Raw genomic sequence first — 56,057 nt, forward strand, 5'->3', positions numbered from 1 at the left:
TGACCCGCAGGGCGCACTGTCCGCAGGTTTGAACGTCACCCACGACGAGGATCAGGTCACGGTCTACGACCTCATGCTGGATAACACCTCGTCGATCCATGCCGCGATCAAGCACACCAATGTGTCCGGCCTGGACATGGTTCCGGCGAATATCGATCTGTCTGCGGCGGAGATCCAGTTGGTCAATGAAGTCGGCCGCGAGCAAACTCTCGGCCGTGCTCTGCGCCCTGTGCGCGGGGAATATGACTTCATCATCATCGACTGCCAGCCGTCGCTCGGGCTTCTCACCGTCAACGCCCTGGCGTGCTCGCAGGGCGTCATCATCCCGATGGAGTGCGAGTATTTCTCTCTGCGCGGGCTCGCATTGCTGACCGACACGGTGGAGAAGGTGCGCGATCGCATCAATTTCGACCTGGACATCGTCGGAATCCTGGTGACCATGTTTGATCGCCGCACCACCCACGCCCGCGAGGTGATGGACCGCGTCGTGGAAGTCTTCGGCGACCGGGTCTTCGACACGGTGATCACCCGCACGGTTCGCTTCCCGGAAACGTCCGTGGCCGGCGAGCCCATCATCACGTGGGCTCCGAATTCGCCCGGCGCGGAACAGTACCGCAACCTCGCCCTTGAGGTCATCGAGCGCACCTCCTGACCGTATGACGACAGCTGAAAAGATCGATCCGCGCGACCCCGCCTTTGCGGGCGAGGGGTATCAGCCGGAGATCACCGGGTTCACCCTCGTGCTGAATAATTTCGAGGGGCCGTACGATCTCCTGCTGAATTTGATCAGCTCCCACAAGCTCGATGTCACAGAGGTGGCGTTGGCGGAAGTGACCGATGAGTTCATCGCCTACGTCAAGCAATTGGGCGAGACCGCCGAGCTGGACGAGATCACTGAGTTCCTCGTCACCGCGGCGACGCTGCTCAACCTGAAAGCGCAACGCCTGCTTCCGCGCAACGGAGACGACGATGAGGAGGACCTCGAGCTCCTGTCGTCGCGCGACCTGCTTTTCGCGCGCCTTTTGCAGTACCGCGCCTACCAGCAAGTGGCGGACCAATTCGAACGTTGGCAGGCGAGTGCTCGCCGGCGTTATCCGCGTGCCGTAGGCATGGAGGAGGCCTTCTCTGATGTGCTCCCGCCCGTCGCGCTGGGGCACACGCCTGGTTCTTTCGCCGAACTCGCGGCATCGGTGTTCCGTCCGAAGCCGCCGGAGGAAGTCCGAGTCGATCACCTTCACATCCAGCCGGTCTCCGTGCCGGAGCAGGCGGGAAAGCTGTTGGACACGCTCAAGCTCGCTGGGCCGCAGCACTGGCTGACGTTCACTGCTCTTACGCGCGATTGCACGCGTTCGATGGAAGTGGTCGGGCGTTTCCTCGCCGTGCTGGAACTTTACAAAGCGCACGCTATTGATGCCCAGCAAGAAGAAGCATTGGGGCAGCTCGATATCTCCTGGACAGGCAAGGACGTCGATCCGGCTGTGGTCGCCGCCGCGAACTGGGAGTAGGGAAGGACGGCGTTCATCATGACTGAATCCGGATCCATGCCGATGGTGAGCCAGTTGCGCTCGCAGGTCGAGTCGATCCTGCTCGTCATTGACACTCCGGCGCTCGCCGCGGATATCGCTGGCGCGTTAGGTGCCGCGGAGTCAGACGTGACGGCGTGCCTCACTCAGTGGGCAGACGAGCTCGACGAACGCGGCTCTGGCATGGACGTGCGCGAGACTTCTGAGGGCTGGCGCCTCTACACGCGGACGGAGAATGCCGACGCTGTCGAAGCATTTCTCGTCGACGGCGCGCACACGAAGCTGTCACGCGCGGCGATGGAAACACTCGCCGTGGTGGCCTACCGCCAGCCAGTCACCCGTGCGCAAGTCGCTGCTGTGCGCGGTGTCAACGTCGACGGGGTGATTCGAACACTGACTCTCCGCGGACTCATCGCTGAAGTCGACCCGGACGAGGCGACGGGCGCGCACCGCTACGTCACTACCGAACTGTTTCTCGAGCAGCTCGGCATCGATTCACTCGACCGCTTGCCTGACTTGGCGCCGCTTCTTCCGGAAGTCGATTCCATCGAAGAGGCCTGGTAGTTTGGGGAGCCATGACCCCACCCGCTCGCCGAGAAGGCACACCGGACAACAGCAAGGACGAGAAGTTCTTTCTCTCCAACGCCAAGCCCGCTAAGCATCAGAATGTCAGCTTGAGCAAGAGGCGTGAAAACGCCGCGAAGAACGCTGAACAGAACCAAGAACCGCACCCGCTCGCCGATAATTGGTGGGACGAGCGCGAAGACCCCGTCGCACCGCTGGGCAAAGCGATCGACGAGGGCGATGACGCTCCCAGCAACACACCGAAGCGCAAAACAAGCGAGGGTATCCGTCTGCAAAAGGTCCTCGCCCAAGCGGGCGTGGCATCGCGCCGCCACTCCGAGGTGATGATCGACGAGGGCCGCATTGAGGTCAACGGCAAGATCATCCGCAAACAGGGCGTGCGCGTGGACCCGAACGTGGACATCATCCGCGTCGACGGTGTGCGCGTGAACGTCAACGAAGAGCACCAATACTTCGCGCTGAACAAGCCGCGCGGCATGCACACCACGATGGAGGACGACCTCGGCCGTCCTTGCGTCGGCGATCTCGTCGCAGACCGTATCGTGTCGGGTCAGCGCCTGTTCCACGTCGGCCGCCTGGACGCCGACACGGAAGGTCTGTTGCTGCTCACCAACGACGGCGAGTTGGCTAACCGCCTCATGCACCCGAAGTACGAGGTGTCCAAGACCTACCTCGCCACTGTTCTCGGTGAGGCAAAACCCCCGCTGGTCCGCGAGCTCAAGAAGGGCGTGGAGCTTGACGATGGCATCGCCAAGGCCGACTACGTCCAGATTGTGGATACCTACCAGGGTCAGTCGTTGGTGCGCCTAGAGATCCACGAAGGCCGCAAGCACGTGGTCCGCCGCATGCTCAAAGGAGCGGGCCTCCCGGTCCAGCGCCTCGTGCGCACGAAGATCCACACGGTCCAGCTCGGCGAGCTGAAACCGGGAGCGATGCGTGCACTCAACGACTCGGAGCTGACTGCTCTCTACAAGGCGGTGGATATGTAATGAGCGCGAAGACTCTTGTGAATATGCCTGACGGCGGACTGATCCTCGCGGTCGACGGGCCATCCGGCACCGGCAAGTCGACGACGTGCCGTGCTTTGGCCAAGCAGCTCGACGCGAAATACGTCGACACCGGCGCAATGTACCGCGTGGCCACGCTCGCTGTGCTGCGCGCGGGCATTGACCCGGCGGATACCGAAGCCGTCGTCGCCGCCACACGCGACCTTCCGTTGGAGATCTCCGATGATCCGGATTCCACTGAGGTCATTCTCGACGGGGAGAATGTCGCGGGCGAGATCCGCGGCCGCGAGGTCACGCAGAATGTCTCGGCGGTCTCCGCCATTGCCGACGTGCGCACGAACCTCGTCGAGCTGCAGCGAAAGCTCGCACGCGAAGCGCACCGCGCGATCGTCGAAGGCCGCGATATCGGCACGGTCGTGCTTATCGACGCCCCAGCGAAAGCCTTCCTCACCGCCTCCCCGGAAGTGCGTGCCACGCGCCGCTACAACCAGGACATTGCTGCGGGACGCGAAGTCGACTACGACACTGTTCTGGCGGATGTCGTCCGTCGCGACGAGCTTGATTCTTCCCGCGCGACGAGCCCGCTGCGTCCGGCGGATGACGCGGAGATCATCGACACCTCCGACATGGATAAGGACGAGGTCATCGGCGCACTGATCTCGCTCATTGAAAGGAGCGCGCGATGAGCGAGCAGAATCGACCGCGCGAGGAGCGCGAGACCGAATTCGAGTACACCCACTTCAATCCCGCCGATTACGACGGTGAGGTCGTCTCCGAGTACGAGGCGTACGAGGAGGCTTTCGAAGGCGAACTCGAGGAATTCGACGAGTCAGAATTCGGTCCTGCGGACTTCGGCGACGACGAAGATGACGAAGAAGGCGATAACGGATACACCGACGAAGAGTGGGAAGAAATCGGCCAAGCCTTCGGCATCAACCCCGACGGCCACATCGAGGAAGCGTTGCCGACGGTCGCGATCGTCGGCCGACCGAATGTCGGCAAGTCCACTCTGGTGAACCGTTTCTTGGGGCGTCGTGAAGCTGTGGTCGAGGACCACCCTGGCGTGACCCGCGACCGTGTGAGCTACCTCGCCGACTGGAATGGCCAGCGTTTTTGGGTGCAGGACACCGGTGGCTGGGATCCTGATGCGAAAGGCATTCACGCGTCTATCGCTCACCAGTCGGAAGCAGCGATGGAGGATGCCGATGTCATCGTCATGGTCGTCGACGCGCACGTCGGCGTCACGGACTCAGACGCGTTCATGGCACGCAACCTCCAGCGTTCCGACGTCCCCATTCTCCTCGTGGCCAACAAATTCGAATCCGAGTCCCAGTGGGGTGATGTCGCCGAGTTCTACTCGCTCGGCCTGGGGGACCCGTGGCCGGTCTCCGCACTTCACGGTCGCGGCGGCGCCGATGTGCTCGACGAGATCGTGAAGGTCTTCCCCGAAACGCCGAAATCAGCCAGTTCGATCACGGAGGGGCCGCGGCGTGTGGCGCTCGTCGGCAAGCCGAATGTGGGCAAGTCCAGCTTGCTGAACAAGCTCTCCAAGTCGAAGCGCGCGGTCGTCGATAATGTCGCGGGCACTACCGTCGACCCGGTCGATGAGTTGATCCAGCTCGACGAGCGACTGTGGCGCTTCATCGACACCGCGGGCCTGCGCAAGAAGGTCAAAAACGCGACGGGGCACGAGTACTACGCGTCGCTGCGCACGCGCGGCACGATCGACGCCGCGGAAGTGTGCGTTGTGCTTATCGACGCCTCCCAGGAGATCACCGAGCAAGACCAGCGCGTCATCTCCATGGTGCTCGAAGCGGGCAAAGCGATGGTCATTGCCTTCAACAAATGGGACCTCATGGATGAGGACCGGCGCTACTATTTCGACCGGGAATTCGACTTGCAGCTCAAGCAGCTGCCGTGGGTGTCCAAGATCAATATTTCCGCCGAGACCGGCCGCGGCCTGCACCGACTCGAAAAAGAGATGATCACCGCCCTGGAGAACTGGGACAAGCGCATCTCCACCGGCCAGCTCAACAACTGGATGCGCGAGGCGATCGCTGCGAACCCGCCGCCGATGAAGAATAACCGTCTGCCGAAGGTCCTCTTCGCCACGATGGTGAGCACCCTTCCGCCCACAATCGTTCTGTTCACTACGGGCTTCCTCGACGGAGGTTACCGCCGCTACCTGGAACGCAAATTCCGCGAGCAGTTCGGCTACCACGGCACCCCGGTCCGCTTCGCTGTCCGCGTGCGCGAGCGCAACCCGCGGAGGCGCTAGATGACCGCCAGCCGCCGGATCGCCCGCACAATCACGGTCAACGGACTCGAGCGCTCCTATCAGTGCTCCGTGCCTGTCGCGCTCGACGAGTCCCTACCGGTCGTGCTCGCGATCCACGGCAAAGGCGATAATGGACTCGACTTTCTCATCGGCACGAATCTCGGCGCCGCGAACGCCATCGTCGCCGCACCGACTGGCCAGGGGCTCGCATGGAGTCCCGCGCCGTACGCCGTGACAACGCTCGAAGAAGACAAAGCGCTTATCGACGCCATTACCACCGACCTCACCGCCACCTATCCCATCGACCGTGACCGGATCTATCTCGCAGGCTTTTCCAATGGCGGCGGCTTCGTGACCGCGTTGGCGGTGAGCACACCGGAGAAATATGCCGGCGTCGCCACAGTCGCTGGTGCCATCCGCACAAACCTCGATGAGATCACGTCCGGGGAACCCATCAATTACCTGAATATTCATGGCACCTGGGACGACGTCGTTCCCTACAACGGGCAGGACCGGGGCTCTCTCGGGTTGATTCGTGCAGCCACAGCTGTCACCGACGCTTTTGAGCGCCGCAACGGCGATCTTGCCCGCGCCGTGCACATTCCAGTCGACGGCATGAGCCACGAATGGCCAGCGGGAGTATGGGCACGCGGGCGCGGCATCGATGTCACCGAAGAAATACTTGGCTTCTTCGGAATCGACATGCTCGATTAATGCTCGCCAGCTCGCCGATAGTAGAAAGCATCAGTGCGGTAGGGAAGCGGGATCGGCTGGCCCTGATCGAAACCGAGTCGCTCATAGAGATACCAGCGCAGATTATCGGCGACTTTAGCTCGAGTTTTCTCGTTCGCCCTAAGCCAATATGAACGAGTCCGAGCCAGCGCGAAGAGATGCTCGGGGGTGACGGGTTGGAACCAGCGCATGCGGAGCTCGTCGATAAGCTGCCATGGTGCGTGAACCGTGGGGTAGAAGCCCTCCCGGTGCACGTCCCCCGAATGGCTGATGCGCGAGAGACGAAGAACCCACGGGTGGGAGACATCGAGAGTATTCCAGCACAGCATGAGCGCCCCGCCGCGGGAGACGACGCGGTCGGCTTCTGCGCTCGCTTGATTCGTGTCCACCCAGTGCCATGTCTGCGCACTGACATAAGCGTCGACGGAATCATCCGCTAATCCGGTGGCCTCCGCCGTCGCTCGCCAGACCGGTACTGCGGGATAACGAGTCCGCAGGACATCCAACATGCTGTGAGACGGATCGAGCGCCCAGACCTTCCGCCCGGGTGAGAGCAATGTGGAGGTGAGCTTGCCGGTGCCGGCGCCGACGTCGATAAGCGTGCGTGCGTTGCTGACGAGGGCCGCGACGTCTGCTGGATACGTCGGACGCACATCGTCATAATCATCTGAGCCGGAAGCGAAAGCACCAGCGGTGAACTCACGCGCCGCAGCGTCCGCGAAACCGGGCGCTTCCTTGCCGCTCGGTGTGAAATGCCGTGGCTCCGGGTGCGTGGTCATGGGAAGAAATCTACCTGCTCGCAGTCGATGAATTTAGTGTGAACCCTTCGGGCGCGCCACGCGAAAAACACATTTCGCTAATACGATGGCGTAGGTTCGCGTGCGGGTCCCAAACCCCGCCGCTTTAAACTCCTCGATCGAAAGATGACTCGCATTCCTGTGAAACGTCGCATTCGCCCAGCTGCCGCGCTCGCAGTTGCGCTATGGTCGATCGCTGGTCTCGGCGCGTGCGGAGAAAATGAAGAAGACCTCCAAGTCAACGACGCCACCAACGAAGTGCGCGAAGAAATCGCCGAGGCCGAAGGAGATTTCACCGGCGACCCCAGTACCTTCGCTCAGACAATTAAAGTCGGCGACCGCGAACGCGAGTACATGGTGACGACGCCGCCCGAGGTTGAAGACCGCGAAAACCTGCCACTGCTCTTCGTCTTCCACGGCTACAAAATGACCGACGACTCCATGCGCAAGATCACCGAGTTCAATAAGGCCAATGCCGTCGTTGTGTACATGCAGGGCGCCAATACCGCGTGGGCCCCTGCGCCGTATGCTGTCACCACTGGGCAGGAAGACCTCGACTTTTTCGACGCCGTGCGCCAGGAAATGCTCGACAAATACCCGATCAATCCCTCGCGCGTTTTTGCCGCCGGGCACTCCAACGGCGGGGGATTCGCCGCCTACGCTGCCTGCAAACGCGCACACCAGCTCACGGGGATCGCCACTGTTTCGGCCGCCTACTACAACACCGTCTTCGATGGCTGCGCGCCGATTCCTACCAAGCAGATCGACTTCCACGGCACCAAGGACAACACCATCAAATACGACGGCGGGGTCCGCCACGACGCCGACTACAAACCGGTCATGGAAGTCATGGAAGAAGCCGCCGAGCGCAACCACTGCGCCCCTGAGCCGGCGACCGAGGAATTCTCCCGCCCCGGCGAAGAATTCATCTGGAAGCGCTGCGACGCCGAGCTACGCCATTATCGACTCGACGGCAGCACGCACATCTGGCCCGGTGCCGACGGCGACAAGGGCCCAGGCGACAACACCACAGATGACCTAGCCAGCCGCCAGATTCTCGACTTCTTCGGCATCTCCTACCGCGACACCTTGGGCTAGGGAAGCGCCAGCTGCCAGGTGCCGTTGATCTTCTGCTTGTAGCCGACCTTGAGCTTCTCCGGCGCGCGCTCGCGTTCTTTTGGCGTGAGCTCATAGTGCTGCGGGAGCCCGTTTTTGCCGTACGACAAGGTCCGGTGGAGCTTCTCGAACGGCCCCGGCATGCCATGACGCTCCATCATCCAGGCGACCAGCAGAGTCACCAGCCACACGGCCGTGGAGAGCACCATCTGGGCCGCAATGGGCCAGCCGTGCCCGATACCGAGCAAGAAAATCGCCGTGAGGGGGAACAAGATGATGGTCTGCCCGAGGTAGCCCGTCATGGAGCGTTTGCCCAAGGCGTTGAAAGCGCTGAGCCACCCCGGAATCGCTTCACCTTGCGCGATACGGCGCTGGATTGAGCGCATCGCCAGCATGACCGCGGCGAGGATGCCCGGCCCGGTCAGTCGGCCGAAAGCCTGGTTGAGAATCCCGAAAGCCGACTCCCACTCGTAGGGGAGGACACCCACCGACGACAGGCCGAACGGAATGCCGACGAAAACGATGACCAGAACAGTCACGACCACCCAGCCCCACAACCGCTTCGCGTACCTATCGACGTCCTCCATCACCCTTTCTCGTCCCCACACGAAGCCAATGAGAATCATCGGGAAGATGAAAATGGTGGGCACCACCATTTCTTTCAAAATGCCAAGCGCCCGACTCATCTGATCAACATAGGTAGCGCTGGCCTGGCTATAGAACATATCCATTGAGATCGTCGGGGCACCGGGGCCGTCGAAGATGATCATCACTGCACCGAGAACGCACCACACGCACCATGCGCCGAGCAAGACTCCAGCGATGATCCGCAACGTTCTATCGCTGAATCCTATGAACAGCGCCATGATTATGCCGCAGATGCCGTACGCCGTGAGAATGTCCCCCGGGAAAAAGAAGAGCAGGTGGACTAAGCCGAAGCAGAACAAGAAGAAGTAGCGTTTGGCGATCATCATCTTCGCCGCCCGGTTGGTGAATCCGCGCCGCCACAAACTTCCCAGGATCATGCCGATGCCCACTCCGAGCAGCACGGAGAACATCGACAATCCGCGCACGTGGACGAACATCGCCTGGAAGACGATCAGCACCTTGTCGAGCATGCTCGGATCAGGCCCAGTGCCGCCGAAGAAGCCCGAATGCGCTGCGTCCTGCGTCGCCAGCCAATTCGTCGGCACATTCGCGATCACAATGCCGAGCAGCGCCAGCCCTCGGGCCACATCAGGTGCGACATAACGCACCTTGTTCACTCTCGCGCCTTGCTGCGGCCGGGTGACCATGACCGGATCCTTCCTCATAAAGGGGGGTTTTCACCTCTAATCATACTCCGCCCTTTTGGGCGACTAAGTACGCTTCGCCCTTCCGCACACGCGAAAAAATTTCGCGGTTTCGGAACCACGCTAAGAGTGTCTGTTTTCCCTCGTTGCGCGCCGCTTCTTCGCTTATCGACGAACAACCCCACCAATCGCCCTGTGGATAATTTCGCGTTCTCCACAGGTTGGAAACTACCTGGTTGGCAGTGCTGCGCGATGGGTCTAGCGTTTGTTGCGTGACTTCATTTGATTCGGTGCTGAGTGGGCTAGCGAGCCCGATGGACTTTCTGGCGGGTTTCGACCGTCAGAAAGCTCTTGATGCTGGCCTGGATCCGACGATGGTCAGGAAGTGGGGGAAAGTCAACGACGTCTACTTCGGTAAAACGAAGTGGACCGCGAAACAGCGGAAGGCAGTGGAGTGCGCACGCGCGGCGGGATTCACGGCGGATCAGCTCCACTTGATCGAGAAAAAGCTGAATCATATCGATGACGAGGGCGAAAAATGGGCGTTGCGGTTCGAATTGCTCGGTGTCCGCGGGCAATACGACACTCTTGAGCGCAGGGCGAAAGAGATAGTCCCGGCTAAGGAAGAACCGGTACCGAAGAATGCCGTGCGGATCTCCAAGTCGAAGCAAGGAAAGATGCGACTTTCGGTAGTGGGTGACGAGCACGACATAGCGGCACTGGAAACCGCGTTGCGGCAAAAGGTCACCGCGCAGAGACCTGCAAGCCCGCAGATGTATGACGCGTTGATCGATCTGCTGTACAAGGGCGGGGGAGTCGCTCCCGAGGCACCGCGCCCGTTCGTGTTGATCCCGCTGCCGGACTATGTGGACATCATCGATGGTAAGGGCGATGACGTGGTCCTCACGCTCACGAACGGAACCACCATGAGTGGCGCCGAATATCTGCAAAGGGTCCACGGCGAGGAGCTGAACGTCGGGCTTTTCGACGCCCACGCTGGCCCCGTCAACGCCTACCGTGCCCAAAGATTCGCCAACGATAAGCAGCGCATGCTGGCTAGTGCGGTGTCGCCGGTGTGTGTCGTACCCGATTGCCGGCATGGCGCCGACAACTGCGAAGTGCACCACATAACGCCGTGGTCGCGGGGCGGGCAAACCAACATGAACAACCTGGCCATGTTGTGCACGTACCACAACAGAACGAACGATGACGCCCCGTGGAGACGAAAACGGGGCCGGGTCGTCAACGTCCGGGGCAGACCGTTTTGGAAATCCCCGCGAGGGTACCGGGCGATGAACGAACCGAACAGAAAAGGTGCGATGCACCAGCTGTTCGGGCCGCTGAGAATCTGATCACGAATCGGCCGGAAACAGGGCGAGAACGAAAAGAAGTTCTCGAAACAAGGGCGCTTGAAAAAGCGAAAACCCGCACTAGCAGAACCGCGCGACACGATTTCCAGTGCGGGAGAAAATGGTCGGGCTGACAGGATTTGAACCTGCGACCCCTACACCCCCAGTGTAGTGCGCTACCAAACTGCGCCACAGCCCGTTGTTCATCGTGCGGGGCATGCATGGGCACGCCGTACGCGGAACGTCGGATAGATTACCGCACGGCCGAGTGATTGATGTAATCGGCTGGTCACGTAAAGTTGCCCCATGGGCAAGTTTGACTGGTTCTGGAAGGCGATGGGCTCATCTTCTGAGCGCAACGACAAGAAGTCGAAGGGTATCGTGTCGCAAGCGCACGGTCTGATCGCCGACTATGAGCAGCGCAGCGATGCGGAGTTGGTCGAGGCGGTCCGGGGGACGGTCGCCGACGGCCAGATCAAGAAGAAGCCGGAGTTTCTGGCGGTGTTGACGGTGGCGTCGGCACGCACGCTCGGCATGACGCCGTTCGAGGTGCAAAACCAGGCAGTGCTGCGTCTGCTCGAAGGCGACGTGATCCAGATGGCCACGGGCGAGGGCAAGACGCTCGTCGGTGCGATGGCGGCGACAGGGTTCGCGCTCACCGGCAAGCGCGTTCACCTCATCACGGTCAATGACTACCTCGCGGCGCGCGATGCGGACTGGATGCGTCCGCTCGTCGAGTTCTTCGGTCTCTCGGTCGCCTCAGTCACTGAGGCATCCACTCGCGAGGAACGGATGAGCGCTTACCGCAGCGATATTGTCTACGCGCCCGTCACGGAGATCGGTTTCGACCACCTGCGCGACAACCAGATCACGCACCGCGACCAGACAGTCCAGGTCGCAGCCGATGTCGCGCTCGTCGACGAAGCGGACAGTGTGCTTGTCGACGAAGCCTTGGTGCCGCTCGTCCTGGCCGGCGCCAAACCGGGGGAGCAAGCCACCGGCCAGATCACCGAGGCAGTGTCGCACCTTGTGGAAGGCAAGGACTACACCATTGATTCGGACCGCAGGAATGTCTTCCTCACCGACGACGGTGCGTCCAAAGTGGAACGTGCTCTGGGTATCGACTCGCTGTATTCGGACGAGAATATCGGCACCGTTCTCGTGCGCGTGAACCTCGCGCTCCACGCGAAAGCGCTGCTGATCCGAGATGTCCACTACATCGTCAAAGACGGCAAGATCGACTTGGTGGATGCCTCCCGCGGTCGCGTCGCTGAGCTCCAGCGCTGGCCCGACGGGTTGCAGGCGGCAGTCGAGTCCAAGGAAGGGTTGGATGTCTCCGAAGGCGGACGCATTCTCGACCAGATCACCCTGCAGGCGCTGATGCGTCGTTACCCGCTGGTGTGCGGTATGACCGGTACCGCGGTGGAGGCGACGGATCAGTTGCGTCAGTTCTACGATCTCCACGTTTCGGTCATCGACCGCGCTAAGGAGCTGCGCCGCTTCGACGAAGCCGACCGTATTTACGCCACGATGGACGAGAAATTCGCGGCGATCGTCGACGAGATTGCGCACATTAACTCCACGGGCCAGCCGGTCCTCGTCGGCACGCACGATGTCGCAGAATCCGAGGCACTCGCTGAAGCGCTGGAAAAGCGCGGTGTCACAGTAAACGTCCTCAACGCCAAAAACGACGCGGAGGAAGCCCGCATTGTCGCCGAAGCGGGCGACCTGGGGCGCGTGACCGTGTCGACCCAGATGGCCGGCAGGGGCACCGATATCCGCCTCGGCGGCGCTGACGAATCCGACCGCGATGCCGTCGTCGAGCTCGGTGGGCTCGCCGTCATCGGCACCGCGCGCCACCGGACTGCGCGACTGGATAACCAGCTGCGCGGGCGCGCTGGCCGCCAGGGTGATCCGGGACTTAGCGTCTTCTTCGTTTCCCTCGAAGACGATATCGTCACCGCGGGCGGCGCCGATGAGCGCGTCAGCGCCCAGCCCGACGAGAACGGGCTTATCCAATCGAAGCGCGTCCAGGACTTCATCGAGCACTGCCAGCGCGTCACCGAGGGCCAGCTGCTGGAGATCCACGCGCAGACCTGGAAGTACAACCAGTTGCTGGCGGACCACAGGGAGATCGTCGATAAGCGTCGTGCGTCGCTGCTGGATACCGATCAAGCCTGGCGCGAGCTCGCCGAACGCAATCCCGCGCGCGCTGCAGAGTTAGAGGAACAGGGGATCGATCGGGGTGTTCTCGAACAAGCAGCCCGCGAGATCATGCTCTTCCACCTCGACGATGAATGGTCCGAACACCTCGCGCTCATGGACGACGTGCGCGAATCGATCCACCTCCGCGCCATCGCGCGCGAGACGCCGATCACCGAGTTCCACCGCATCGCCGTCCGAGAATTCAAGGAGCTGGCCAACCGTGCCGTCGAGCGCGCCGTAGACACATTCGACGCAGTGCTTATCGACGACGCCGGCGCACACCTCGCCGACGCCGGGTGGAAGCGCCCGAACGCGACGTGGACGTACATGGTCTCCGACAACCCGCTCGCCGGCGGAGGAAACTCCGTAATATCCGGGATAGCCAGCATTTTCCGCTGATTCTGCGGTCGCGGCTGACCACGGCGTGGCCAGTCTAAACGCGTCCCGACCGCGCGCTGGGGGCAGTTGTCAGTATGATGATCGTGGACTTAAATTGAACTTGTATCCGTCGAAAGCGTCAGGAGAAGAGATGAGCGAGAACACCGGTACACCGGAGGCACAGGTAGAAACCACCTCTGTCTTCCGTGCGGATCTTCTGAAAGAGATGGAGACGGGAGCTAGCACCGCCTCTGACCACGTCGGTGGTGCTGATGGCCTGCCTGCAGATGCAGCACTCCTCGTGGTCAAGCGTGGCCCGAACGCAGGAGCACGCTTCCTGCTGGACCGCGACACCACCACCGCTGGCCGCCACCCGGAGGCAGACATCTTCCTCGACGATGTCACTGTCTCCCGTCGCCACGCTGAATTCCGCCGCAACGACGGCGAATTCGAGGTCGTCGATGTGGGATCCCTCAACGGCACCTACGTCAACCGCGAGCCGCGCAACTCTCAGACGCTCTCCACTGGCGACGAGATCCAGATCGGCAAATTCCGCCTCGTGTTCCTCGCTGACGAGGACTAAGAAGCAATTGGGGCTTTTCTTGCCCCGCACCGAAAGTTTTTCAGGGAAATCCTGATTAAAACTAGTCATTGTTGATCAGAGTTAGACAGAATTGAACACTGTGAGCGCAATCCGGAAGACCAAGCCGAGCAAGGCACCCCGCTCGGGCACGAAGACCATGTCCATCGGCGTGGTGATCAAGTGCCTCAGCGAGGAGTTTCCGGATGTCACCGTGTCCAAAATCCGCTTCCTCGAGTCCGAAGGCCTGATCAGCCCGGAGCGCACCCAGTCCGGGTACCGTCGCTTCACCGAGGCCGATGTTGAGCGACTCCGCTATATCCTGATCACGCAGCGCGACAATTATCTCCCGCTGAAGGTGATCCGCGAACAGCTCGAGGCCATGGACTCCGGCAAGGTCACCGCGGTGATGAACGGCCAGAATTCTGCGGATCCGCTCATTGCCCCAGAGCAATTCGCTGCGCCGGCCGCCACGCGCCTGACCGACGACGACATCGCCGAGCAGGCCGATTGCGACCCGCAGGTCGTCGCCCAGTGCATCGACGCTGGTCTGATCGTTCCCGACGCGTCAGGCATGTTCACGCTTGACGACGTCCGCGTTGTTTCCACCGCAGTCTCGTTGACCGATTTCGGCCTGGACTCTCGTCACCTGAAGCGCATCCGCCTGTCAGCTAGCCGTCAGGCGGACCTGATCGAGCAGGTCACTGATCCCGTCGCTAAGTCGGGTCGGGCTGCCGCCAAGCAAGAAGCCGGCGAGGTCAGCCAGCAAATGACGGCATTGGTCGTCTCGCTCCACGCAGCGCTGGTGAAGAACGAGCTTCGCCGCGGTCTGAATTAACCAATCATGAGCACTGTTCCTGTTTCTCTGTGCGGGGTGTTTCCCGTCGGCCCCGAGAATTTCCTCTGCGCGGTCCTACTGTGGGAAGAACGTCGGCGTTTCCTGCCGATCTGGCTCTCACCCGTTGGCGGCGCGCAGTTGCTCGGCCGGATTGGGGAGTGGGAACCAGCTCGCCCCGACACCCACAATCTGCTGGTGGATGTCATCGAGCAGTCCACCACCGGCGTCGCTGCGATTGAACTGACCAGCTACTACAACGGTGTGTACCTGGCACAGGTCACCATGGAAGATGGCGCCGAATTCGACTGCCGCCCGACCGATGCGCTGGTACTTTCCCTCATGCTCGATATTCCTCTCGAGGTAGAAGAGGACGTCCTGAATCAGGCTTCGTTGTGGTTGAGCGCGGAGGATGCCGCCGACTATTTCGACATCGAATTCACGTCGGAATTCGCAGACGACAGCGGAAGCGACAACGCTGGCCACGGCAATTCTGCGAGCGGCGATAAGCAGGCGGACCTGGATTTCGAAAACCTCATGCGCGAATTGGGCGTCGAGGAGAAAGATCTGGGGTTCGGGAGTACTGGTGATACTCAAGGTGACAGTGGGAAAGACCAACCCTATAGTTAAAGTTGAGGTTGAAACTTCGGCGTGTTGAACGCCGTGCTCTTGACCGCAGCATATGCTTGCCTTTAAATAACCATTAGGCTCTTTCCTAAACTTCATGGGAGTAATTACGTGAATACGATCGATAACGTCACCGCCGCCGACGGTGCCGAAGCACCTGTTCAGGAGACCCTCTTCGACCTTGGGCCCTCCGACGAGGTCGGCTACCGTGTGCCGATTGCCTGCCAGGTTGCCGGCATCACCTACCGCCAGCTCGACTACTGGGCGCGCACTGACCTGGTTCGCCCGTCCATCCGCAACGCCACCGGTTCAGGTTCCCAGCGCCTGTACTCCTTTAAGGACATCCTGGTCCTGAAGATCGTCAAGGGCTTGCTCGACACCGGCATCTCGCTGCAGAATATCCGCCTTGCCGTGGACAAGCTGCGTGACCGCGGTATCAACGAGATCTCCGAGATCACCCTCGTCTCCGACGGCACCACCGTTTACGAGTGCCGCAGCAACGACGAGATCATCGACCTCCTCGGCGGTGGCCAGGGCGTGTTCGGCATCGCCGTCCCGCAGATCGTCAAGGAACTCACCGGCACCATTTCCGCCTTCCCGTCCGAGCGCATCGGCGGCGCTTCCGAGGACGAAGGCGACAACGTTGTCGCGCTCGACGAGCTGGCTGACCGCCGTCGTCGCCGCAGCTCCTAAGAGCCTCACGTACTCCCTTTAGTTTCTAAGGGTGCGGCTTCCCCGTAGTTGGGGGAGACGCACCCTTTTGCTTTGGCTACTTCAGACCAGCGGCAGAGCGGATCGCAGCGTCGAGGTCGTCTGGGGTGGAGGCATCGGTGGTGAACTCGGCGGCGTCGGCAAGCTGATCGTCGGCCTCGCCGTCGCCGACTCGGACGATGGACAGCGATACACCCTTGTCCTTGGCCTCGTCGAGAGCTTGCACGGCGTACTCGTCAGCGGTGTCGGCGGAGCCCGACGTGATGAGGACGATACGGACCGGTGCGTCGGTGGTCGCCTCCGTCTCTGCATAGGCGACAGCCGCGCCGACGGCCTCGCGGGTCTGTGGCTGACCGTCGTTGATGAAACGATGGGCAGTGCCGGCGACCGAATCCGCATCACCGGTGAAGGCGACATTCCCACGGTAACCCTTGGTCACGCCCGGGGTGAGCGGGGAAGAGTAGTTCCACAGCGCGACCTCGTGATCGGCGCCGGTGATGTCGCCGACGGCAGCGTCAATGACGTCAGCAGCCGGGTCGTTGAACTCGCTCATGTTGGCAGATGTGTCGAGCAGGAAGAGAGTTTTGCTCGGTTCGCTGGGGGAGCCGGCTGCAGCGTTATCGTCAGCGTCCTGGTCAGCGTCGACGGCCTGCGGGTCGGTGATGCGTTTCCCGCCCTGGGGCTTCGCAGCGGACCAGACCGGATCGCTGACATCTGCCGGATTGGTGTCGGCTTCGCCGTGGGCATCGATAAACATCTTGCCGCTGTAGTCGGAAAAGGCCTGGGCAGCGCGGGTCTCTTCCTCGTTCACCTCATCGGTGGTGTTCAGAGGGAATGCGGTGTAAACCAGCTCTTTGCCGTCGAGAGGAGTGAAGGTGAAGCTTTCCGGTGCAGCATCTTCGGTAGTGGCCACAGCCTTATCCTTTTCCCCGGCGGCGGATGCAACGGCTTGGACACGCTGCTCGGTGAGGGCCTTTGCAGCGGTTTCGTCGTTCTCGGCGAGTGCTTGTGCGACGATGGCGGACGTTTCGGGCTGCTCGCCGGTGGGGAAGAGGACGGTCTCGAGAGCAGGCGCTGCGGCTTCAGCGGCGGCGGTGCCGACGGGCGAGGCGTAGACAGCGACGGGGTCGTTAGTGGTGGAGCTGCGGTCGGCAGCGGAGATTTCTTCGGTGGTCACCGGGGAGACTGGTGCGACATAAACGGCGGCTTCCTCGATTGTGTCGACATACTCCGGTTTCACGCAATAATCGCGGACGACGGGTTTGGAGGCGGCGTAGTCGTCGATAAGCTGCTCTCCCACGGATTTGCTCGCGGCGGCAACGGGGAGGCGGAGATCGCCGGAGACGCATTCGGCCTGCTCGTCGGCGGCAGAATTCTCGCCGTTATCGCGGAGGAACAGCCATGCCGCAACGGCAGCGATCACCAGAGCGATGGCCACAAGGAGCGCTATGACCTCCTTGGACAGAGAGTAGTTATTCTTTCCGGTGGAGTGCCGTCCCATGGCTTGGGCCCCTTTCGAGCAGACATCTTCCCGGCCAGTTTAGCCCTCAAGAACCGCTTCAAGGATCGCGACGAGGCGGTGTCGCAGGGGTTTTGCACGTTCGGTGAAACCGCGCTGCCGGACGACGTACTCCGCTTTGCCCTCCTGAGTCTCAATCGGCACGACACCATAGCCGAGTTCGCGGCAATCGTACGGTGAGGCCTCCATGTCGAGCAGGCGAATATCGCGGGCGAGCTCGAAGCAATCGAGGAGAAGCTCACCGGGTACAAGTGGCTCCATCTTTGCCGCCCACTTATAAAGGTCCATGCCGACGTGGAGGCAGCCGGCCTGTTCGTGGGCCGGACGCGTTGTGTTGTTCAGGACCGTCAGATTCAACGGCTTCGCGGGCGGAGTGAAGAATCGGTACGCGTCGAAGTGGGTGCACTTGATATCGTGCTTTTCGACGACCGCGTCAGTCTCCCTCTGACTCAGACGCAAGGGGAGCGGGTGCCGGTGGTTTTCTTGGCGGTAGACCATGGCCCACTCGTGCAGGCCGAAACAGTCGAACTGGGCGCGGTTATCTTCTGAGGCACGCAGGAGGGTAAGCACCTTGTCCATCGCATTGCCGCGGTGCGAAAGGAAGCTATCGACATCAGCGCAGACAGTGCCGTCCTGGTTGACCGTGTAATCGCGCCAGCGGGTGTGGGGTGCATCGGTGGCGTCGATAAGCGTTGCGTGCAGTCCTGGATGCCACCGCAACACGCGCGACGGGCGAATGGAGTAATAGTCGAACAGAAAGTCCCAGATCGGGTGTTTCTCCCCGCGCGAGCGACGCTGCAGGTGAGGATCGATCCATTCGCGCGCACGCTGCTCGTGCCGCTTCATGCGGTCGGTCCATTGAGCGCGGGTGAGCTGCTGCATAGCCTGGGTCAATCGTCCTCGTGGGTCCAGTCGGACACGGTGCCGACGTATTCCTCAATGAGGTCCTCGAGCGCGAGCACACCGACCAGCTCGCCGTTATCGCGCACCTGCGCCATGTGTGCGGAACGGCGGTGCATCGAGGTGAGAGCATCGTCCAAGCTGCCGGAACCGTCCACAATGCTGAGCCTGCGGATACGGTTCTGCGGAATTACCGGGTTCGCAGCATCGGATTCCAGCAGGTCCAAAACGTCCTTGACGTGGATATACCCGACCAGTGCACCAGCGGAACCTTCCACCGGGTAACGGGAATACCCCGTTTCCTGGACAGCCTTCTCCAACGCGGAAAGAGGAGTACCGCCGCGGGAATGGGGGATGGTCACCACCTGGTCGATGGGGATCATCACTTCCTTGAAGCTGCGGTGCTCCGTGGACAAAGCGTTAGCGAGCCGGGCCGTCTCCTCGGCGTCCAGCAAGCCCTCCTGGCGAGATTCTTGGATCATATTCGCCAGCTGCTCTTGGTCCACAGTGGAATCAAGCTCATCGCGCTGCTCCACGCCAACAAGCTTGAGCGTGAACCGAGCGAGCTCATTGAGCGCATAGATCAACGGGCGGGTGAGCTTCACCCACACATTCATCATCGGGGTCAACCACACAGCGAGAGTTTCTGGGCCGGCGATCGCGATATTCTTCGGGATCATCTCGCCGAAAATGATGTGCAGAACCGTGATGATCAGCAGGGCGATCACGAATGCGATCGGGTGCAGCAGGTTCTCCGGCACACCGAGCTCCGTGAACGGATACTCAAGAAAGTGCGCGATAGCCGGCTCGGCGACCTTACCCAGGATCAGCGATGCGATGGTGATGCCGAATTGGGCACCGGCCAGGTAAATCGAAAGGTTTTCGGTCGCATTCAAGGCCCTGCGCGCGCCCTTTTTGCCCTGCGCGAGCATGGACTCGAGGCGATCCTTGCGGGAAGACACCAGCGCGAATTCGGTCGCAACAAAGAAAGCGTTGGCCAAAAGCAGCGCGATGATGAGTAGTGCTGCTACCCAAATGCTCATGCGGACCACCTCGCAGCATCCTCGTCGGAGATAGGCGTGAGAATCGCCTTATCTAGGCGGCGGCCTTCCATCACAGAGACGCGGGCGAGCCAGCGACCTGCGTTACCGGACTCGAAATCGTCCTGTACTTCGTTATCGGAAACTGGCAGAAGCACTGTGTCGCCAACCTGGGGCACACGGCCAAGGGCCGACATGAACAGTCCACCCAATGTCTCGTACGGGCCGTCAGGCGCGAGGTAGCTGGTGCGTTCCGCCAGTTCATCCAGGCGGACGAGACCAGAGACCTCCCAGGAAGAGCCGAAGCGGTGGAAATCGCGCTCGGATTCGCGGTCGTCGTGCTCGTCGTAGACTTCGCCGAGAATCTCCTCGACGACATCCTCGATGGTGACAAGGCCTTGGGTACCGCCGTATTCGTCCGCGACGAGAACCATCTGCGAACCTGCGGAACGGACCTGGTTGAGCACGGCGTCGCCGTCGAGGGTGCCCGGCACGAAAGACACCGGCTTCGCCAATGATCCGAGCAGGGTCGTGGCGCGCTCGTCGCGAGGCACCGAGAAAGCGTCTTTGATGTGCACGAGCCCGACGGTGTCGTCGAGGTCGCCGCGCCGGACAGGGAAGCGGGAGTGCCCGGTCTCGATGGCCAGGGCGATCAGGTCGCTGACAGTGTCCTCGACGTCGAGAGAGTTCACCGTAGAGCGCGGAGACATGACCTCTTCCGCCGTAGTCTCGCCGAATTGGAGCGATCGGTCGAGCATTTTCGCAGTCGCGGCATCTAACCCGCCGGCTTCAGCAGAGCTACGCACCATGGCGCCCAACTCCGGGCCCGAACGGGCAGAAGCCAATTCATCCGCCGGCTCGATACCGAGTTTGCGCACGAACCAGTTCGCCGACGCGTTGAGGCCCTTGATGAACCAGGCACACACGGTGTTGAACGCGTTCACCGGTGGAACCACGAAGCGTGCGGTGTGCAAAGGATTGGAGATCGCCAGGTTCTTCGGCACGAGCTCGCCGAAGACCATCGACAGCGTCGTGGCCACGATGAGGGCGAGAATTAAGGCGACGGGGCGCGCGGCTGATTCGCTCAACCCGACGAGTTCAAGAAGCGGCCCAAAGAATCGCGCGAGGACGGGCTCAGCGAGAAAACCTGTCGCCAGCGTCGTGATGGTGATGCCGAGCTGCGCGCCGGAGAGCACGAACGAGAGATTGCCGTGGTCGCGCTGCACAGCGCGGGCGGTCTTGTCGCCCTTTTCCTGGACGTGAGACTCGATGGTGGAGCGTTCAAGGCCCGTCATCGCGAATTCGATCGCGACGAAAAGGCCGGTAGATGCCGTGAGCAGCACGAAGCCGATCAGGGCGAGAATGGAGATCAATATGTCCATGGGTGTTTAAGGCTCGTTGCGCCTGGAACTCCTTTTCCGGCGGCGCCCACCGTTGCCGTTGCGGTTTTTCTGAGTGTGAGCGTTGCGTTGTTGCCGCCCGCGCCGATTGCGCGAGGTCGAGGGTGCCGTGGTCTGGCCCGGCGGGGGGAGCGGTTCACCGTTGGGCTCACGCGCTCCCGTGATCTTAGCAAGCTCGGCAGAGTCGGCGGTAACCTTGACTTTCTTTGCTTCCACGCCGGCTTTGCGCAGGAGCTGGTCGACGTCTTTGCGCTGCTCGTCCATAACGAGGGTGACAACGGTCCCCGAGGTGCCGGCACGCGCGGTGCGGCCGGCGCGGTGCAGGTAAGCCTTGTGTTCAGCAGGCGGGTCGATGTGGACGACGAGGGAGACATCGCTGATGTCGATGCCGCGTGCGGCGATATCAGTGGCAACGAGCACGGGCAGGGAACCGTCGGCAAAGCCTTCGATGGCGCGCGTGCGCGCTCCTTGGCCCTTGTCGCCGTGCAGCCCCTGCGCATTGATGCCGACGCGCCGCAGCTTCTTCACCTGCCGGTCGACGCCGTGCTTCGTGCGCATGAACATGATGGTCTTCCCATCGCGCGCGGCGATGAGCGGCACGATCGCATTGCGCGCCTCGCGGTCGCCGACAAGAAGCTGATAGTGCTCCATTGAATCCACGGCCGCAGCGGCGGGCGCAGTCGAGTGCGTTACGGGATCATCGAGGTAACGGCGCACAAGCTTATCGACGTCACCATCCAGCGTCGCCGAGAAAAGCAGACGTTGGCCGGTGGCGGGCGTGGCGTCGAGAAGCTTTCGAACTTGGGGCAAAAACCCCATGTCTGCCATTTGGTCGGCTTCGTCGAGAGCTGTGATCTCGACTGCGTCGAAGCTGAGCTTTCCCTGGTCGATGAGGTCCTGTGCGCGACCGGGCGTGGCCACGAGAACGTCGACGGGGGCGGCGAGGGAACGAATGTGGTTGTTGATGTTCACGCCACCGACGACTTCGATGACGCGGAGGTTCACGGCAGCTGCCGGCTCGTCGAGACGCTGGCGGATCTGTGCGGCGAGCTCACGCGTCGGCGCGAGAATCAGTCCGCGCGGATGCCCCGGGCGAGAAGGCTTGCCGGCGAGGAGCGCGAGCATCGGAAGCCCGAAAGTAAACGTCTTGCCGGAGCCGGTGGGGCCACGACCGAGGACATCGCGGCCGTCAATCACAGCTGGGATCGCGGCCTGCTGAATGGGAAAAGGTTCGGTAATGCCCTGGCCATCCAGGACGTTCACGATGGGCTGCGGCAGCCCTAAATCAGAAAAAGAAGGCACCGAGGGGAGTCTACCGATCTCCCCGCGGCGTGTGCGGTTTAGTAGGTGATTTCCTCGCGCTCGCCCGACCACGTCGTGTGGAAGGTGCCTTCCATGTCGACGCGCTTGTAGGTGTGCGCGCCGAAGAAATCGCGCTGGCCCTGAATCAATGCCGCAGGCAGGCGGTCGGAGCGCAGCGAATCGTAGTAGGACAGGCTTGACGCGAAGACCGGGATCGGCAGACCGAGCTGCGTTGCGGTGATGACCACGCGGCGCCAGGAATCGATCAGGCCGTTTTCCAGCTCGCCGCGGAAGTACGGGTCGAGCAGCAGCGACGGCAACTCCGGATCGTTGTTGTACGCCTCGGTGATGCGGTTTAGGAATTTCGCGCGGATAATGCAGCCGCCGCGCCAGATGGTGGCCAGATCCTGCGGCTTAAGGCCCCAGCCGTACTCCTTGGAGCCAGCGTTGATCTCATCGAAGCCCTGGGCGTAGGCGACGAGCTTGGAGGCGTAGAGCGCACGGCGGACATCCTCGACGAACTGAGCCTTGTCCACTCCGAGGGACTCCAGCGTCGCTGTCTCGCCAGACGGCAGCCCGGTTTGCTTGACTGCCTCGCGCTGAGCGAGCGCCGAGGACAGTGCGCGGGCGAAAACAGCTTCGCCGATGCCGGTGGTGGGCACGCCGAGATCCAGCGCTTCCTTGACTGTCCAGCGACCGGTGCCCTTCTGGCCAGCGGCGTCGACAATGATGTCGATGAACGGCTTGCCAGTCTTCGCGTCGACCTGGCGCAGAACTTCAGCGGTGATTTCGATCAGGTAGGAGTCGAGGTCGCCCTGGTTCCACTCGGAGAAGATCTCCGCCAGCTCCGCCGGTTCGATGCCAGCGGCATAGCGCAACAGGTGGTAGGCCTCGCCGATGACCTGCATGTCGGCGTACTCGATACCGTTGTGGACCATCTTGACGAAGTGTCCGGCACCGTCCGGGCCGATGTGAGTCACGCACGGGGTGCCGTCGACCTTCGCGGAGATGTCCTCAAGCAGGGGACCGAGTGTTTCCCAGGACTCCTTCGGTCCACCAGGCATGATCGACGGGCCGCGAAGTGCACCTTCCTCGCCGCCGGAAATGCCCGCGCCGACGAAGTGGCGGCCCTTAGCGGCGACTTCCTTCTCGCGGCGGATCGTGTCGGTGAACAGGGAGTTGCCGCCGTCGATGATGATGTCACCGTCGTCCATAGCCTCAACCAGCTGGTCGATCACCGCATCAGTAGCCTTGCCGGCCTGAACCATGATCACGGCCTTACGCGGACGCTCCAAGGAAGCCACGAAGTCCTCGATGGTCTCGGACGGAATGAACGAGCCTTCGTCGCCGTACTGCTCCATCACCGCGCGGGTCTTTTCAGGAGAGCGGTTGAAAATAGCCACGGTGTGGCCGCGGGAAGCGAAATTGCGGGCCAGATTCGACCCCATTACGGCCATGCCCACCACACCGATCTGAGCCTGACCGGCAGCATTGGCACCGTTGGAAGCAGCGTTAGCGGAAGAAGAGTCATTCGAAGTCATGTCCTTGAGCATACGCACGCAGTATCAGCCGGGGAGCCAACCCGTGCCCGGATTTTTCAGATCAGCTTCCGAAAAGTGTGACTTTAAGCACTAGTTTCGTTGCTAAAGTCAGTTTCTATGCACATCAATGATCTGAAACACCTGCAAAACCGCCAGCTTGGTGAAGAAGAACTCGCCATGCTCAACTCCGCCGCCACCGAATTCGACTCATTCATCGGTTTGACATTCACCGAATTCGGCCCGGAGAAGATGGTCGCCACCGTTCAGGCCGCGCCGAAGCACCACCAGCCGGCCGGGGTGGTCAACGGGGGAGTGTTCTGTTCCATCGGCGAGACGATGGGCTCGTTCGCGGGCTTCGTAGCGGCTGGCGGCCCAGTCGTGGGTATGAACAACAGCACCGATTTGCTCCGAAGCGTCACCGACGAAGTCATCGAGGCTGAAGTGACACCGGTGCACGTGGGCCGACGCACTCAACTGTGGCGAACGGAAATGCGTTGCGACGGCAAACTCGTCGCCGTGTCCACCCTCCGCACAATGGTGATGGACGCTTAAGCCACCCCTAGAGCCAGTGGTTCTTCCGGAACCACCAGTACATGCCCAGGATCGAACCGAACATCACCAGAAGCACGACGGGGTAGGCGAACCGCCATGCGAGTTCAGGCATGTACTCGAAGTTCATGCCGTACACACCGGCGATCATGGTCGGCAGCGCCGCCATGCCGACGACAGCAGAGATCGTGCGCATGTCGGAGTTCTGCTGCATGGAGACCTTGGCCACGGAGGCGTCGAGAAGCGATGAAAGCCGCTCGTCGAATCCGGAAACGTTATCGCTGACGATCATCGCGTTATCCTGCACATCGCGCAGGTATGAGCGAATCGGTTTGCTCAGCAAGTCCTTGTTCAAGGTCAGGCCGGAGCGCAATGCTGGGCCGAGCGGGTCGGTGGCGTGGCGCATCTCCAAGACCTCACGTTTGTACATGTAGATCTTGTCGATGTTGATCAGCTGACGCGGCGTGAAGACCTCGTTCTCAAGTTCGTCGACGTCGCTGGAGAGGAAGGTGGTGACCTTCATATAGTTCTCCACGATATGGTCAGCGACTTTCCACGCGACCGCGGCTGGGCCGAGCGATGAAATCTCCTGGTCCTCGATCAGCTCTTGGGTGAGGTTCGGCAGTTGCGTGTCATGGCGGATGGTGATGACGAAGTCGTCGCCGACGAGCATCTGCACCTCGCCGGTCGAAATGATTTCGCGCAAGTCCGAGACTTCCTCGTCGTCCCGGTAGGTGACAGTACGGATGACGAAGAAAAGCTGTTCGCCATAGCGCTCCACCTTCGGACGCTGGTGCGCGGCAACCGCATCCTCCACGATGAGGTCGTGGATGCCGAATTCTTGTGCGACCCGCTCCATCTGGTCGGCGCTCGGCTCGTGCAACGACAGCCACACATAGCCGTTTTCCGCTTCTTTCACGCGCTCCATCGCGGCGGTGTAGTGCATCGATCCCGGCAAGGCTTTGCCTTCGACGAACACGCGGCAGAAATCGACAGAACGTTCCACCGGGACCGGAACGGGGCGATGGGCCTGCTTCGTCTGTGCCTTGGCTTTATTGCGGGATAGAGGAAGTTTCGGCGGCATAGCGACCCCCTTCTTCACATTCTCGGCGGCAGGGCAGCCGGAGTGTGGGCGGGCATTCGCTTATCGACGAACCCAGCCACCCCGGCTTTGAACTAAACAGATCATACGCCCCGCCCGCGGTGAAACGTGCACCGAGATCCGTGGCATTGGACACGGTCGCAGGTGCAACGCATGAAAATGATCAAGCCGCTGCCCGCTGAGCACGCAACTGGGATCAGAGACGCGGCCCCTTCTTTCGGTAGAAATCGAGCAGCGTGTCAGACCCTAGGTTGAAGAGGGCCCTGCGTTGCGCGCGCTGTCGCTCGCGCCGGCGCTCGGCCTTCGATTTCCCAGGCAAGAGTGCCAAGATCACCACCCCACCAATGAACGTGAGCACCATGAGAATGACGAACCCGATAAATAACAGGAGGGGAATATCAACGCCCGCCATTACGTGCTCCGTCCGTGAGTGAGAGGTAAGAGGTGCCTAGTTCTCGCCGTTGGTGTCGCGCAACTCCGAGAACTTCTCGGTGTCGTTGTCCGTCACCTTACCCAAATTCAGCAGGGCAGTACGCGCGTGCATCTGCTGCAGAGTGGTCGGGAGGTTGTAGCGCTTCGGGGTGAGCGCATTGAGCGTCCACGTGAACATGGACACGATGCGGTTGCGCTTGGACACCAGGAAGGACACGTGGACGAGCAGCCACATGATCCAGCCCAGGAAGCCGGCGATTTCAACCTTGCCCATCTTCACAACGGCGTGGAAGCGGCCGACGATCGCCATGGAGCCTTTATCGAAGTACTCGAAAGCCTCGCGCTGGTCCGGCTCCTGATTCTCCTCGACGCCTGCCTTGATCGCCTTCGCGGCGTACTCGCCGGACTGGATAGCCACCTGGGCAACGCCCGGAAGCTTGTCCAGGTTCATCATGTCGCCGACGACGAAGACGTTGCGGTGCTCGCCGACGGAGAGGTCCGGGTTCACCGGGACCTTGCCAGCGCGGTCGACTTCGAGGCCGGCCTGCTCGGCGACGGTCTTGCCCAGCGGGGAAGCGGCGACACCAGCGGACCAGATCTTGGTGTAGGAATCGATCGTGGTCTCTTCCTCGGTCTTCATGTCCTTGTAGGTGACCGTGGTCTCGTCGATGTTGGTCACCATCGCGTTGAGGCGGACGGTGACGCCCATCTTCTCCAGCTCGCGCTGCGCCTTGCGGCCGAGACGCTTGCCGAACGGCGGGAGCACCTGGGGCGCACCGTCGAGAAGAATGATCTTGGCGCTCGACGGGCGGAAGTTGGAGTACTCGTCGCGGAAGCTGCGGTGCGCCATCTCGGCGACCTGGCCTGCAAGCTCGACACCGGTCGGACCTGCACCGACGATGACGAAGGTGAGCAGGCGCTCGCGCTCTTCCGGATCCTCTGTGGTCTCGGCGCGCTCGAAGGCGGTGACGAGGCGGGAGCGGATCTCGAGAGCATTGTCCAGAGTCTTCAGACCAGGAGCGAACTCGGCGAAGTGGTCGTTGCCGAAGTAGGACTGGCCGGCACCGGCAGCCACGATGAGTGAGTCGTACTCATAGGTGCGGGTGGACTCGCCCTCTTCGAAGGTGACGGTGTTGGAGTCAAGGTTGATGTCGGTGACGTCGCCGCGGACGATGTCGGTGTTCTTCTGCTTGCCCAGGATCTGGCGGGTCGAGGTAGCGATCTCGCCGGTGGACAGCAGACCCGTGGCCACCTGGTAGAGCAGGGGCGGGAAGAGGTGAAAGTTGGTGCGGCTAATCAACGTGACGTCCACGTCCGCGCCGTCTAGTTCGCGAGCTGCGAAGAGCCCGCCGAAGCCGGAACCGATGATGACGACGTGGTGGCGGTTTCCTGCGGGGCGGTAGGGCTTATCCGACATGTATCTGTACTCCTCTTTGTAGCAATTGCACGCTTATCCGCCATGAGATCATACGCCCGTTTCTATTCTCCGCGCGCCGTGGCTCCCATGAGGCGGGCTGCCGTCGGTCTATGGTAGACGGCGTGTCCGACAACCCCGCGATCCCCATGCACTTAGCCACCGTCGATGCTCAGCAGTGGCCGAATATCGCGTCAGTGCGCACGGGACGTTTCATGGGTTGGCGCGCCCGCCGCGCGGAGGCCGCTTTCGCGGGAGCGTGCGCACGCGCGAGATTAGAGCTCGACCCCGACAATGAACCCGATCTCGTCGTCGATCATGCAGAGTTGTTCGACCGCATTGCCGCCAATGGGTGGATCGGCCTTGCCGAGGGATACATGGCAGGAGAGTGGCGCACGGAAACGCCTGATGCGCTCGTGCATGTCGTGAGCAAGTTGCTGGAAGTCGGGTTCAACCCGAAGACCACGCTCGGCCGAGAGGCGCGTTTCAGCGGGGGCGAGGTGCCACCGGAGCTCGTCGCAAAGTTCTCTGGTGACGGAATGAGCGCGTTCGCCGGTCATTTCGCAACAGGCGTGCCCACGATGGAGCGGGTGAGCGTGCCATCGCATTCGCCGAGCGCAGGGCGCGGCAAGGAGCCGAAGAATTATTTTGTTTCGGAGACTAACTACAGCGCGCCGCTCGAGACAGAGAAACTCGATCTCGCTGACGCGCAAGCTCGCAGCGTAGGCATGCTGCTCGACGCCGCGGTGGTCCATCCCGGCACGCACCTAGCCGAGGTGCCGTCTTCGGGCGGGGCCGTGGCCATCGCCGCCGCAGGGCGCCGCGCCACGGTCGATTCGATCGTCACCGACCCGGCTGTCGTACGCACGTTGCGCGAAAGGTTGACGCTCGGCGGGGCAGAGGACGCCGTTCATCTCAATGTCGTGGAGGGACTGCCACGGGGCATGGATCGTCGAAAAGCGCGCTACGACGCGGTCGTGTCCGCTGAACACCTCGAGACGATGCCCACGCGCGTTCAAGCGCATTATTTCGCGCTTATCGACGGCCTGTTGGCCCGCTCCGGCCGCGCCGCCCTCCAAACCGTGGTCGCGACGGGGAAGATGACTCCTGCGGCACAGTCTGCGCTGGAATCATTGCGCGCGTATATCTGGCCGACGCTGAACTATCAGACCGTGGATCAGATCCGGAAGACCGTGGATTCCCGCAGCGGGCTGCGCGTCATTGCGCAGACCCACGCGCCAGATCATCTGGAGTTGTCGCTGAAGCACCAACGAACTGTGTTCCAGAGCCAATTGCGCGAGGCCGCAGCCGACGGTTTTGATGCCGTGTACCGCAGGCTCTGGATGTGGCAGCTCGCGCTACGTGAAGCCATGGCCCATGCCGGCATGCTCGATGTGGTTCAGCTGACCCTCACGCATCGCCATCGCCGCGGTGTGAGGTAGGAGAGGCGGATCCGCACACACGTGTAGCACCGCGCAGGGCCGGGCAGGCACCCCCCAACGATACTTGACATAATGTACATTATCGGACCGATATAGATAATGCGCAGGCAGCAAGCACTTCTTGAACCTGCGCCTGAGCGCTAACTCTTCTTCTCGAGTTTCAGTCGGATGTTGATCTCGCCATCCTCAGCGATCTTTGCCGCGACGAATTCCGGCGTCTCCACTCCGTAGTCCAGGCGGTTGATCGGCACATCGGCATGGACGATCACATTGTCTCCGGTCCGCAGCGCGTTGAACTCCTGGGTAATGCTGTTCGGTTTACCGTGAATGGTCAGATCTCCAGTGAGCGTCACTGTGCCGGCAGTTCCGTCTTCCGGGAGCTGCGACACATCGGCAGGCTCCGTCAGAACGAATGTGGATTCCGGATACTCCTCCGTGTGAAGGATCTTCCTACGCACATTTTCGTCACGGACATCTTTATCCGTGACGATATTGCCCATATTCACGGTCACCTTACCGGCAGTCAATGAGCCGCCTTCAATGGTCATTTCGCCCTCCACGTCTTGTGTGGAGCCCGATGTGGTCCGCTCGTCGCCCGGCAGCAATTCGTAGAACGTGAACCCGGCCGATGTCATGTTCTTGCCTGGTTTGGTCGTGACGACCCACTCGCCGTCCACATCGGTCGACGCTGCCTTCGCACCGTCCGCATCAATGCCGTCGGTCTTCACACCTGGGTGCGAAACGAGCGAAATGAACAGCGGCACCAACGCCAACAACGCGAGTACGACGATGACCGCCACGCCGCCGATGACAATGAGTTTCTGGTTGCGCGTGCGCATGAGCATTCCTCTCTGATTGCCTTATTGCAGCCTCTCGAGCTTCTTAGCCATGGTAACCAGCTCGTCGCACAGAGACTGAATCTCAGTGTGCTCCGCACCCTCACTCGATGCTGTAGCAATATCCTCGGCAGCGCACCGGAGCTCAAAGAGCTTATCCCGCAAGGTTTCCCCACTAATTGTCCGCGTAGGCCTCTGACCTGGCGCTACGGGGTGTCTTTGCTCGTAGGCGCGCTGCTTGCACGAGTCGCTGCAATATTTTCGCGGACGACCGCGTCCCGGTGTGAGCTGAATCTCCTTGCTGCAGTATTGGCAGGTCGGCGGAGCGTCAGTGTGCTGGTTCATGATCGCTCTCGATCATATCCCCACTTAAAGTCGTTGCTGCGGCGCGACAGCCATTCCGCGGAACAAACCACGCGGTCGGCGCGTTAGAGATTATGGCCGTTATACTTTAAGCTCGCGACTGAATTTTCGACGAAGGGATAGATGCAGCATGGCTGATCGGGTGCTACGTGGTAGCCGCATGGGCGCAGTGAGCTACGAAACTGATCGTGACCACGATCTCGCGCCGCGCAGGATGGCAAAATACCGCACCCCGAACGGCGAGATCTACGAGATCCCGTTCGCCGACGATGCCGAGATTCCCGAAGAATGGCCGTGCAAGAACGGCCAGGTGGGCACCCTCGTCGAGGGCGAAGGCGTCGAATCCAAGCCGGTGAAGCCACCCCGCACCCACTGGGACATGCTCCGTGAACGCCGCAGCCTTGAGGAGCTCGACGAGCTGCTCGAGGAGCGTCTGGAGCAGCTCCGCAAGCGCCGCCGTACCGCAGCTCGCATTGCCAAGGAGCAGAAGGAAGCGCAGGAGAAAGCGAAGTAGACGTTCCTTTCCCCGAAAAGCACAACGCCGGCAGGAGATTTCCTGCCGGCGTTTTCGTGCGTGTGGGTAGGACTAGCCAGGCTTAGTGGCGGTTGTTGATGAAGCGCTGCAGCTCGTACTTGGCAAGCTTGGCGCCCTCTTCAAACAGGTCGCCGGCCACACCAGCAGCGCGAGTGACCTTGCCAGGAATCTTGTTCACGCCTAGCTCGTCGAGCTGGTAGCGGCCCAGGCGTCCAAGCTCGCTGGCTACCTCAGTCAGCTGAGTGGAACGACGCTTCCAGCCCCACTTGCTGACCTCAGCCAGGGATTCGCCTGCGAAGCTCGCGTCGAGCTTGGACTCGCCGAGCTCGCGGTCGACGAAGGTGATGGGCACCTCGCGCACATCGAAGCCTTCCTGGACGGCGCGGTCAGCGAGGTCGACCTGGAAGATGTAGCCCTTCTTGGACAAGGTGTCCAGGTCGATCGTCTCGAGAACCTCACGGCGGAATGCGCGGTAGCCGGCGGTCATGTCCGCCACATCGTCGCCGAGCGCCATGGAGATGTAAAGGTTGCCCAGCTTCGACAGCAGGTAACGGTTCTTCGGCCAATTGACGGCCTCGCCGCCGTCGACATAGCGGGAACCGATGACCAGGTCCGCGCCCTCGTCGATTGCCGACAGCAAGCGCTCCAGCTGTTCCGGCGCATGAGAGCCATCCGCGTCCATCTGGCACAGGACGTTGTATTCGCGCTCGAGCCCCCAGTTGAAGCCCGCGGTGTAGGCGCCTAGCAAGCCCGTCTTCTCTTCGCGATGAATAACGTTGACGTGACTGTCCTCAGCGGCCATCTCGTCGGCCTTATCGCCGGTGCCGTCGGGAGAATTGTCGTCGACGACCAGAATGTCCACGTCCGGGTTCGACTCGCGCACACGACCGATGATCAGAGGCAGGTTCTCCACCTCGTTGTAGGTCGGGATGATCACGAGAGTCGAATCGGTCGATTTCTCTGCCACAGTGTGTCTCCGTTTCCTTCGCCCTGTCTGGGTCACTTAATTGTCGTTGTCAGCCTGCGCGGTGTCCGCCAACTGCTGGCTCCTGCTAGAAGCATACCCGCGCCGTGCACCCACGCTCGCGGCGAGCATGATTGCAATGCCGGCTGCTGCGAGTAGCCACTGGATGAACTGGCCGTAGCGGACGGCGAAAGTGACGGAATCGCGCAGCGGCAGATCCTCGACCAAGTAGGCAGGAGTGAAGATCTCGGTCTCCTGGGATACCGTGCCGTCGGGATGCACGATGGCGGACGCCCCAGACGTGGCTGATATCACCACTGCCCTGTCGGTCTCGATGGCACGCATCCGGCTCATCGCCAGCTGCTGGTAGGTCATGTCGGTGAAGCCGAATGTGGCGTTATTCGTCGGCGTTGTCAGAATCTGGGCACCTGCCTTGACCGCGTCGCGGTAGGCGGCGTCGAATGCTACTTCGTAGCAGGTGGCCACGCCGACGACGTGATCGCCCATCCGCACGGTTCCGTCGCCTTCGCCCGGCTTGAAATCACCGGCCATGTCGACATACGAGGAGAAGATGCGGAAGAAATCCCGCATGGGCATCCACTCGCCGAAAGGCTGCAAGAAACGCTTGTGGTGCATGTCCCCGGCGCCGGTATCCGGATCGAATACGACGGCGGTGTTGCGGTCCCCGACCTCGTCCTTGGTTAGGGTGCCCACGAGGACGGGTGCATCGACAGTGTCGACCGCCTCAGTAATCAAGTCCCGCGCTTCCCTGTCCCGGAACGGGTTCACGTCGGATGAGTTCTCCGGCCAGAACACCAGATCGGGGTTCTCCCCGCTCGCGCCGAGGTCTTTGGTTACATTGACGTGGTTGGCAAGGACAGCGCGTCGCTGCGCGTTGAAATCCAATCCCATGCGCGGCACGTTGCCCTGCACCGCGGCGACTTTCACCTCGTCGGTCGTGGGGCCGGGAGTATTCACGCCCAGCCCGGCCAGAAGACTGAGACCGATGATGATTCCGGTCGTGGCCGTCGCCGGCGTCTTCTTCAGCCGTTCATCGCCGGCAAAGGACAGCAGGATGGCGCCGAAGGACGCGCCGAGCAACGCGGTCATGAAGGTCACGAGTGCCGGTCCGCCCCACGGCGCGTAGTCCGCCAACGGACCGTTGATCTGACCCCACGCCAGTCGCACCCAGGAAAAACCGCCGAAGGGAAACGACGAAAGCAAGAATTCCACTGCCGAATAGACGAAGGCGAAGGCGATGAAGCCGTAGCGCCAGCGCGCGACAAGAACACCGAACAGACCCGTCGCGATCGACCAGAGTGCGAGGGTGATCGATAGCGCGATCCACGGCAGCGCGCCGACGAATTCGCCGACCCACGGCAGCAGCAAAACATAAGCGCAAAAGCCGTGGAGGAAACCGAGCAACGCGCCGAACTTAGCGGGAGGGTGAGAGCCATGACGGATAGCGGGCCACGGTGCGAGCGCGAGGTAGAACAGCGCGATGCCCAGAACGCCCATGAAAGCTAAGCCGTGGGGCTCATAGGAGAAGTAGACAGCCACCCCGCCGAGCCCCGCGAGCAGAATACGGGCGATTTTCGCGAGCCTCGGTGAGAAACTGGGCGAATCGGTGCGTGCAGCAGTCGTCATTTCTGAGGGTCTCCGAAGTCTTCAGGGCGTGCATTTTCCGACCACTTCGAGATGTCTTCATCGGACGGTTCAGGTTCAGCGTCGATGACGTCACCACCGTCGCCGAAGGTGCCATAGGAAGCGCTGTGGCGTTTCATCGGGGAGGCGTCGTAGACCTGGACGCCGAAATCTTCGATTCGTTTCTGCAGGGATTTCGCCAAGGACCGGCGGACGAGCTCGCGCGTGGGTCGCAGAAGCAGCAGCAAGCCGATGACGGAGGTGACGTACCCCGGCAGAATCGCCAGCGCCCAGCCAGCAGCGACGAGCGCGGTGCCGCCGGCGAACTGCCCGACGGACCCGTTACCGGCCTGGGCGCGGGCGAGTTCGGAGCGCAGTGTGGGCGAGGCAGCCAGCGCGCCGACGAGCATGAGTGCGAAAATTCCGAAGAGCGCCCAGCCGACGCCAATCAGCTGGCTCACTCCCCAGAACGCGAGTGCTTCGATCAGGAAATACGCGATAATCGGCATGGGCACAGACTACCTGCCGGTGCATGGTTACCGGGGCATCCGCCGCCAGATCGGGCGTGGCACACAGCGCATCACCCACGCGAGGAGCTGAAGCGCGCGCGGGATCCACACGGTGCGACTCCCCTTCCCCATTGCCGCGACGACGGCGTCAGCGACCACATCAGGGGTCACCGACAATGGCGCTGGTTTCATGCCCTTGGTCATCGAGCCGATCACGAAACCAGGACGCGCGGTGATCAGCGACAGATCGGTGCCGTGGAGACGGTCGGCAAGCCCCTGACAGAATGCGTCGAGCCCAGCCTTCGTCGAGCCGTACACATAATTCGCTCGCCGGGCACGCCACCCAGCGATGGATGAGAAGGCGAAGATGTGGCCGCGGTCCATGACGTCGGCAAGCACTGTCAGCATGCTGACTTGCGCGGCGTAGTCGATGACGGCGATGTGCGCGGCATGCTCTTCGTCGTGCTCTGCGCGCGCCTGGTCGCCCAGGATTCCGAAGGCGACGATCGCGTCGGTGATCGGACCCGATTCCGCGGCGCGTTCCACGAGTAGGCGGTGGGATGCGAGATCGGCCGCATCGAATTCGAGCGAGCGCACGCTCGTTGCGCCCGCATCGCGCAGACGCTTATCGACGTCCCCCAGCGCCCCCGTATTCCGTGCCGCCAGCACCACGTGACGGCCGTGGCAGATGCGTTCTGCCACTTCCCCGCCGATATCGCTGGTTCCGCCGAGCAGAAGGACCATGCCGTGCGTGTTCGTCTGCGAGCTCATGGTGGCCAACTATATGCGGGCGGCGATTATTTCTCGGCTGTATTCAGCGGGCGCGCACCGTCGGTGCCGAGCACGACGATGTCCTCGATGCGCATGCCCCACTTCCCGGGAAGGTAGATTCCGGGCTCGATGGAAAACGCCATGCCGGGGGCAAGTTCGGTCTCGTTCCGGGCAATGATGAACGGCTCCTCGTGCAGGGCCAGCCCAATACCGTGGCCGAGACGATGCGTGAAGTATGCGCCGTATCCGGCTTCGTTGATGCGGCCCCGGGCGACCGCATCGAGCTCGCCCGCCGTCATACCGGGCCGTGCGGCTGCCACAGCATCGGCTTGCGCCCGGCGCAGCGTGTCGTAAGCGCGGGCGAATTCCGCGTCGGCGTTGTCGAGGCCGCCGACGACATAGGTGCGGGTGCAGTCCGAGTGGTAGCCGGCTCCCACGGTTCCGCCGAGATCCACCACCACTGGATCGCCAACGCGCAGGACGCGGTCAGAATAATCGTGGTGCGGATCGGCGCCATTCGGGCCAGATCCGACGATGATGAAGTCCGTGTTGGAATGCTCGCGCGAAATCAGGGAGTCTAGCTCCTCTGCGATGTCACGTTCAGTGCGCCCGGGTTCGAGTAACCGAGGGACTTCCGCGTGAACACGATCGATGGCGCGGGCTGCGAATTCAAGCTGGTCGACCTCCTCGGGCCCCTTGACCATGAATGCGCCGGCGAGCACGTCGGTGGCCAGCACGACCTCCCCGCACGTCTGCTGCAGGCGCAGGACGTGGTCCGCGGTGAGCGACGAGCCCACTGCCACCGTGCCACTGCCGCAGGCGCGCTCCGCAAGAGCATAGGGGTTGTCCCCATCGCGCCACGTGACCAGCTCGATACCGTGCATCTCTCCTACCGCGGCCAGGGCTGTTGCGTCAGTCGCTGGTGCGAGGAGCTTGGCATGACCAGTCGGCGGCACCACTAACGCGGTAAGCCGCTCGTGAGATGATGTCCACGATCCAGTCAAATACGCCAACTCGGGTCCGGTGCCGATGACCGCGCCACCGAGACCGCGATCACGCACTTCCTGTTGCACGCGCCTCAGGCGCCGGGCATAGACGTCGGGCGAGAAGATGGTGGGCAAGTTCTCTAGCTGGTGTGGATCGGACATGCCTTCATGCTAGATCTTCTCCGCCTACGATCGTGAGCATGTTTCCCGACGCGTTGGCACGCATTTCCGCCCGCGGCGCGTATTGCAGCGGCACGCTGCTCGCGCCCGACATCGTGTTGACCTGCAACCACTTCTTCCGGGAGAACGCCGAGGGCGCGGCTGTTCGCGCGGGAGCGAGAATTCGCACCATCCGCAGTGTCGAGCATGTCGACGGTACAGATATCGCCATTGTCCGCACCCGACCATTCCCACACATCACCAAGGCGGAATTTCCGAAGTTGAGCTCATCGCCGGCGGTTGGAACCCCGACGGTCACATTCGGGTACGGCGGACGCGCGAAACGGATGCAGGCCCGCGACGGGAGACTCATCATGCCGCTTCCTGTCGCTATTTCCCGGACGGGTTCGTTCGTGCGGCCAGCCGGCATCATCTTCAACCGGACACCGGCGATCAAGGGCGATTCCGGTGGGCCGGTGCTCGCAGACGGAAAGGTCGTCGGCGTGCAATCGCTCATCGTCGACCCCTTCGGGCGCAACTCCCACTTCGCGGTGGTGAATTTCCTTCCCGCAGCGTTGAGACAGCGGCTCGAGGATGAGCTCAGCGGCTAGTTGCCGATCGCCACGACACCGCGGCGGATCGCCTCGACCGCCCGGCGGGCGTTGTGCTTGATCTCGTCGGAATAGCCAGTCTGGACGATCTGTTCGAGCAGGTCGATCACTTGGCGGCACCAACGGACGAAATCGCCGGGCGTGAGTTCCGCGCCGGACTCGGCGGCGGCAGCCAGGGCGTAGCCAAGTGGCGCGCCAGCGGCCCACTGGTGCAGCGAGAGGGCGAAACCCGGGTCGGGCATATTCGTCGGTGGGAGGCGGTGACGTTGCTCGTCACTGGCCAACTCGCCGTAGATGCGCTGCGTGGCGTTCATCGCGTCGGCCATCCGGTCGGTGGCTGCTTCGGGGGAGCCGCCGGTGGCCTTGCGGTTCTCAAAGACACACATGGAGGCCACACCGGCCAGCTCCGCCGGGTCGAGCTCGTCCCAGATGCCGCGCTTCAAGCACTGCGCGACAAGCAGGTCAGAGACATTGTGAATCCGGGCGAGGCGTTCGCCTTCCTCAGTGACGGTGGGTTCGCCGTCGACAAGCTCGACGTAGTCCATTTCGGTGAGCAGCCCGATGATGCGCTCGAACATCCGGCCCAAAGTGTCGGTCTGGGTGTCCACGTTCGCCTGCGCTTTCGCGAGAGCACGCTCTTCGCGCACGAGGTCCTCACCCAGGCGGGCGAGCCGTTCGCGGTCGGCCGCGGGCCAGGAGTGGACGGGGTGGGCGCGGATGGCGTCGCGAAGCTCAAGCGCCTTTTTCGATGTGCGCGACCGCGCGTTTTCCTTCAAATTCTTCGGCGCGCGGAACTTGCCGCGGGTGAGTTCTTGCACGACGCGCCGGGTGTGGCGGCGCGGTTTGTGGGCGATATCGCGCGGCACCTTGATCCGGCCGACAACGACGGGGGCATTGCCGAACGACGCGGCGTCGATACGCCCGGACCAGCCGCGCTCGGTCGTGATCCACGGGCGCGGATCGTCTTTTCTGCCGGCGGGCGCGACGACGGCAGCGAGCTCCGGGCGGCGCTTGGACGGCAATGCGATGACCTCACCGACCTGAAGCCGGCCGAGAATTTTCTGGATTTCCTTGTGCCGCTCTTCGATGGAATTCTTCTTCGCGCGCTTCTCCTCGTCGGCGAGGTCGCGGCGCAACCGCGTGTAATCGACGAGCTCGGCCGCAATATCCCCGTCCGTATCGGCGAATCCGAGCTCCGTCACGGCAGCATCGAGCTGCGCGCGCAGCTTATCGACGCTCCCCTTTTGCCTCTCGATCTTCCGCACTTCCCCGACGACGCTGCGGTCGGTCTGGAACTGGGCGAAGGATTTCTCGATCAATCTGATCGAGTCTTCGAAGCCGTTCATCTGCAGCATATTGATCGCCATGTTGTAACCGGGCGTGAACAGCGAGATGAGCGGATACGTACGGGTGGAAGCGAGCCCTGCGACCTGGCGCGGATCCATCGCCGGTGCCCACTGCACGACGGCGTTGCCGATCGAATCGATGCCGCGTCGGCCCGCGCGACCGGTGAGCTGCGTGTACTGGCCCGGCGTGAGGTCGACGTGGGCATCGCCGTTGAATTTGACCATCTTCTCGAGCACGACTGTGCGCGCCGGCATATTGATCCCCAGCGCGAGCGTTTCTGTGGCGAAGACGACGCGGACGAGGCCTTCCACGAAGAGCTGTTCCACAATGTGCTTGAACGCCGGCAGCATGCCCGCATGGTGCGCCGCGAAACCGCGGGACCACGCGGTGCGCAACTGGCGGTAATTGAGGACGTCGAGGTCTTCTTCGGGAATGCCTTCCACGCCCTCGTCGGCGATCTGTTTGATGCGGTCCGCTTCCTCCGGAGTGGTCAGCTCTTTGCGGGAGCGCAGGCACTGAAAGAGCGCACCATCGCAGCCCGCGCGGGAGAAGATGAATACGATCGCCGGAAGCATGTCCCGGCCTTTGAGCGCCTCTACGACCTCCGGGCGGCCCACCGGGCGGACGCGGTCCTGCGGGCGCTTCCCGCCGCTGCGGCGACCACCACCCGAGCGGGAACGGAAACCACGACCTTCCTCGAAATCGCGGCGGCCTTCGTCGGCGCCGGTCTCGATGCGCTCGATCGTGCGCTCCAGATCGCGGTTGACCTTGTCCGAACCCGGCTCGAACAGCGGCATGATCTTGCGCTGCACCATCATGAACTGGTTCAGCGGAACCGGGCGCTTCTCGGAGACGATGACGTCGGTCTCGCCGCGGACCTCGTCGAGCCATTCGCCGAATTCCTCCGAATTGGACACGGTCGCCGACAGACCGATGATGCGCGCCGACTCGTCGAGGTTGAGGATGATCTCCTCCCACACGGCGCCGCGGTCGCGGTCGGCCAGGTAGTGGATCTCGTCCATCACCACATGCGAGAGACGGTCCAGCGCGGGCGATTCGGCGTAGATCATGTTGCGCAGGACCTCAGTGGTCATCACAACGATCTCGGCATTGCCGTTGATGCTGCTGTCGCCGGTGAGCAGGCCGACGGCGTCCTCGCCGTGTTCATCGACGAGGTCGTGGTACTTCTGGTTGCTCAGCGCCTTGATCGGCGTGGTGTAAGAGCATTTCGTGCCGCGCGAGAGCGCGAGAGACACGGCGAATTCGCCGACGACGGTCTTGCCGGAACCGGTCGGCGCGCACACTAGGACACCGCGGTCGGCCTCGACGGCCTCGCACGCCTCGATCTGGAAATCGTCGAGGGGAAACGGTTTGCTCGCGCGGAACTCATCGAGGTGCATGCCCACCACCCTAACCTAAAGGTCAGAGCACGTCGTCGAAGAAGTTCGGCGTATCAGCGCGCCCGCTTATCGACGTCGACCCGTACCCTCCGTCAGCTGCTTCCGCGTCAGTGCGAATCGGTGCCGGTCGGTCGATCGTGCTTGCCGCACCCAGGCCAGAGGCGGCGCCGATCGGGGCGGGCGCGTCGATGGGGCCTGAGGCTTCTTCGTCGTCAAGCTGTGCCCACTCGCTTGTCTGTCTACCCGCCCGTTTGTCGTGGATGCGGCAGAACTGGAAAGCCAATTCAACGAGCAGAGACAGCGACAGCGCGAGGACGATCATCGAGAACGGGTCCTGTCCCGGGGTGATCACAGCGGCGAAAATGAACAGCGCCACGATGATGATGCGGCGCTTGTCCTTGACTTGGTCGTAGCGCAAAAGACCCGCCAGGTTGAGCATGATGACCACGAGCGGAACCTCGAAGCTCACACCGAAGATGACGATGAGCGCCAAGACGAAGCTGTAATAGAGCTGACCTGACAGTGCGGCGATCTGATACTCCTTGCCGATCGACATAAGGAGCTCCAGGCCCTGGTCGACGATGAAATACGCGATCACCGCGCCGGCGACAAAAAGCGTGACGGCAAGGCTGACGAAGCTCAAGGTCCAGCGGCGCTCGTTCTTGTGCAGGCCTGGCGTGATGAACGCCCAGATCTGGTACAGCCACACCGGCGAGGCGAACACGAGTCCCGCCAGGAAGCCGACCTTCATGCGCAGCATGAACATCTCGAACGGCGTCGTGGCGATTAGGCGGCACGAGCCATCGGAGGTCAGATCAGCGCGCAGTTCAGGCGGCAGTGAACAATACGGTCGCCGAATGATCTCACCGAGCGGCATGACCGGACCAGGCGCCCACTGGTACCAGATAAAACCGACGATCGTGCCAGCAAAGATTGCTAAGAGCGAGATGACCACGCGGCGGCGGAGCTCCTGCAGGTGCTCCGTCAGCGACATGATGCCCTGCGGATCCCTTTTTCCCCGCAGCTTGGGGCCCTTTAGCGCCCGCTTCGGACGCTGCGCTGAAACCTGTTGTCCCACGGGGCGCGCTTAGGCGTTCGGGGTCGTGCCCGGCTGGTTCGGCTGCTGCTGGTTCTGCGGCTGGTTCCAGAATCCCTGCTCGACACTCTGCTGGGCCTGGTTAGACGGGTTCTGGGTGATCTCGCGCGGCTGCTGGTTCTGCGGCGCATCGGTCGTCGCAGTCGCTGCACCAGTGCCCTGCTGCTTGCCGTCGTTCTGCATCTCGTTGACTTCGGACTTGAAGATGCGGGCGGAACGGCCCACCGAGCGGGCGAGTTCAGGCAGCTTCGTCGCGCCGAAGAGAAGCAGGACTACGAAGACGACGAGGAGAATTTCCCATGGGCCAACACTCATTGGAGTTCCTTTCGGAGTTTTTCAATCTGCTCGGGCGAGCGCGAGGGCGCGTCTTTTAAGCCTTAAGCATAACGCTCCAGACCCGCAGATCCGGCAGCGGCGAGCGCTTCTGCGATATGCGGGGGTGAAACCACTCGGACACGGTCAGCTTGGCTCAGGCAGAATCGGATCAGCCAGTCGTCGCTGCCATACGGCATTGTCGCAGCGACCCAGCCGTCTTCTTCCTCGCTGCCGAGCTCGATCTGCCAGTAGTCCGCCAGCCACGTGGCCTCGGTAGCAATCTGCAGCTCTGCTACGTTCGCTTGGCGGAAACCGAAGGGATCGTCGGCATCGTAGGTGACTTTGGGTGCGGGGGTCGACGGGGCGTCGAGAAGCGTCGCGTCATGGATGCGGTCCAACCGGAACGTCTTCGGGTCGCCGTCTTCGAATGCGGAGAGGTATGTGTTGCCGTCGCGGTGGAACAGACCCATGGGCGATACGGAGCGTGTGCGCAGCGTGTCCGAAGTCGCGGAGTAGTACGTGAGCTCCAGCATGCGGCGCTGCGACAGCGCCTGCGACACGATCGCTTCCGGTCCTGAAGTCTGTGGCTGCTCCGCATCGGGCACGCCTTTAGAGCGCATCACGTCGCGCAATTTTTGCGCCGCTGAATTCACGGCGCGCTGATCGACGAGCCCCGGCATGGTCTCCAGTGACTCGAGGGTGAGCAGCAGTGCATTCGCCTCGGTCGGTGTGAGCCGCAGTGGGGTGTTCAGGCCCTGGTCGTCGATCACGGTCACTCCGGTCCACTCGGCGGCGAGATCGATCAGCTCACCGGGTCCGCTGCCCACACCGGACATCTGCAGGCGACGCAGATCGTCCATCACCTCGGCTGGCGAATGACCGAGGTCGCGGGCGATCTCCATCGGCGTGGCCTGCGGGTGCTTGTGTAGGTAGGGAATCAGATTCAGCGCCCGCACCAGCGCCGCCAGCTTCTCCGGGCTGTCTTTTCTCGCCTCAGCCATTGGTGCTCTCCCCTCCTCCTGCTGCTGCGCGCAAGAGCGACACGACATCAGCGCGAACATCTTCTGGTTCTAAAACCACTGCATCGGGTGCAAAGCTTGCTGCCGTGCGCACGAGCCAGTCGCGTTCGACGTTGTGAAGCGCTACGGTGCCGTCGTCAAGCAATGTGCCCGCGTTGACGAGCTCGTGCGCGGTACCCTCTTCGACGCTGATGATCGCGTCCACGACTGGACCGCGCAACGAATCTTCGACGACCTGCTGCAACGGCCGATCCGGGTGGTGGAAGTCGCTGGCTTGAACCTTGCGGATATCGGTCACGCGCACCGCGCGGAAACTCCGCTCGGCATTGCGCTCGACATCGAATCCAACGACATAGGCGCGGTTGTTCAGGGCGACGATCCCCCACGGGTCCATCGTGCGTGTCTGTGGCTCCGAGGTCGGCGACGAACGGTAGGTGAACCGCATGCGCGTATTTGAACGGACACACGCGGTGACTGCGGTGACGGTATCGGCGTCGAGCCGCGAAATATCGTTGTCCAGCGCGGCGATCGGCGGGGCGTCGAATGTGCGGGTCGCGCCTCCCGCGGCGATCTTCGTCCATCCGGAACGAGCGAACGCACCCAAGCTTCCTGCCGTACCGAGGTCGCCTGCGAGGCCGAGCACGAATGCTTCCTCGTCGGTGAATGAGATCGGCGGGAGCTCGTAGACGTCCTTGTCCACCCAAAGGAGGCCGTTTTCCATGCGGGCGGGAACGCCGGCGCGGCGCAGCGAACGCACGTCGCGGCCGAGCATGCGCGTCAGCGCAATATCGGTGCGATCCTTATAACCATCGACGTGGGTGCGCACCCATTCGTATTCGCGCGGTTTGGCGGAGCCGAGCAAAGCGAAGGTGAGGTTGGTCAGCCTCTCGATCACATCTGCCTGTCCCGGCGTCTCAGCCACGGATCCCTCCCTGCGCGTCGTTCAAATGCTCGCGGTTAGTCTCCATATAGCTAAGCAGATCGTCGACGCGCGCGTCGGACGTGGCGAATGGATCCTGCAGGTCCACGGTCTGCGGCTCCGGGCGGTCGACTTTGAGGTGCACCCAGTCCACCGTGTACCGGGCGCCGAGCTCGCGCGCACGCGCCAGGAAAGCTGCGCGCATGGCAGCGCGCGTTGTCTGCGGCGCGGTGTGCGCGGCCTGCGCGATCGCCTCGTCGGTGGTCCACCGCTTCACCATGCCCTTGCGCTGCAGCAAGTAGAACAGTCCGCGGTCGGGATTGATGTCGTGGTAGGCCAAGTCGATCTGCGCGAGCTTCGGGTGGGACCAGTCCCCACCGAGGCGCGCGCGGTAGCGCTCCAACAGGTCGCGTTTGATCACCCAGTCGATCTCGCCGGCCACAGGTTGGAAATCCTGGCTTTCGACGCAGTCGAGCACTCGGCCCCACAGCTCGACTACCCGGGCGAGTTCCTCGTTGGGTGTTCCCTCATCGGGGCGTTGTTCAAGCCATTTCCCGGCCGCGGCGTGCATGGCGCGCTGGACCTCCAATGCCGTGACCGTGGAACCGTCCTTGAGCTCGAGCGGAGTCTGGCCGGTCGGGTCGAGGGCGATCTCCTTGATGTGCGCGATCGGATCGGCGACGTCGAAGGCGGGCATCTCCCAGTCTGCTTCGAGCATCTCGATGACCAGCTGCGCCGACCCCACCTTCAACGCGAATGTCGGCTCCGCCATATTCGAATCGCCCACGATGACGTGCATGCGGCGGAACCGGCTGGAGTCGCCGTGCGGCTCGTCGCGGGTATTGATGATCGGCCGCGTCCTCGTCGTCGCCGACGACACACCTTCCCAGACCTGGTCCGCACGCTGCGACAACGCGAAATGGCCGTCTTTGCTGATCATGCCTGCGCCGCACAAGAGCTGGCGGGTGATCAAAAACGGCAGCAGCCGCTTACCGAAGTGCTTGAGCGACAGCTCGCGGCTGATCAGGTAGTTCTCGTGAGTGCCATAGGAATTGCCGGCGGAGTCGACATTGTTCTTGAACAAGTAGACATCCCCGCCGATGCCTTCGGAAGCGAGCGCCTCTTGCGCCTGCACGGCGAGCTCGTTGAAGAGCAGCTCGCCGGCCTTGTCGTGGTTGAGCAGCTGCGTCAGCGAATCGCACTCGGCCGTCGCGTATTCCGGGTGCGCGCCGACATCGAGATAGAGCCGCGCGGCATTGTCCGTGAAGATATTCGTGCTCTTGTACTGCGCCACGACCGGGCGGAACAGGTACCGCGCGATCTCCTCGGGCCGCAAGACCGCGGCGCCGTCGCGGGTGGCGGTGAGACCGAATTCGGTCTCGATGCCCATGATGCGGCGCGGGTACACCGCCACTACTGGCCACCCTTTTGGACGTAGGAGCGGACGAATTCCTCGGCATTGGTGTCCAGCAGCGCGTCGATCTCGTCGAGCAGGTCGTCGGTGCCGGTCGTGTTCACGTTGACCTGACCGGCGTTCTGTGCGTCGCCCGGTTCGCTTTCGCCGTTATCGCTGCCGCCGGAAATATTGATCTGATCCTGTGCCATGCCTCTACCCTACTTTCCGTCCACGAGAGCAGCGACGAGGTCGTCCACGCCCGCCGCACGGTCGAGCAGCTCCCCGACTTCCTCTCGCGTGAATTCGTCCACCGCGTTCAACGCCACGGTCCGCGGGCCCTGCGCGGTCTCGAATTGGATCGCCTGCCAACTAGAGGCGATCACGTCTTCGCCGAATTCGGCTGCGACGCGTCCACGGAAATACGCCCGCGAATTCTCCGGCGGGTGCGCCGCGGCGTGCGCGATCTCCTCCTCACTCGCCAGCGTGCGCATCCGTCCGGCGCGCACCAGCGCGTGGTACAGCGATTTCGCTGGGTCAATATCCGCGTACTGCAGATCCACCGCCTTCAACTTAGCGTCGCTCCACGGCACACCGCGGTCGAGATACCCCTTGATCAGCGCATACTTCGCCGTCCAATCCAACCTGTCCGCCGTCGACAACGGGTCGCGCTCAAGGTCACCGAGCACCTCGTCCCACAGCTCGAGCACACGCTTATCGACGCTCCCCTGCTCCCCTTCCCCACCGCTTACCCTGCGCAGATACTCGCGCTGGAGGGCGATGGGAGTGAGGCAGCGGCCGTCGCTAAGCGAAAGCTCGTGGCCAAGCGTGAGGTCGCGCGATGTGGCCTTGAGCTCGGCGACCGGGTTTTTCAAGCGCAGGTCGCTGAAATCAACGCCGTTTTCGATCGCGTCGAGGACGAGCTTCGTGGTGCCGATTTTCAGGAAATTCGCGTAGTGCGACATGTTGGCATCACCGATGATGACGTGCAGGCGGCCGAACTGCGTCGCATCCGCGTGCGGCTCGTCGCGTGTGTTGATGATGCCGCGGTTCAGCGTTGTCTCCAGCGAGACCTCCTGGAAGAAATAATCCGCGCGCTGCGAGATCTGGAAACCGTCCTGCTCGCCTTCCTCGCCGATGCCCACGCGCCCGGCCCCCGCGAAAATCTGCCTGGTGACGAAGAACGGGATGAGCCCCGCGGCGATCTGCTCAAACGGCGTGTCCCGCGAGTACTGGTAGTTCTCGTGCGAACCGTACGAGGCACCCTTGCCGTCAACGTTGTTCTTGTAGAACTTCAGCGGCGGGCACGGACCGTGCCCCTCGAGCACGCTGACGCCCTCGTTATAAAGCTGCGCGACACGCTCCGCCGCCTGGCGCAAGATGAGGTCTCCCGCCGCGTCGTACACCATCGCGCTGTACGCATCCGCGACCTCCGGCGAAGAGTATTCGGGGTGCGCATGGTCCACATAGAACCGTGCCCCGTTGGACGTGACCACATTCGCCACCCCGATCGCGTTCGGCGCGACGACCGGGACCGTGTGGTAGCGCTTCAAATCGAAACCGCGACTGTCTTTGAGCGGGTGCTCGGACTGGTAGTCCCAGCGAGCGCGGGCCGCCGTATTCATCGCCGCATACGCCACCACCGCGTGCGTCGAGCTCACGATCGGGCTCAGCCCAGGATCATCCGGGGTGGTAATTCCGTACTCCGTCTCCGTGCCCATGAAACGCGTCATGGTCTTCGAGCCTAGCGGGTCAAATGCTCCACGGTTCTGCCGGATCGTTGGTCCCCTCATGCGCTGTTGCCGACGGAACCGAGGCTTCAGGCTTTGCGGCACTCACACCCCCATTCCTCCCATCAGCACATGTGGGTTCCATTGCATCCCATTTTGGGATACATTCCGGTATATGAGTTCAACGACCAGGCAAATCTCCCTCCGTATCTCTGAGCCGCTTGTGAACGCGATGGACGAAGCAGTCAAGTCCGGACTGGCGAAGAGTCGGGCCGAGCTTGTCGACGGAGCAGTGGAGCGCGAACTCCGCCGCCTCATCACCCTGCGGGATCTTGAGACCATTGCTGCACATCCCGACCCCGAAATCGACTTCATCGTCAACGCAGTGAAGGGACGTGTCCGCTTTGACGATTGACGCGGGCAATAAGCCAAATGCCTACGAGCGCCGCGAGATCAGGATGGTCAGACTGGATAAAGTCCGCCCAGCAGTGATCCTCACGCGCCAATTGGCAGTGGGCCGCTTGTCCACTGTCACCGTCCTGCCCGTCACATCGACGATTCGGGAATTGGCCACCGAGGTCGTTCTTGACGAAGCTAATGGGCTCGACCACGTCAGCGTTGCCAACACCGACAACATGATGACCGTCCCCAAAGATGACGTTCTTCAGCACATCGGCTACCTATCCTTCGCCCAGGAGAAGCAGCTCGCACCCGCGCTCGCTTTCGCGTTCAACCTCGAAATGAGGCTCTGATCTGGAGCGCCGATCCGCTACCAGCCACGCTCGGCGAGACGGTGCGGCGCCGGCAGGTCCGCGACATTGATGCCAACCATGGCTTCGCCTAGGCCGCGCGAGGCCTCAGTGACCGCAGCGATATCGTCGTAGTTCTTCGTGGCGGCTACGACGGCGGCCGCGCGCTCGGCGGGCTTGCGGGACTTGAAGATGCCGGAGCCCACGAACACGCCGTCCGCGCCGAGCTGCATCATCAACGCCGCATCTGCCGGAGTGGCCAGGCCACTTGCGGCGAACAGCGGCACCGGAAGTCGGCCATGTTCCTCGACCCACGCGACCAGTTCGTACGGAGCCTGCAGCTCCTTCGCCGCAACATACAGCTCGTCGCGGTTACCGTTCCACAGCGCCTGCAACCCAGCGATCTCAGCGGTGATCGTGCGCAGGTGCTTCGTCGCCTAGGACACGTCGCCCGTGCCAGCCTCACCCTTGGAGCGGATCATCGCCGCCCCCCTCGTTGACGCGTCGCAACGCCTCCCCCAGGTTGGTCGCGCCACACACGAACGGCACGTCGAACGAACGCTTGTCAATACCCTTCTGGTCAACGTCACCTTCGAGCAGGTTGACGAGGAGCTCGAGGAGGCCGCAGCCGAGGCAGAGGAAGGCGGCGCCGAGGCTGGTGCCGACTCCGACGAGGCGAACCCGGACAACGTCGAGGTCGCCGACGGCGGCGAGGGCGACGAGGGCGCGTCCGAGTAAGCGCGTTTCGCTTCACGACGGCCGGCGGGAACGGTGTGCAACCGTATCCCCCGGCCGTTTGCCGTTCTTGGAGCACAGTGCCACGGCGGCGCGAAGGATCAGTCCTGCGCGTCGAAGGTTTGCCGGTGCTGCTGAATATCGGCGAAGTTTGCCTCCACCCACGTGCGCAGCGCAACCATCGGTCCAACCAAACCACGGCCGAGCTCGGTGAGCTCGTACTCGACGCGCGGCGGTGATTCGGCGTAGGACTGTCGCGCAACAATGCCCTCGCGTTCTAGAGCGCGCAGTTGCTCAGTGAGCATTTTGGCGCTGATGCCGCCAACCTCGCCCCGCAAATCGCCAAACCGCTGGGGCCCGTCTTGCAAACTGTTGACCACGAGCACTGTCCACTTGTTCGCAATGGTCGCCAACGCGGAACGCGAAGGGCAGGTGGCGAGCATGACGTCCCAGATCTGCTCACAGGCTTGTTTCTCAGACACGGGCTCAGTGTATCGCCGGTCCTTGACATTCAATCCCCGGGCAGTATCATCCTCCATTAGTTACTTTTAGTAACTATCACATTTCCTGACTCTCCAAGGAGCCATCATGTCCTCTGCCCTCGATACCGTGAACACCTACTTCTCCAACCTCGCCGAAGGGCGCGTCCCCGAAGCGCTCGCCCTGCTCGCCGACGATGTCATCTGGCACCAACCCGGCGCGAACAAGTTTTCCGGCACGCACACCGGCCCCGATGCCGTCGCCTCCATCCTTGGCCAAATGGTCGAAGACACCAGTGGCACCTTCATCGTGGCACCAACTGGCCCCCCGTTGGTCAACGAGGACCACGTCACCGTGCCACTTTCCTTTAGCGGCACCAAGGGCAACGAGTCGCTCGATCAACCCGGCATTGACCTGTTCATTGTCCGCGACGGCAGGATCGCCGAGGTGTACCTGTTCTCTTCCGACCCGGACGCGGAAGACCGGTTCTGGGGCAACTAAGCGTCGGTGTCTACACTGGCTGGCGTGAGCGACTCCCCCGTCTTGATCGTCGGCCTGGGCAACCCCGGCCCGCAATACGCATCCACCCGCCACAACGCCGGCGTGGTGGTGGACACCGAGGTGCTGCAGAATCTGCGCTTCGACGGTGAGTCCGATGCGTGCCTTCGCCATATTCGAATCGCCCACAATGACGTGCATGCGGGGGAACCGGCTGGAATCGCCGTGCGGCTCGTCGCGGGTATTGATGATCGGCCGCGTCCTCGTCGTCGCACCGTGTGGTAGCGCTTCAAATCGAAACCGCGACTGTCTTTGAGCGGGTGCTCGGCCTGGTAGTCCCAGCGAGCGCGGGCCGCCGTATTCATCGCCGCATACGCCACCACCGCGTGCGTCGAACTCACGATCGGACTCAGCGCTTGGTCGTCCGGCGTGGTGATCCCGTATTCCGTCTCCGTGCCCATGAAACGCGTCATGGGACGCAAGCCTAGCGGGTCAGATGCTCCAAGGCCGCAGGACTCCCGCCGGCGATGATGACGTCCGACGGCTCCAGCACCGTGCCTGGCTTCAACGGATGAAAATCACCGTCGATGCCGCGCACCGCAATGACTTGCGTGCCTTCTTGGCGCCACAGTGCGTCGAGATCAACCGGCACACCGACCAATGCCTGCGGAGCACTCATGCTCGTCACCGAATACCCCGGGGCGATCTCCGCGAACTCCCGGAACTGCCCGCCGAGCAAGTGCGCAACGCGCCTGCCTGTGTCACGCTCCGGGTGCACAACATGGTGCACACCCAGCTGCTTCAAAATGCGTCCGTGCGATTCCGAATCTGCCTTCGCCCACACATCCGGCACACCCGCCTCAATCAAATTCGAGGCCGTGAGGATAGAGGACTCCAAATTCGTGCCCACAGCCAAGACGACATGCTTGATGTCCGCCAGGCCTAGCTGCTCCAACGCTTCCGGATCCGTCGCATCCGCGACAACGGCGTCCGTGAGTTGGGAAGCATGCTCTTTCACCAGCTTGGGATCGACATCGATACCGAGGACCTCCACACCGTTGGCCGTGAGCTCCGAAGCTAGAGAGACTCCGAACCGGCCAAGACCGATCACCATGACCGGCGTGATGTTCATGTGGGACCATTTCGGCTTAGATCCGCGGAATGATTTAACCAATGAAAGGCCTTTCTTCGGGGTAACTGAACCGGCGATTGACCGTATTCGATGCCAACGCAGCTATGAGAGTAACGGAACCAATGCGCCCTAAGTACATGAGAAGACACAGAACGACCTGCGACGGTGCTGACAACGACGCCGTAATCCCTGTTGAAAGCCCCGCTGTGCCGAATGCAGAGAAGACCTCGAATGCAATCTCGTCGCCCGTGAACTGAGGGTCGAAAACCCGCAGCGCCCCCACACCCGCCGTGACGACAGCGGTACCTGCAAAAGCCAACGCCAACGCTTGCCTACCGACGGCTTCCGGCAGCGTACGTTTGCCCGCGGTGGTCTCTTCGCGGCCTTTGAACTCCGACGCCATCGCCGCGACAAGCACCGCAGCCGTTGTCACCTTGATGCCGCCTGCTGTGCCAGCTGAACCTCCGCCGATGAACATCAACAGATCTGTCCCCATGAGGGTGATCGGATGCGCATCGCCATAATCAACTGAGTTGAAGCCGGCAGTACGGGGCGACGCCCCCAAGAAGAACGCGTTGAGAAGCTTCTGCCACACCGGCATGTCCCCGAGCAGACCATTCCATTCCGCTAGGGCGACAAACACCATGCCTCCGGCGAGCAGCACGGCAGTACCCGCGAACGTCATTCGCGCCGTCAACGACATCGTCCGAGCCCGCGACGTGCGGTGCCGTACCCGCGAGGCCACTTCAGCCCACACCGGGTAGCCAATGCCGCCGCCGATCAGTGCAGCGGCGATGGGCAACAGAATCCACGCGTCCGCCACGAACGGCACCATGTTCTCGCTCTCCGTGCTGAATCCGGCGTTGTTGAACGCCGAAATCGCATGAAAAACACCTTCCCACACAGCTCGGCCGAAAGAGTGGTGGTACCCGAAAAAGAACCGCAGGGTCAGCACCACCGCGATCAGAGCCTCAACGGACAACGTGAACACCAGTGTGAAAATGAGTGTCCGGCGCACCCCGCCGGCGGCCATGGGACGGCCTTCCGCAGCTCCTGTGCGCCTGGCACGAAGACTCACCTTTCCGGTGACGACCATGCCGGACAGAGAGGCCAGCGACATGATGCCCAAACCGCCCAACTGGATGAGCAGCAAAATAACGGCTTGGCCGAAAGGCTTCCAGTAGGTCCCGGTGTCTTCGACGATCAAGCCTGTCAGCGAGACAGCGGACGTGGCCGTAAAGAATGCATCAAGGAACGGTGTCCACTCGTCGCCGACGGCCGAAACCGGAAGCATGAGAACTCCGGTTCCGAGGAGGATGAGCAGGAGGAAACCAGCGACGGTGAGCCGTGCTGGGCTTAAAAGCCCGTTAAGGGGCGCTTGATTCACGGGTGCCAACAATACACAGCACCATCGCCGTTCCCCGCTTTTCCACGCACACCGTGGGATTTACCAGCCGCGCTCTGCGAGACGGTGCGGCGCCGGGAGATCAGCGACGTTAATGCCGACCATGGCTTCGCCCAGGCCGCGCGAAGCTTCCGCCACTGCCGCGATGTCGTCGTAGTTCTTCGTCGCCTTCACGACGGCGGCCGCGCGCTCGGCAGGCTTGCCTGACTTGAAGATGCCGGAGCCGACGAACACGCCGTCCGCGCCGAGTTGCATCATCAGCGCGGCATCCGCCGGAGTGGCCACACCGCCAGCGACGAACAGCGGCACCGGAAGACGGCCGTGCTCTGCGACCCACGCGACCAATTCGTACGGCGCCTGGAGTTCCTTCGCCGCGACGTACAGCTCGTCGCGGTTGCCGTTCCACTTCGCCTGCAGTCCGGCGATCTCAGCGGTGATGGTGCGCAGGTGCTTCGTCGCCTCCGACACATCGCCCGTGCCGGCCTCACCCTTGGAGCGAATCATTGCCGCACCTTCGTTGATGCGTCGCAGGGCCTCCCCGAGATTCGTCGCACCGCACACGAACGGTACATCGAACGCCTTCTTGTCGATGTGGTTGACGTGGTCTGCCGGGCTCAGGACCTCTGATTCATCCACATAGTGGACACCCAGGTGCTGCAGAACCTGCGCCTCAACCGTGTGACCGATGCGCGCCTTCGCCATCACAGGCACATCGACCGCGGACAAAATCCCCTCGATCAAGTCCGGATCTGACATGCGCGCGACACCGCCCTGGGCGCGGATATCAGCGGGAACGCGCTCGAGCGCCATCACGGCGACGGCGCCGGCTTCGGCCGCGATTGTCGCCTGCTCCGGCGTGACCACATCCATGATCACCCCGCCACGGAACGAATCGGTCAATTCAGTCTTGGACATATCAGTTGTAAACGTCATGCGCCCCAGCATCACCCGCCGACTGGTAGATTCCAAGAGCCAGCAGTTCGCTATTTTATTGGACCAGTTGCATTGCTTATCGACGTCACCCGCTCCCTCCCCATCCCCCTTACCACCCAAGTGGCAGCCTCAATCCGGTCCGCCATCTCCTCTGGTGCGCTCCGCCCCGGCGACGAGGTTCCGTCGACCCGCGTGCTCGCCCGCCAAGCAGGCGTGTCCCGCGGCACCATCGTCACGGCCTACGACCAGCTCATCAGCGAGGGTTACCTCACCGCCACGCAGGGAGCGCCGACGCGAGTGAACCCGTCGTTGCCTGATACTGATTCACGCTCCGCGCAGCCAGTCCCGCCAGCACCGAGCGCCAAAACGATTCCTCGCCCGCCACGCAGCTCCACGTCGGTGATCTCTCTGAAACCGTCCTCCGGGCATGCCGGGGCCATCCGCCCTGCGGCGTGGCGGCAGGCGTGGCGCGAAGCGGCCGCGGACCCCGCCGTCGTGACGGAACCGACAGGCCAACAACAGCTGCGCCAAGCGATCGCGGAGCATCTGCGGATGGGGCGGGGATTGAACGTCGATAAGCATGATGTCGTGGTGACGGGCGGAACCCGCGAAGGCCTCGTCCTCGTGCTTACTGCAGTGGCGGGCGGGAACCGCTTGCGCGTCGGCGTGGAAGATCCCGGCCACCCGGGGCTACGCAACGTCATTCCACTAACGGGGCACACGTCAGTGCCATGCGCTGTCGACGACGCCGGCGTGGATGTCGATGCACTGCCGAACGATCTCGACGTACTGCTGGTCACCCCGTCCTACCAGTACCCGCTTGGCGCATCGATGTCCGCTACGCGGCGGCGCGCCCTCCTCGACTGGGCCGCCGAAACCGACACAGTCATTATCGAAGACGATTTCAACGCCGAACTGCGCTACCGCACCTCCCCCGTCCCGCCGCTCGCAGCCCTGCAGACCAGCGCGCATGTGGTCACGTTGGGCACCTTTTCAACCCTGCTCACTAGGTCTGTCGCTGCCGGCTACGTGGCTTCGACGTCGCCCTTGGCGGAGGACATTCGCCGCACCCGCGCGGTCATGGGCATGCCGGTCGCCGCAGTCACGCAGCTGGCCATCGCCCACTTGCTGCGCAACGGGCATGTGCGCCGCAACACGAAAGCGGTGCACAACCGCCTCGCCAAACGCCGTGAGATCGTTGCCGCCGAGATTATCCCGCATCTGCTGCGGCACGGCGCCACAGTCACCGAGATGGCTGAATCCAACGGCGTCGACCTCGCCGTCACCTTCCCGAGTCCCTCCGCGCGCAACGCCTTCGCACGCCAGCTGGCAGACCAAGGCATAGAAAGTGGCCGCCTCGACGCCCTGTGGTCAGGACGCGATGACGGCCTTGTCGTGAGCTTCGCTCACCTTAGCGAGTCAGACTTCCGCAAAGTGCTGGAGGTGATGCGAAGCGGCAGTTCGACTTAGAACGGGAGCTTGCCACCCTGGGACTGCAGGAAGTTGACGATGCCGGCGAGCAGTGCCAGGCCAGCCAGGCCACCGAAGACACCGCCGATGATCTTCTTCTGCTTGTCGTCGAGGGAGGAACCCTCGCCGTCCTTGCCGTTGCTGCTGCCCTCGCCGTCCTTGCCGTTGCTGCTGCCTTCGCCGTCCTTGCCGTTGCTGCTGCCTTCGCCGTCCTTGCCGTTGCTGCTGCCTTCGCCGTCCTTGCCGGTGGAGGACGAGTCGGACTGGGAATCCGGAGCGGGGACATCCACCGGGTCCTCTGCGGCGAACGCCTGCGGCGCGACAGCGAGGGATGCGGTCAGCAGACCTGCGGCGATGCCAGTGCTGATCTTAGTAAGCTTCATTGCTATCTCCTTCTAGTATCCCGGGCGCTTTCCGGGGTTCATGTGCAATTTCAGCGTCGCGGCTCCGTAATGCCGTCGACTTGCTACGCAATATTAGGTAGCAGAAATAGTGTTGTCTACGAATATATCGTTGATTTCCGTAAAAACGTTCTGGCAATTCACTGGCTACAGCACTTCAGCTGCGACAACACGCTTTCCTGTTCGGCCAGTAATTCGGGCCCATTCGTCCGGATTAGAGACATTCGGCATGTCTTCGCTTTCGTCCTGCTCCGCGCGCACCGCCGCGCGGAGGTGCTCCACTGTCACGCCGCGGCCACGCCCATCGATCTCGTCTTTGATCGCGAGCTTCTTCGCGCGGTCGACAATATTCGCGATCATCGCGCCCGACACGAAATCCGCATAATGCAGGGTCTCCTCCGAGCCATCCACCAGCGTGAGTTTCACGAAGGGGCGGGGGGCAAAGAGCTTATCGACGGCAGCGTCGATAAGCATCTCCGTGCTGTCCTCATTTGGGACGCTGTCGGTGAGGTAACGCGCGAAGATCTCTTTTGCCTCCGCGCGATCTGGGCGGTCGATGCGGATTTTGATGTCCAAGCGCCCGGGGCGCAGAATCGCTGGGTCGATGAGCTCTTCGCGATTCGTCGCGCCGATCACGATGACGTTCGCGATGTCCTCGACGCCATCGATTTCGGTGAGCAACTGCGGCACCACCGTGGTCTCCATGTCGGAGGAGACGCCCGAGCCGCGCGTGCGGAAAATCGACTCCATCTCGTCGAAGAAGATGATCACCGGGCGCCCCTCCCCTGCCAGCTCGCGGGCGCGCTCGAAAATGAGGCGGATCCGCCGCTCCGTCTCGCCGACGTATTTATTGAGCAGCTCCGGGCCTTTGACGTTGAGGAAGTGCGCCGCACCTCCATCCCCGATCCGCGACGACAGCGAATTCGCCACCGCCTTCGCGATCAACGTCTTACCGCAGCCCGGCGGACCGTACAACAGCACGCCTTTCGGTGGCTTCAAGTCGTAGGTCTTGTACAAATCCGGATGCGTGAATGGCAACTCCACCGAATCGCGGATCGTCTCGATCTGTGTGCGCAGACCGCCAATATCGTCGTAGGTGACATCCGGGACTTCCTCGAGGGAGAGTTGGTTGACCTCCGTCTTCGGAATCCTCTCGAAGGCGTAGCCAGCCTTCGCGTCGATGAGCAGAGTGTCGCCCGCGCGGGCTTTCTCTTGCAGCTTCTGCGTCAGGTGAACGACCTGCTCGGCGCCCTGCATGTCCGCGACGATCGCGCGATCGTGCCCGATCCGCTCCGATAACGTCGCCAGCTGTCCCGTCGTGGAGTACCCGCACGCCTCAACGACCACCGAGCCCTCGCCGAGGCGGACCAGCCCGCCCGGAGTCAGCGTTCCCGGCTCCACTGCCGGCGACACATGAAGACGCATGCGACGGCCAGAGGTGAACACCTCCGCCTCCGTGCCACGACGCGCCGGGCCAAGGTAGATGCCGTACGTCGACGCTGGGTCCCCCAGGGCCTCCACCTGTGCGTTGAGATCCTTTAGCTTGTCCCGCGACGATTTCAGCAGCTCGGCGAGTTGCTTATTGCGGGCGGACAGTGCGCGGTTCTGGGCCTTCAGCTCGGCCGGATCGGGGTGGGTCATGCCTTCCGAGCTTATCGACGAGCCCGGCGCTGCGGCCGCGGCGGGGTCACCCCGTCGGCAAGCCTGCGCGTCCAGACCAAGAATGCGGTGTGCGCGTTCATGCGGTGCTCCGGACGCGTGGCCAGCCCCTCGACTTTCCACTCACGCAGCAGCGTCTCCCACGAACGCGGCTCAGTGAAGCACTTCGCCTCGCGGATCGTCTCGACGATATTCATCAGCTGAGGCACCGTCGTCACGTACGTCATGAACACGCCGCCCGGGATGAGCACGTCTTTGACCGTGTCGATGAACTGCCACGGCTCCACCATGTCCAGAATGACGCGGTCCACAGGCCCGCCGAGATCTTCTGCGGTGATTTCCCCGAAATCCCCCAGCTTCGGAGTCCACCAATCAGGTGCACCGCCGAAATAATCGGCGACATTGTCGCGGGCGAACGCCAGGTGGTCATCGCGGATCTCATAAGAGAATACGTGCCCCGTCGGACCGACCGCGCGCAGCAGCGACATCGTCAACGCGCCCGAGCCAGCTCCCGCTTCGAGGACGCGTGCGCCCATGAAGATATCGCCCTCCACGAGCACCTGCCCGGCGTCCTTCGGGTAGATCACAGCAGCGCCGCGCGGCATCGAGAGGACGTGGTCCACGAGCAGATGACGGAAACAGAGAAAGTCGGCGCCCAGCGTCGACTTGGCCACGGTGCCTTCGTCCGCGCCAATGATGTCGTCGTGGTTGACGATGCCTTTATGCGAGTGGAATTGCCCGCCCGGGGTCAGCTCGATGGTGAAGTGGCGGCGCTTCGCGTCCGTCAGCTGGACTTTGTCGCCGGGTTGAAATGGTCCGGAGTACATCGCTCTCCTGTTTCGTGGATCTGTGTCTTATGCGCCAGCAAAGTATGCCGTAAGCGCGTCGGTGAACCATAGTTGGTCCTGAATGCCCACCAGCTCACGCGCCGAATGCATCGACAGCAACGGCACACCCACATCGACGGTGGGGATGCCCAGCCGCGTCGCTGAAATCGGCCCGATCGTCGACCCGCACGGCACAGCATTGTGCCCGACGAAAGTCTGCACCGGCACCGTGGCCGCCCGGCACGCCCGAATCCACGCAGCCTCAGTCGCCGCGTCCGAGGCGTAGCGCTGGTTCGCGTTGATCTTCAGCACCGGCCCTCGGTTCATCAGCGGACGGTGCGTCGGGTCGTGCTTGCCCGGATAATTCGGGTGCACCGCGTGCGCCGCGTCAGCCGAGACGAGCAGCGATTTCGCATACACCTCGAGCGGGTCGCCGAGTTCCCGTGCGAGACGTATGAGCACCCGTTCCAGCAACGGCCCGCCAGCGCCCGTCGTCGAGGCAGAGCCGACCTCCT

Annotated in this window: 56 protein-coding genes, 1 tRNA gene and 4 pseudogenes (2 of these 61 cut by a window edge); 23 read left to right on the top strand and 38 right to left on the bottom strand. The window is 62.5% G+C overall.

The features are described 5' to 3' along the window. The 7 genes in view from ACUY2Y_RS05280 to ACUY2Y_RS05310 are tightly spaced (at most 18 nt apart) and all read left to right on the top strand, a layout consistent with a single transcriptional unit that may run on beyond the window. Positions 1–652, top strand: the 3' portion of a protein-coding gene (locus ACUY2Y_RS05280; RefSeq protein ID WP_210571991.1) for a ParA family protein. It extends 218 nt beyond the left edge of the window; only the last 652 of its 870 coding nucleotides appear in the window; the start codon falls outside the window, past its left edge; it ends in the stop codon at positions 650–652. 4 nt (positions 653–656) lie between these two features. Beyond that, complete coding sequence (locus ACUY2Y_RS05285; RefSeq protein ID WP_448325109.1) at positions 657–1,505, top strand: segregation and condensation protein A; 849 nt, start codon at positions 657–659, stop codon at positions 1,503–1,505. Between the two features lie 18 nt (positions 1,506–1,523). Next, positions 1,524–2,087, top strand: coding sequence for an SMC-Scp complex subunit ScpB (gene scpB, locus ACUY2Y_RS05290; protein ID WP_448325110.1), 564 nt, complete (start codon positions 1,524–1,526; stop codon positions 2,085–2,087). Positions 2,088–2,098: 11 nt separating this feature from the next. Then, positions 2,099–3,097, top strand: coding sequence for a pseudouridine synthase (locus ACUY2Y_RS05295; RefSeq protein ID WP_448325111.1), 999 nt, complete (start codon positions 2,099–2,101; stop codon positions 3,095–3,097). Then, positions 3,097–3,801 (top strand): (d)CMP kinase, encoded by a 705-nt coding sequence (gene cmk, locus ACUY2Y_RS05300; RefSeq protein WP_448325112.1) that lies wholly within the window; start codon positions 3,097–3,099, stop codon positions 3,799–3,801. Before ACUY2Y_RS05295 ends, cmk begins: the two co-directional genes overlap by 1 nt. Continuing rightward, complete coding sequence (gene der / locus ACUY2Y_RS05305) at positions 3,798–5,393, top strand: ribosome biogenesis GTPase Der (RefSeq protein WP_448325113.1); 1,596 nt, start codon at positions 3,798–3,800, stop codon at positions 5,391–5,393. Before cmk ends, der begins: the two co-directional genes overlap by 4 nt. Continuing rightward, on the top strand, positions 5,394–6,107 hold the full coding sequence (locus ACUY2Y_RS05310) for an alpha/beta hydrolase family esterase (protein WP_448325114.1): 714 nt from the start codon (positions 5,394–5,396) through the stop codon (positions 6,105–6,107). It begins immediately after the preceding gene. Here the strand turns inward: ACUY2Y_RS05310 and ACUY2Y_RS05315 are convergent. Continuing rightward, the gene (locus ACUY2Y_RS05315; RefSeq protein WP_448325115.1) at positions 6,104–6,904 is read right to left on the bottom strand and encodes a class I SAM-dependent methyltransferase; all 801 of its coding nucleotides are present in this window, start codon (positions 6,902–6,904) and stop codon (positions 6,104–6,106) included. The genes ACUY2Y_RS05310 and ACUY2Y_RS05315 overlap by 4 nt on opposite strands. Positions 6,905–7,048: 144 nt before the next feature. On the opposite strand from ACUY2Y_RS05315, the gene ACUY2Y_RS05320 reads away from it, so the two are divergent. Continuing rightward, positions 7,049–8,020, top strand: a complete 972-nt coding sequence (locus tag ACUY2Y_RS05320; protein WP_448325116.1) for an alpha/beta hydrolase family esterase — start codon at positions 7,049–7,051, stop codon at positions 8,018–8,020. Here ACUY2Y_RS05320 and ACUY2Y_RS05325 read toward each other — a convergent pair. Next, the gene (locus tag ACUY2Y_RS05325) at positions 8,017–9,333 is read right to left on the bottom strand and encodes a DUF418 domain-containing protein (RefSeq protein ID WP_448325117.1); all 1,317 of its coding nucleotides are present in this window, start codon (positions 9,331–9,333) and stop codon (positions 8,017–8,019) included. The genes ACUY2Y_RS05320 and ACUY2Y_RS05325 overlap by 4 nt on opposite strands. Before the next feature lie 269 nt (positions 9,334–9,602). Between ACUY2Y_RS05325 and ACUY2Y_RS05330 the strand changes: the two genes are divergently transcribed. Next, positions 9,603–10,682 carry an HNH endonuclease signature motif containing protein gene (locus ACUY2Y_RS05330; protein WP_448325118.1) on the top strand — a complete coding sequence of 360 codons (1,080 nt, stop codon included), beginning with the start codon at positions 9,603–9,605 and terminating at the stop codon, positions 10,680–10,682. Positions 10,683–10,801: 119 nt separating this feature from the next. On the opposite strand, the gene ACUY2Y_RS05335 is transcribed toward ACUY2Y_RS05330, so the two are convergent. Then, positions 10,802–10,878: transfer RNA gene (locus ACUY2Y_RS05335), tRNA-Pro, on the bottom strand. Positions 10,879–10,985: 107 nt separating this feature from the next. On the opposite strand from ACUY2Y_RS05335, the gene secA2 reads away from it, so the two are divergent. The 5 genes from secA2 to ACUY2Y_RS05360 all read left to right on the top strand — a co-directional run bounded on the left by secA2 (position 10,986) and on the right by ACUY2Y_RS05360 (position 15,997). Next, complete coding sequence (gene secA2, locus ACUY2Y_RS05340; protein WP_448325119.1) at positions 10,986–13,283, top strand: accessory Sec system translocase SecA2; 2,298 nt, start codon at positions 10,986–10,988, stop codon at positions 13,281–13,283. 130 nt (positions 13,284–13,413) lie between these two features. Next, positions 13,414–13,845 (top strand): oxoglutarate dehydrogenase inhibitor Odhl, encoded by a 432-nt coding sequence (gene odhI / locus ACUY2Y_RS05345; protein ID WP_259900046.1) that lies wholly within the window; start codon positions 13,414–13,416, stop codon positions 13,843–13,845. A 100-nt stretch (positions 13,846–13,945) separates the two neighbouring features. Continuing rightward, positions 13,946–14,680 (top strand): transcriptional regulator FtsR, encoded by a 735-nt coding sequence (ftsR, locus tag ACUY2Y_RS05350; protein ID WP_448325120.1) that lies wholly within the window; start codon positions 13,946–13,948, stop codon positions 14,678–14,680. A gap of 6 nt (positions 14,681–14,686) precedes the next feature. After that, on the top strand, positions 14,687–15,307 hold the full coding sequence (locus tag ACUY2Y_RS05355; protein WP_448325121.1) for a bifunctional nuclease family protein: 621 nt from the start codon (positions 14,687–14,689) through the stop codon (positions 15,305–15,307). A 117-nt stretch (positions 15,308–15,424) separates the two neighbouring features. Continuing rightward, on the top strand, positions 15,425–15,997 hold the full coding sequence (locus tag ACUY2Y_RS05360; protein ID WP_448325174.1) for a MerR family transcriptional regulator: 573 nt from the start codon (positions 15,425–15,427) through the stop codon (positions 15,995–15,997). A 76-nt stretch (positions 15,998–16,073) separates the two neighbouring features. Here ACUY2Y_RS05360 and ACUY2Y_RS05365 read toward each other — a convergent pair whose 3' ends face one another. Genes ACUY2Y_RS05365 through gndA form a run of 6 tightly spaced genes read right to left on the bottom strand, consistent with a single transcriptional unit; the run spans position 16,074 to position 23,717 of the window. Next, entirely contained in the window at positions 16,074–17,516 is a 1,443-nt protein-coding gene (locus ACUY2Y_RS05365; RefSeq protein WP_448325122.1) for a vWA domain-containing protein, read from the bottom strand. 39 nt (positions 17,517–17,555) lie between these two features. After that, positions 17,556–18,416 (bottom strand): 3-methyladenine DNA glycosylase, encoded by an 861-nt coding sequence (locus ACUY2Y_RS05370; protein WP_448325123.1) that lies wholly within the window; start codon positions 18,414–18,416, stop codon positions 17,556–17,558. A gap of 8 nt (positions 18,417–18,424) precedes the next feature. Continuing rightward, positions 18,425–19,477, bottom strand: coding sequence for a hemolysin family protein (locus ACUY2Y_RS05375; protein WP_448325124.1), 1,053 nt, complete (start codon positions 19,475–19,477; stop codon positions 18,425–18,427). Next, positions 19,474–20,856: a hemolysin family protein gene (locus tag ACUY2Y_RS05380; protein WP_296144879.1), complete on the bottom strand. Its 1,383-nt coding sequence runs from the start codon at positions 20,854–20,856 to the stop codon at positions 19,474–19,476. Before ACUY2Y_RS05380 ends, ACUY2Y_RS05375 begins: the two co-directional genes overlap by 4 nt. 6 nt (positions 20,857–20,862) lie before the next feature. Next, entirely contained in the window at positions 20,863–22,176 is a 1,314-nt protein-coding gene (locus ACUY2Y_RS05385; RefSeq protein ID WP_448325125.1) for a DEAD/DEAH box helicase, read from the bottom strand. Positions 22,177–22,214: 38 nt separating this feature from the next. Beyond that, positions 22,215–23,717, bottom strand: coding sequence for an NADP-dependent phosphogluconate dehydrogenase (gene gndA, locus ACUY2Y_RS05390; RefSeq protein ID WP_448325126.1), 1,503 nt, complete (start codon positions 23,715–23,717; stop codon positions 22,215–22,217). Between the two features lie 117 nt (positions 23,718–23,834). Between gndA and ACUY2Y_RS05395 the strand changes: the two genes are divergently transcribed. Next, positions 23,835–24,269, top strand: coding sequence for a PaaI family thioesterase (locus ACUY2Y_RS05395; protein ID WP_448325127.1), 435 nt, complete (start codon positions 23,835–23,837; stop codon positions 24,267–24,269). A gap of 7 nt (positions 24,270–24,276) precedes the next feature. Here ACUY2Y_RS05395 and ACUY2Y_RS05400 read toward each other — a convergent pair whose 3' ends face one another. The 3 genes from ACUY2Y_RS05400 to ACUY2Y_RS05410 all read right to left on the bottom strand — a co-directional run bounded on the left by ACUY2Y_RS05400 (position 24,277) and on the right by ACUY2Y_RS05410 (position 27,217). Then, positions 24,277–25,350, bottom strand: a complete 1,074-nt coding sequence (locus ACUY2Y_RS05400) for a magnesium and cobalt transport protein CorA (protein ID WP_448325128.1) — start codon at positions 25,348–25,350, stop codon at positions 24,277–24,279. 214 nt (positions 25,351–25,564) lie between these two features. After that, on the bottom strand, positions 25,565–25,780 hold the full coding sequence (locus ACUY2Y_RS05405) for a hypothetical protein (protein WP_448325129.1): 216 nt from the start codon (positions 25,778–25,780) through the stop codon (positions 25,565–25,567). A gap of 36 nt (positions 25,781–25,816) precedes the next feature. Further along, positions 25,817–27,217, bottom strand: a complete 1,401-nt coding sequence (locus tag ACUY2Y_RS05410; protein WP_448325130.1) for an NAD(P)/FAD-dependent oxidoreductase — start codon at positions 27,215–27,217, stop codon at positions 25,817–25,819. A 122-nt stretch (positions 27,218–27,339) separates the two neighbouring features. Here ACUY2Y_RS05410 and ACUY2Y_RS05415 point away from each other — a divergent pair, with 122 nt between their 5' ends. Beyond that, positions 27,340–28,656, top strand: coding sequence for a class I SAM-dependent methyltransferase (locus ACUY2Y_RS05415; RefSeq protein ID WP_448325131.1), 1,317 nt, complete (start codon positions 27,340–27,342; stop codon positions 28,654–28,656). 140 nt (positions 28,657–28,796) lie between these two features. Here ACUY2Y_RS05415 and ACUY2Y_RS05420 read toward each other — a convergent pair whose 3' ends face one another. Continuing rightward, complete coding sequence (locus ACUY2Y_RS05420; RefSeq protein ID WP_246874833.1) at positions 28,797–29,495, bottom strand: YceI family protein; 699 nt, start codon at positions 29,493–29,495, stop codon at positions 28,797–28,799. A 21-nt stretch (positions 29,496–29,516) separates the two neighbouring features. Beyond that, entirely contained in the window at positions 29,517–29,837 is a 321-nt protein-coding gene (locus ACUY2Y_RS05425) for a hypothetical protein (protein ID WP_448325132.1), read from the bottom strand. Positions 29,838–29,985: 148 nt separating this feature from the next. On the opposite strand from ACUY2Y_RS05425, the gene ACUY2Y_RS05430 reads away from it, so the two are divergent. Beyond that, positions 29,986–30,369 carry an RNA polymerase-binding protein RbpA gene (locus ACUY2Y_RS05430; RefSeq protein ID WP_210571938.1) on the top strand — a complete coding sequence of 128 codons (384 nt, stop codon included), beginning with the start codon at positions 29,986–29,988 and terminating at the stop codon, positions 30,367–30,369. A gap of 82 nt (positions 30,370–30,451) precedes the next feature. On the opposite strand, the gene ACUY2Y_RS05435 is transcribed toward ACUY2Y_RS05430, so the two are convergent. Genes ACUY2Y_RS05435 through ACUY2Y_RS05455 form a run of 5 tightly spaced genes read right to left on the bottom strand, consistent with a single transcriptional unit; the run spans position 30,452 to position 35,426 of the window. Further along, complete coding sequence (locus ACUY2Y_RS05435) at positions 30,452–31,357, bottom strand: polyprenol monophosphomannose synthase (RefSeq protein ID WP_448325133.1); 906 nt, start codon at positions 31,355–31,357, stop codon at positions 30,452–30,454. Positions 31,358–31,393: 36 nt separating this feature from the next. Further along, entirely contained in the window at positions 31,394–33,001 is a 1,608-nt protein-coding gene (gene lnt / locus ACUY2Y_RS05440) for an apolipoprotein N-acyltransferase (RefSeq protein WP_448325134.1), read from the bottom strand. Next, positions 32,998–33,507 (bottom strand): FxsA family protein, encoded by a 510-nt coding sequence (locus ACUY2Y_RS05445; protein ID WP_448325135.1) that lies wholly within the window; start codon positions 33,505–33,507, stop codon positions 32,998–33,000. The genes lnt and ACUY2Y_RS05445 overlap by 4 nt, the downstream gene beginning before the upstream one ends. Before the next feature lie 27 nt (positions 33,508–33,534). After that, positions 33,535–34,278, bottom strand: a complete 744-nt coding sequence (locus tag ACUY2Y_RS05450; protein ID WP_448325136.1) for an SDR family oxidoreductase — start codon at positions 34,276–34,278, stop codon at positions 33,535–33,537. 26 nt (positions 34,279–34,304) lie between these two features. After that, positions 34,305–35,426, bottom strand: a complete 1,122-nt coding sequence (locus ACUY2Y_RS05455; protein WP_448325137.1) for a M24 family metallopeptidase — start codon at positions 35,424–35,426, stop codon at positions 34,305–34,307. Between the two features lie 38 nt (positions 35,427–35,464). Between ACUY2Y_RS05455 and ACUY2Y_RS05460 the strand changes: the two genes are divergently transcribed. Further along, the gene (locus ACUY2Y_RS05460; RefSeq protein WP_210571931.1) at positions 35,465–36,034 is read left to right on the top strand and encodes a S1 family peptidase; all 570 of its coding nucleotides are present in this window, start codon (positions 35,465–35,467) and stop codon (positions 36,032–36,034) included. Here the strand turns inward: ACUY2Y_RS05460 and ACUY2Y_RS05465 are convergent. From ACUY2Y_RS05465 to dop, 8 genes are all read right to left on the bottom strand, one after another. Continuing rightward, entirely contained in the window at positions 36,031–38,781 is a 2,751-nt protein-coding gene (locus ACUY2Y_RS05465) for a DEAD/DEAH box helicase (RefSeq protein WP_448325138.1), read from the bottom strand. The genes ACUY2Y_RS05460 and ACUY2Y_RS05465 overlap by 4 nt on opposite strands. A gap of 22 nt (positions 38,782–38,803) precedes the next feature. Further along, positions 38,804–39,775, bottom strand: coding sequence for a twin-arginine translocase subunit TatC (gene tatC / locus ACUY2Y_RS05470; RefSeq protein WP_448325139.1), 972 nt, complete (start codon positions 39,773–39,775; stop codon positions 38,804–38,806). Between the two features lie 93 nt (positions 39,776–39,868). Beyond that, positions 39,869–40,192 carry a Sec-independent protein translocase subunit TatA gene (gene tatA, locus ACUY2Y_RS05475; protein ID WP_448325140.1) on the bottom strand — a complete coding sequence of 108 codons (324 nt, stop codon included), beginning with the start codon at positions 40,190–40,192 and terminating at the stop codon, positions 39,869–39,871. Between the two features lie 62 nt (positions 40,193–40,254). Further along, complete coding sequence (locus ACUY2Y_RS05480) at positions 40,255–41,193, bottom strand: helix-turn-helix transcriptional regulator (RefSeq protein ID WP_448325141.1); 939 nt, start codon at positions 41,191–41,193, stop codon at positions 40,255–40,257. Then, positions 41,186–42,133, bottom strand: coding sequence for a helix-turn-helix transcriptional regulator (locus ACUY2Y_RS05485; RefSeq protein ID WP_448325142.1), 948 nt, complete (start codon positions 42,131–42,133; stop codon positions 41,186–41,188). Before ACUY2Y_RS05485 ends, ACUY2Y_RS05480 begins: the two co-directional genes overlap by 8 nt. Continuing rightward, positions 42,126–43,520 (bottom strand): Pup--protein ligase, encoded by a 1,395-nt coding sequence (gene pafA / locus ACUY2Y_RS05490; RefSeq protein WP_448325175.1) that lies wholly within the window; start codon positions 43,518–43,520, stop codon positions 42,126–42,128. The genes ACUY2Y_RS05485 and pafA overlap by 8 nt, the downstream gene beginning before the upstream one ends. A 23-nt stretch (positions 43,521–43,543) precedes the next feature. After that, positions 43,544–43,735, bottom strand: a complete 192-nt coding sequence (locus ACUY2Y_RS05495) for a ubiquitin-like protein Pup (protein ID WP_448325143.1) — start codon at positions 43,733–43,735, stop codon at positions 43,544–43,546. A gap of 9 nt (positions 43,736–43,744) precedes the next feature. Next, positions 43,745–45,256, bottom strand: coding sequence for a depupylase/deamidase Dop (gene dop / locus ACUY2Y_RS05500; RefSeq protein WP_448325144.1), 1,512 nt, complete (start codon positions 45,254–45,256; stop codon positions 43,745–43,747). Positions 45,257–45,428: 172 nt separating this feature from the next. Here dop and ACUY2Y_RS05505 point away from each other — a divergent pair, with 172 nt between their 5' ends. Then, a complete protein-coding gene (locus ACUY2Y_RS05505; RefSeq protein ID WP_259899993.1) occupies positions 45,429–45,668 on the top strand; it encodes a ribbon-helix-helix domain-containing protein in 240 nt (79 codons plus the stop codon). After that, on the top strand, positions 45,658–46,005 hold the full coding sequence (locus ACUY2Y_RS05510) for a type II toxin-antitoxin system PemK/MazF family toxin (protein WP_448325145.1): 348 nt from the start codon (positions 45,658–45,660) through the stop codon (positions 46,003–46,005). The genes ACUY2Y_RS05505 and ACUY2Y_RS05510 overlap by 11 nt, the downstream gene beginning before the upstream one ends. 17 nt (positions 46,006–46,022) lie before the next feature. On the opposite strand, the pseudogene ACUY2Y_RS05515 reads toward ACUY2Y_RS05510, so the two are convergent. Together ACUY2Y_RS05515 and ACUY2Y_RS05520 are read right to left on the bottom strand one after the other, a co-directional pair. Further along, a pseudogene (locus ACUY2Y_RS05515) lies at positions 46,023–46,572 on the bottom strand (pyridoxal 5'-phosphate synthase lyase subunit PdxS); the annotation flags it as partial. A 266-nt stretch (positions 46,573–46,838) separates the two neighbouring features. Further along, positions 46,839–47,219 (bottom strand): winged helix-turn-helix transcriptional regulator, encoded by a 381-nt coding sequence (locus tag ACUY2Y_RS05520; RefSeq protein WP_448325146.1) that lies wholly within the window; start codon positions 47,217–47,219, stop codon positions 46,839–46,841. Positions 47,220–47,325: 106 nt separating this feature from the next. On the opposite strand from ACUY2Y_RS05520, the gene ACUY2Y_RS05525 reads away from it, so the two are divergent. Beyond that, positions 47,326–47,718: a nuclear transport factor 2 family protein gene (locus ACUY2Y_RS05525; RefSeq protein ID WP_448325147.1), complete on the top strand. Its 393-nt coding sequence runs from the start codon at positions 47,326–47,328 to the stop codon at positions 47,716–47,718. A 24-nt stretch (positions 47,719–47,742) separates the two neighbouring features. Beyond that, a pseudogene (locus ACUY2Y_RS05530) lies at positions 47,743–47,856 on the top strand (aminoacyl-tRNA hydrolase); the annotation flags it as partial. Here the strand turns inward: ACUY2Y_RS05530 and ACUY2Y_RS05535 are convergent. The 5 genes and pseudogenes from ACUY2Y_RS05535 to pdxS form a co-directional block, all read right to left on the bottom strand. After that, positions 47,845–47,988: pseudogene (locus ACUY2Y_RS05535) on the bottom strand (proteasome accessory factor PafA2 family protein); the annotation flags it as partial. The pseudogenes ACUY2Y_RS05530 and ACUY2Y_RS05535 sit on opposite strands and share 12 nt — an antisense overlap. Further along, a pseudogene (locus tag ACUY2Y_RS05540) lies at positions 47,988–48,188 on the bottom strand (proteasome accessory factor PafA2 family protein); the annotation flags it as partial. The pseudogenes ACUY2Y_RS05535 and ACUY2Y_RS05540, both read right to left, overlap by 1 nt. Positions 48,189–48,199: 11 nt before the next feature. Continuing rightward, positions 48,200–48,847 (bottom strand): potassium channel family protein, encoded by a 648-nt coding sequence (locus ACUY2Y_RS05545; protein ID WP_448325148.1) that lies wholly within the window; start codon positions 48,845–48,847, stop codon positions 48,200–48,202. A gap of 34 nt (positions 48,848–48,881) precedes the next feature. After that, on the bottom strand, positions 48,882–50,141 hold the full coding sequence (locus tag ACUY2Y_RS05550; protein ID WP_448325176.1) for a TrkH family potassium uptake protein: 1,260 nt from the start codon (positions 50,139–50,141) through the stop codon (positions 48,882–48,884). Positions 50,142–50,294: 153 nt separating this feature from the next. Beyond that, positions 50,295–51,194 carry a pyridoxal 5'-phosphate synthase lyase subunit PdxS gene (gene pdxS, locus ACUY2Y_RS05555; protein WP_448325177.1) on the bottom strand — a complete coding sequence of 300 codons (900 nt, stop codon included), beginning with the start codon at positions 51,192–51,194 and terminating at the stop codon, positions 50,295–50,297. A gap of 63 nt (positions 51,195–51,257) precedes the next feature. Between pdxS and pdxR the strand changes: the two genes are divergently transcribed. Further along, the gene (gene pdxR, locus ACUY2Y_RS05560) at positions 51,258–52,655 is read left to right on the top strand and encodes a MocR-like pyridoxine biosynthesis transcription factor PdxR (protein ID WP_448325149.1); all 1,398 of its coding nucleotides are present in this window, start codon (positions 51,258–51,260) and stop codon (positions 52,653–52,655) included. On the opposite strand, the gene ACUY2Y_RS05565 is transcribed toward pdxR, so the two are convergent. The 4 genes from ACUY2Y_RS05565 to ACUY2Y_RS05580 form a co-directional block, all read right to left on the bottom strand. After that, a complete protein-coding gene (locus ACUY2Y_RS05565) occupies positions 52,652–53,038 on the bottom strand; it encodes a hypothetical protein (RefSeq protein WP_448325150.1) in 387 nt (128 codons plus the stop codon). The genes pdxR and ACUY2Y_RS05565 overlap by 4 nt on opposite strands. A gap of 165 nt (positions 53,039–53,203) precedes the next feature. Then, positions 53,204–54,697, bottom strand: coding sequence for a proteasome ATPase (arc, locus tag ACUY2Y_RS05570; RefSeq protein WP_448325151.1), 1,494 nt, complete (start codon positions 54,695–54,697; stop codon positions 53,204–53,206). 11 nt (positions 54,698–54,708) lie between these two features. Beyond that, a complete protein-coding gene (locus tag ACUY2Y_RS05575) occupies positions 54,709–55,542 on the bottom strand; it encodes a tRNA (adenine-N1)-methyltransferase (protein ID WP_448325152.1) in 834 nt (277 codons plus the stop codon). Between the two features lie 27 nt (positions 55,543–55,569). Next, a protein-coding gene (locus tag ACUY2Y_RS05580) for a M18 family aminopeptidase (protein WP_448325153.1) crosses the window boundary here: on the bottom strand, positions 55,570–56,057 show its 3' portion. The gene runs 709 nt beyond the window's last position; 488 of the gene's 1,197 nt are visible here — the last part of the coding sequence; the start codon falls outside the window, past its right edge; it ends in the stop codon at positions 55,570–55,572.

This window comes from Corynebacterium sp. 20-84 (assembly GCF_053479455.1).

Coding starts and splice junctions, on each gene's coding strand:
- ACUY2Y_RS05285 (WP_448325109.1), top strand. CDS start 657: ATGACGACAGCTGAAAAGATCGATCCGCGCGACCCCGCCTTTGCGGGC.
- scpB (WP_448325110.1), top strand. CDS start 1,524: ATGACTGAATCCGGATCCATGCCGATGGTGAGCCAGTTGCGCTCGCAG.
- ACUY2Y_RS05295 (WP_448325111.1), top strand. CDS start 2,099: ATGACCCCACCCGCTCGCCGAGAAGGCACACCGGACAACAGCAAGGAC.
- cmk (WP_448325112.1), top strand. CDS start 3,097: ATGAGCGCGAAGACTCTTGTGAATATGCCTGACGGCGGACTGATCCTC.
- der (WP_448325113.1), top strand. CDS start 3,798: ATGAGCGAGCAGAATCGACCGCGCGAGGAGCGCGAGACCGAATTCGAG.
- ACUY2Y_RS05310 (WP_448325114.1), top strand. CDS start 5,394: ATGACCGCCAGCCGCCGGATCGCCCGCACAATCACGGTCAACGGACTC.
- ACUY2Y_RS05315 (WP_448325115.1), bottom strand. CDS start 6,904: ATGACCACGCACCCGGAGCCACGGCATTTCACACCGAGCGGCAAGGAA.
- ACUY2Y_RS05320 (WP_448325116.1), top strand. CDS start 7,049: ATGACTCGCATTCCTGTGAAACGTCGCATTCGCCCAGCTGCCGCGCTC.
- ACUY2Y_RS05325 (WP_448325117.1), bottom strand. CDS start 9,333: ATGGTCACCCGGCCGCAGCAAGGCGCGAGAGTGAACAAGGTGCGTTAT.
- secA2 (WP_448325119.1), top strand. CDS start 10,986: ATGGGCAAGTTTGACTGGTTCTGGAAGGCGATGGGCTCATCTTCTGAG.
- odhI (WP_259900046.1), top strand. CDS start 13,414: ATGAGCGAGAACACCGGTACACCGGAGGCACAGGTAGAAACCACCTCT.
- ACUY2Y_RS05355 (WP_448325121.1), top strand. CDS start 14,687: ATGAGCACTGTTCCTGTTTCTCTGTGCGGGGTGTTTCCCGTCGGCCCC.
- ACUY2Y_RS05365 (WP_448325122.1), bottom strand. CDS start 17,516: ATGGGACGGCACTCCACCGGAAAGAATAACTACTCTCTGTCCAAGGAG.
- ACUY2Y_RS05370 (WP_448325123.1), bottom strand. CDS start 18,416: ATGCAGCAGCTCACCCGCGCTCAATGGACCGACCGCATGAAGCGGCAC.
- ACUY2Y_RS05375 (WP_448325124.1), bottom strand. CDS start 19,477: ATGAGCATTTGGGTAGCAGCACTACTCATCATCGCGCTGCTTTTGGCC.
- ACUY2Y_RS05380 (WP_296144879.1), bottom strand. CDS start 20,856: ATGGACATATTGATCTCCATTCTCGCCCTGATCGGCTTCGTGCTGCTC.
- gndA (WP_448325126.1), bottom strand. CDS start 23,717: ATGACTTCGAATGACTCTTCTTCCGCTAACGCTGCTTCCAACGGTGCC.
- ACUY2Y_RS05395 (WP_448325127.1), top strand. CDS start 23,835: ATGCACATCAATGATCTGAAACACCTGCAAAACCGCCAGCTTGGTGAA.
- ACUY2Y_RS05400 (WP_448325128.1), bottom strand. CDS start 25,350: ATGCCGCCGAAACTTCCTCTATCCCGCAATAAAGCCAAGGCACAGACG.
- ACUY2Y_RS05405 (WP_448325129.1), bottom strand. CDS start 25,780: ATGGCGGGCGTTGATATTCCCCTCCTGTTATTTATCGGGTTCGTCATT.
- ACUY2Y_RS05410 (WP_448325130.1), bottom strand. CDS start 27,217: ATGTCGGATAAGCCCTACCGCCCCGCAGGAAACCGCCACCACGTCGTC.
- ACUY2Y_RS05420 (WP_246874833.1), bottom strand. CDS start 29,495: ATGCGCACGCGCAACCAGAAACTCATTGTCATCGGCGGCGTGGCGGTC.
- ACUY2Y_RS05425 (WP_448325132.1), bottom strand. CDS start 29,837: ATGAACCAGCACACTGACGCTCCGCCGACCTGCCAATACTGCAGCAAG.
- ACUY2Y_RS05430 (WP_210571938.1), top strand. CDS start 29,986: ATGGCTGATCGGGTGCTACGTGGTAGCCGCATGGGCGCAGTGAGCTAC.
- lnt (WP_448325134.1), bottom strand. CDS start 33,001: ATGACGACTGCTGCACGCACCGATTCGCCCAGTTTCTCACCGAGGCTC.
- ACUY2Y_RS05445 (WP_448325135.1), bottom strand. CDS start 33,507: ATGCCGATTATCGCGTATTTCCTGATCGAAGCACTCGCGTTCTGGGGA.
- ACUY2Y_RS05450 (WP_448325136.1), bottom strand. CDS start 34,278: ATGAGCTCGCAGACGAACACGCACGGCATGGTCCTTCTGCTCGGCGGA.
- ACUY2Y_RS05455 (WP_448325137.1), bottom strand. CDS start 35,426: ATGTCCGATCCACACCAGCTAGAGAACTTGCCCACCATCTTCTCGCCC.
- ACUY2Y_RS05460 (WP_210571931.1), top strand. CDS start 35,465: ATGTTTCCCGACGCGTTGGCACGCATTTCCGCCCGCGGCGCGTATTGC.
- ACUY2Y_RS05465 (WP_448325138.1), bottom strand. CDS start 38,781: ATGCACCTCGATGAGTTCCGCGCGAGCAAACCGTTTCCCCTCGACGAT.
- tatC (WP_448325139.1), bottom strand. CDS start 39,775: ATGTCGCTGACGGAGCACCTGCAGGAGCTCCGCCGCCGCGTGGTCATC.
- tatA (WP_448325140.1), bottom strand. CDS start 40,192: ATGAGTGTTGGCCCATGGGAAATTCTCCTCGTCGTCTTCGTAGTCCTG.
- ACUY2Y_RS05480 (WP_448325141.1), bottom strand. CDS start 41,193: ATGGCTGAGGCGAGAAAAGACAGCCCGGAGAAGCTGGCGGCGCTGGTG.
- pafA (WP_448325175.1), bottom strand. CDS start 43,520: ATGGGCATCGAGACCGAATTCGGTCTCACCGCCACCCGCGACGGCGCC.
- ACUY2Y_RS05495 (WP_448325143.1), bottom strand. CDS start 43,735: ATGGCACAGGATCAGATCAATATTTCCGGCGGCAGCGATAACGGCGAA.
- dop (WP_448325144.1), bottom strand. CDS start 45,256: ATGACGCGTTTCATGGGCACGGAGACGGAGTACGGAATTACCACCCCG.
- ACUY2Y_RS05505 (WP_259899993.1), top strand. CDS start 45,429: ATGAGTTCAACGACCAGGCAAATCTCCCTCCGTATCTCTGAGCCGCTT.
- ACUY2Y_RS05525 (WP_448325147.1), top strand. CDS start 47,326: ATGTCCTCTGCCCTCGATACCGTGAACACCTACTTCTCCAACCTCGCC.
- ACUY2Y_RS05545 (WP_448325148.1), bottom strand. CDS start 48,847: ATGAACATCACGCCGGTCATGGTGATCGGTCTTGGCCGGTTCGGAGTC.
- ACUY2Y_RS05550 (WP_448325176.1), bottom strand. CDS start 50,141: ATGCTTCCGGTTTCGGCCGTCGGCGACGAGTGGACACCGTTCCTTGAT.
- ACUY2Y_RS05565 (WP_448325150.1), bottom strand. CDS start 53,038: ATGAAGCTTACTAAGATCAGCACTGGCATCGCCGCAGGTCTGCTGACC.
- arc (WP_448325151.1), bottom strand. CDS start 54,697: ATGACCCACCCCGATCCGGCCGAGCTGAAGGCCCAGAACCGCGCACTG.
- ACUY2Y_RS05575 (WP_448325152.1), bottom strand. CDS start 55,542: ATGTACTCCGGACCATTTCAACCCGGCGACAAAGTCCAGCTGACGGAC.